Below are 57487 nucleotides of genomic sequence, written 5' to 3' on the forward strand. Positions count from 1 at the left end.
GGCACCGGAAGCAGAGCGCAAAGAACAGCGCGATGCATTTACAGCCGGTACTGTAATGCAGGTTAAATAATTTGAATATGGTCCGGGTGCAGACAAACTCTGCGCCCGGATTGTCTTTTGTCGTGGACGGTGATCAGGGAATTTAAATGTCGATCATGCTGGTCTTAACAATTGTCTTCGTGCTGGGCGTCGCAGGGTTTTTCCTTGGCCGCGCCAAAGCGGTTGCACAATTGAATACCGTAAAAAACGTGGCAGATAAAAAAGAGAAACCACATTCCCGTCCGCATTATCACGGATGGTGGGTTTTCTCTCTGACAGTCATGCCGGCAATTATTTTATTTGTCGTCTGGTCGCTGAGCGCCACCGTCTATCTGGAGCAGACTGCCAAATCGCAGTTGCAGGATGCTCTCGGCAACACTGAAAATTACAGCGAAAGCCTGTCGCTCGGCGTGGTCAAAAGCCTCGCACACGGGTTTGAGCGTCTTGATCCGCAGCAGCGTGAAAACCTGCCGCAGACCTATTCTGAAGTCCGCGCATTGATGGCTGAAAAAGGCATCGCGCTGGCAACAGAAGGTCAGGATGTGATGGTGCCGGTTGCTGTGCAGTGGAATAAAGCGGCAGATTTTTCTTCGAATATTCGCGCAGCTCTCACTATCGCACTGGCTATTGCCGGATTTATCTTTGGCTGGATGACAATTGCACCGCGCGTCCGCGCCCGCAACAATGTGGAAAACATTGTGCTGTGGGGGCTGATCGCTGCATCAACCATCGCCATTCTCACCACTGTCGGCATCGTCTTCTCGATGCTGTTTCAGACAATCAATTTCTTCAGCGATGTTCCGGCCTACGAGTTCTTCTTCGGAACGGTTTGGGACCCGCGTTTTGCCGCTGCTGGTGCCACAGATTCCCATGGTCAGTTCGGTCTGATCCCGCTGCTTGCCGGTACGCTTTATATCGCGCTGGTCGCGATGGTCTTCGCGGTGCCGGTTGGTCTGTTCGCCGCTATTTATATGTCTGAATATGCCGGTGCCAAAACCCGCGCTATCGTCAAGCCGCTGCTGGAAGTGCTGGCCGGTATTCCGACCATTGTTTACGGTTTCTTCGCGCTGGTCACAGTCGGCCCGTTCCTGCGTGACCTGAGTGCCGCACTGACCGGTGGTCAGGGCTTCATCATGGCGCAGAGCGTGCTCACTGCCGGTCTGGTGATGGGCGTGATGCTGATCCCGTTCGTATCCTCCCTGTCTGATGATATTATCACTGCCGTGCCGCGCTCCCTGCGTGACGGTTCTCTGGGCTTGGGTGCCACCCGTTCCGAGACGATCAAGCGTGTGATCCTGCCTGCTGCGCTGCCGGGTATTGTCGGTGCGCTGCTGCTGACCGCTTCCCGTGCCATCGGTGAGACCATGATCGTGGTGCTCGCTGCCGGTGTGGCCGCTAATCTGACGCTCAACCCGTTTGAGGCGATGACGACGATCACTGTTAAAATCGTCAATCAGCTGACCGGTGACCTTGAGTTCAACTCACCGCAGACACTGGTGGCTTTTGCACTGGGTATTACGCTCTTCTTCCTGACACTGCTGATGAATATTTTCGCTCTCTACATTGTGCGCAAATATCGGGAGCAATATGAATGACCGACGCTGTTTTCACTCCCAAGACAACTTCAACCGCACCAGCCCGCCGTGATATTGGAATCAAACGCCGCTACGCTGCCGAACGTCGTTTCCGCATGTATGGCGTGATTGCGATTGGCATTGGTATTTTCTTTCTCTGTGCGTTGTTTTTCTCGGTATTCTCCAAAGGCTACACAGCCTTTTGGCAGACAACGATTGAAATTCCGGTACTGCTGGATGAGAAGGTGATTGATCCTTCCAATGAACGTGCCAGCAATCCGAATGTGCTGATTACAGCGAATTATCCGCTGCTGGTGCGCAATGCATTGGCTGATAAGCTCGGTGTGGAGAAATCCAACCGTCCTGCCATGCGTGACATGACCCGTTTCTATTCGGATGGCGTTCGTCTGCAATTGCGTGAAATGGTGATGGCTGATCCGAAACTGATCGGCACAACCCAGACAATCAAATTCCTTGCCGCAGCCGATGTTGACTCTGCCAATAAAGGTCAGATCGACCTGTCGGTTGACCAGAGCAAGCGTAAAGTCTCCGACCTGCAAGTCGGCTGGATGAAGACTTTGAAGGATGAAGGCGTTATGCGTCAGTCCTTCAATACCGGCCTGTTCACCATGGGGGCCTCCAGCCGTCCGGAAACGTCCGGTCTGGGTGTGGCGCTGATCGGCTCCCTTTATATGATGCTGATCGTGCTGGTCTTTGCTCTGCCGATTGGTGTTGCTGCTTCGATTTATCTGGAAGAATATGCGCGTAAAAACCGCTTTACCGATATTATTGAAGTGAACATCAACAATCTGGCTGCGGTACCTTCCATCGTGTTTGGTCTGCTGGGTCTGGCGGTTTTCATCAACTTCTTTGGCATGCCGCGTTCGGCCTCGCTGGTTGGCGGTCTGGTGCTGACGCTGATGACATTGCCGACAATCATTATTGCAACGCGCGCGGCTCTGCGTGCGGTGCCGCCATCAATCCGTGCTGCGGCGCTGGGTCTTGGTGCTTCCAAAACGCAAGTGGTGTTCCACCATGTGCTGCCACTGGCCGCGCCGGGCATTCTGACCGGCACGATTATCGGTCTGGCTCAGGCACTGGGTGAAACAGCGCCGCTGCTGCTGATCGGTATGGTCGCCTTTGTTGCCAATGCTCCTGTTACCCCTATGGATCCTGCGACTGCGCTGCCGGTACAGATTTTCATGTGGGCTAATGAAGCAGAACGTGCTTTTGTAGAGCGGACATCGGGTGCGATTATTGTGCTCCTCCTGTTCCTCGCTGTGATGAATATTGCCGCAATCATTCTGCGCCGCCGTTTTGAGCGTCGTTGGTAGATTCGAAGGAACCGGCTATGAACCTGATGAATGATTATACGTTAGAAAAAACTCTCGGAGAGAAGATGAACGCCTTGCCAAAAAAAATCAAAATGCGCGGGGACAAGGTCAAAGTTTTCTACGGCGAAAAACAGGCTTTGCACGGCGTTGATCTGGATATTGAAGAAAACAGCGTGACCGCGCTGATCGGACCGTCCGGCTGTGGTAAGTCGACTTTTCTGCGCTCACTCAACCGTATGAATGACACGATTGAAGGTTGCCGCGTTGAAGGGCTGATTACGCTCGATGGCGAGGATATTTACGACCCGAAAATCGACGTGGTGGAACTGCGTGCCCGTGTCGGCATGGTGTTCCAGAAGCCAAATCCGTTTCCGAAATCGATCTATGAGAATGTTTCTTACGGTCCGCGCATTCATGGTCTTGCCCGCAGCCGCGCAGATCTGGATGTCATCGTTGAAAAGAGCCTGCGTGGCGCCAGCCTCTGGGAAGAAGTGAAAGACCGTCTGAATGATGCAGGCACAGGTCTTTCTGGCGGTCAGCAGCAGCGTCTTTGCATTGCCCGCGCCATTGCAGTGAGCCCTGAAGTTATTCTGATGGATGAGCCTTGCTCGGCGCTTGACCCGATTGCAACCGCGAAAGTGGAAGAGCTGATTGACGAGTTGCGCCGTGACTATACGATTGTCATCGTGACCCACTCAATGCAGCAGGCTGCGCGTATTTCGCAGACCACAGCCATGTTCCATCTGGGCAATCTGGTAGAGGTCGGTGACACGGATATGATGTTCACCACGCCGAAAGAAAAACGTACGCAGGACTATATTACCGGCCGTTTCGGCTGATCTGAGCTTACGCGTAAAAACAAACAAGATAGAGCATTTTCTATGAGGCAACATAAGCCGGAAATGCTCTGGAGTTTTACAGACTGCTTTGGCAGTGCCACAGGATAAGGAAATTTCCATGCCGTCACAGCATACGGTTACGTCCTATGATGAAGAACTGAAGTTTCTCGCCCGCAAAATCGCCGAAATGGGCGGTCATGCGGAGCGTATGGTGGAGCAGTCCATCAAGGCGATTGTGACTGCCGATAATGCGCTGGCACAACGGGTCATTTCCGAAGATTTGATCCTCGATGCAGGCGAACGTGAAATTGATGACAAGGCGATTATGATTATCGCCAAGCGTCAGCCGATGGCTGTGGATCTGCGCGAAATTATCGGCGCGATCCGCATCTCAGCGGATCTGGAACGCGTTGGCGATATGGGCAAAAACATTGCCAAGCGTGTTGTTGCCGTTTCGGAAACACGCCAGTCGGTGAAGCTTTATCGCGGTCTGGAAACACTGGCGGAGCTTGCCCGCACCCAGCTTAAAGATGTGCTGGACGCCTATGCAACCCGTTCTGTGACTCAGATCAATATTGTCCGCGACCGCGATGATGAAATTGATGCGATGTACACATCGCTGTTCCGCGAACTTCTGACTTATATGATGGAAGATCCGCGCAATATTACGGCCTGTACGCATCTTCTGTTCTGTGCCAAGAATATTGAGCGTATCGGCGATCATGCCACCAATATTGCCGAGACAGTCTATTATATTGTCACCGGTAATCAGATGCCTCCGGATCGTCCGAAAGATGATCTGAGCCATGACGTCGTTCTCGACGAATTGCATAAAAACTAAGCTGTTCTAACCGGCAGCGGATATGCAGGGCATTCAGCCCTGCCTGTCAGAATAAACGTCATGCATTCCGGCTGTGCCGGAATGCAAATGCTCCCTTATGTCTAAACGAATAGTGGATACGCAATGTCACACACGCCAAGAATAGCGGTTGTTGAAGACGAAGAAGCCATCAGCGAATTGCTTCGCTATAATCTTGAGGCTGAAGGCTATCAGGTCGATACGATCCTGCGTGGCGATGAAGCCGAAATTTATTTACGCGAAAACGTACCTGATCTTCTGGTTCTCGACTGGATGCTGCCTGGTGTTTCCGGCATCGAACTTTGCCGCCGTCTGCGTCAGCGCGCAGAGACAGAACGTCTGCCGATTATCATGCTGACAGCGCGCGGTGAGGAATCCGAGCGTGTGCGTGGTCTGGCCGTTGGCGCGGATGATTATGTCGTCAAACCATTCTCCACACCGGAGTTGCTGGCACGTATCAAGGCGATGTTGCGCCGTGCCAATCCGAGTGTTCTCTCCCATGTGCTGAAAGTCGGCGAGATTGTTCTCGACCGCCAGCAGCACCGTGTTTACCGCAAGGAACGCGAAATCAAACTGGGTCCGACCGAGTTTCGTCTGCTGGAATATTTCATGATGGCACCGGGGCGCGTTTTCTCGCGTACGCAATTGTTGGATGGTATCTGGGGGCGGGATATTTACGTTGATGACCGCACGGTGGATGTGCATATCGGCCGTCTGCGCAAGGCGATCAATACCGGTCGTGAAACCGATCCGATTCGCACCGTTCGCGGTGCCGGCTATGCTTTTGGCTGATAACCGGCCGATATTTGTGAAAAATAATGAGCCGGTGTGAAGAAAATTCACGCCGGTTTTTATTTTTGTGATTCTGCGAAAAGCCGTATCTGTAAAGACTATAGTGCCATAAACGCAAAGTGATTTCACGAAATATCAGCCATTTGTAACACGCTGTAATGAATTATGACTAACGTAATCGGGCAGTCAATTGCATGATGCGCCCGTGCCTGAGGTGCTATCAGGTTGTGAAATAAGGCAATATCGCACCAGAATTGCTGCAGAGCATGATCTGGTAAGCTGCTTCATTTTACAGTGTTTAGTGAAGTCTTTACGTAATCTTGCGTATTTTAGTAATCGCTCAAAAGAATGCGTTAACAAGTCGTTAACTAATGAAGCGCATTTTCTTGGGGTAAATTTTAACCGGTTGTCGCTAACCGGAACACGAATATAAATCGGGCCTTGTGCCTTTATTTAGCCCTAATAGCCTCCGATTTTCCCGGGGCTCGCGCACAGGATTTCTGTGCGACCCGGGTGTACGGGAAATTATTGATAAGGATGAACCGTTGAAACGCTCTTATTTAGCGAAAACACTGTTTATCGGTGCTCTGGTTGCCACGCCGTTTATCCTTGCTGGCTGCACCACGACTTCGACCGGTTCAAAATCTGCTAAGGCTGCACAGTCTGCCAAGGAATCCGGTGTGACTGTCCGCAATGGCAAAAAGACCTACACTTACACCTCCAGAGACCGCGAATGCCTTGAGCGCGCAATGTTCTTTGAATCTGCCCGCTCCAGCCGTGATGGTCTTGTTGCAGTCGGCACAGTGGTGATGAATCGCCTGGTCTCGGAAAAATATCCTGAAACCATTTGTGGTGTTGTCGGACAGAAAAACCAGTTTGCACCGGGCGTTATGACCCGTGCCATGAATTCCAAAGCTTTGCCGGATGTAAAAGAAGCGGCAGATTCAGTGCTGAAGGGTGAACGCCATCCGAAGCTGAAGAATGCAATGTTCTTCCATACTGCCGGTCTGAAATTCCCGTATAAAAATATGCATTATGTGCTGGTTGCCGGCGGCAATTCTTTCTACGAAAAGCGCCGCAGAGACGGAACGCTGGAATCGCCGCTGCCTGAAACCCCGTATAATCTGGCGGCTGCCTATGAGCCAAGAAACCAGTCCATGCCGGACAGCATCTATGATGTGACGGATACGGCTAAGGCCGGTAAAGGTGACCGTCTGCCTGTCGTTGCTCCGGTGATGGTGGCATCTGCCGGACAGACCGCGCAGGATGTTCAGGCTGCACAACCGGCTGCAGCGGAAGCACCGATGCAGCTTGCCTATCATGCACCGGCTGTAAACACACCGGTTCCGGCGCAGCTTCCGTTTGAAACCAAGCCGGTTGCAGCCTCTGCAACGCAGAATGCTTTTGCAGCAGGTGCGGAAGATATGAACAAGCAGAAAGTTGATGCGATCGGTGCATTGCTGCTGACACAGGATCGTCCGGAACCTGCAAGCTGATCCCGCATCTTGCCATTGACTGAAATGAAAAAGCCCGCATGATGCGGGCTTTTTATTTATAGAAATGAAGATCAGCGCGGCACAAGCACCGGTTGGTAAATAACCATCGGTGTGGAAAATTGCGGTCGTTCATTCTGCCATGCACGGATATCAGCACGGCGGTCGAGATGAATTTGCAGCAGGCAATTGGCCATGGCTTCAGATTTGGGTTTAAAACCATAGCTCATGCAGGTTTTCTCATCCTCAGCACGCTGCTGCTCGGGCGTGAGTGTCGTGCAGCCTGCCAGCGCTATTGCAAACAGTCCTGCAACAAGACTCAGCTTTTGAAATGATCGCGCATTATTGGGGTTTCGGTTCATGGATTTGTTCCGATAAATATGACTTCATATGGCATATTAACGCTGTTCCGCATCGGTGGCTACAGCGACAATATAAAATCCTGTCAAAGCTCTAGCTTACAGGCTCTTGCAGGAGTATCTGTGATGATCAATGAAAATAAGCGGAGTATGTGATGTCAGATTTCAGCCAAAACAATCACGCGGATGCAATCATCGATCCGGTTAAACTGGATAAGCTGGCCGAGGTCGCGGTTAAAGTCGGTCTGCAATTGCGTAAAGGGCAGGATCTGGTCATTACCGCGCCGGTTATCGCATTGCCGCTGGTGCGCCGTATTGCGGAACATGCTTATAAAGCCGGTGCAGGGCTGGTAACGCCGTTTTTCTCCGATGAAGACATGGCGCTGTCGCGTTTCCAATATGCGCCTGATGAGAGTTTCGATCATGCCAGCGACTGGCTGTATCAGGGCATGGCCAAAGCCTATGCAGGCGGTGCAGCGCGCCTTGCAATCACCGGTGATAATCCGATGCTGCTTTCCGCACAGGATGCAGGAAAAGTTGCACGCGCCAATAAAGCGCTGTCGATGGCCTATCAGCCTGCGCTGGAAAAAATTGCCGGTTTCGACATTAACTGGAATATCGTTTCCTATCCGAACCCGTCCTGGGCAAAGCTGGTCTTTCCGGATGATGCGCCGGATGTGGCAACACATAAACTGGCCGAAGCAATTTTCGCCGCATCGCGCGTGAATAATGCGGATCCGGTTGCCGCATGGGCAGATCATAATGCGCAATTGCGCAAACGTACCAAAATTCTCAATGAGCGTAATTTCCGCGCTTTGCATTTCACTGGACCGGATACGGATCTGACTGTTGGTTTGGCTGATGGCCATGAATGGCATGGCGGCTCATCGACCGCTAAAAACGGTATTACCTGCAATCCGAATATTCCGACAGAAGAAGTCTTCACAACGCCGCATGCTCTGCGCGTGGAAGGGACTGTTTCCAGCACCAAACCGCTGTCACATCAGGGTACGATCATTGATGATATCCGTGTGCGTTTTGAAGGCGGCCGGATTGTTGAGGCTAAAGCCAGCAAGGGCGAGGCAGTGCTGAACAAGGTACTGGATACGGATGAAGGCGCCCGCCGTCTGGGTGAAGTGGCTCTGGTGCCGCATTCCTCACCGATTTCGCAGAGTGGTTTGCTGTTCTATAACACGCTGTTTGATGAAAATGCTGCCAGCCATATTGCGCTTGGTCAGTGCTATTCTAAATGTTTCATCAATGGTGCTGATCTCACGCCGGAACAGATTGCGGCACAGGGCGGCAATAAGAGCTTTATCCATATCGACTGGATGATCGGCTCCAATAAGATCGACGTGGACGGCATTGCACAGTACGGCACATCCGTGCCTGTGATGCGCAAAGGCGAATGGGTCGCCTGATACATCTGAATTCCTGATAACTTCATAACAATAGCCGCCGCTTTTTTTAACAAGCGGCGGCTATTGTCATTTTTGAAACTATTTCGGGAATTGCAGCTTGCCGGATTGCTAATCCGGTTTATCGTAAGCAGGCTGATAACTGTGTCGGAAGGGGCTGCATAATGAAGAGACCGCTGCGCATTAGCTTATATAGTCTGGCTCTGTTGCTGATTATCGCGGCAGGGCTTGGCTTTGTTTTCCGTAAGCAAATCCATGAATATTATGCGGTCTATCAATATGCCAATACATTCAAGCCCGATGTGATTGATGCAAATTTCCGCTCACTTTATAAAATTTACCCGTCTATCCGTGTAGAACATAGCGGTGAAGTCAGCCCCTTGCCGCAGAATGAAAGACCTTTGCCCGAAACCTATATTTATCAGGGAGAGACAAAACGGGTTGCTGACTGGCTGGAACGCACGCAGACAACCGGTTTCATCGTGCTGAAAGACGGTGCTGTTGCCTATGAGCGATATGAGCGGGGCAATACGGCTGCAACGCAGGCAATCGCCATGTCGATGTCGAAATCCACGATCTCGTTTCTGATTGGCAATGCTGTGCGGGACGGTCTGATTGATATAAATCGGACCGTCGATCATTATGCGCCGCAACTGGCAGAGGGCGGCTATAAAGGGGTGAGCGTCAAGAACGCGCTGCAAATGTCTTCAGGCATTGGTTTTAACGAAAATTATGGTGATCTCTCATCCGATATTGTGCGTTACATTATCCAGATTCTGACCGGTTCGGTGAAAGATTTCACCGCTCATCTGCAAAAAGTGCGGGAACAGGGAACAGTCAATATTTATGTTTCCGCCGATACGCAGGTGCTGTCCATGGTGCTGGAAGGCGCAACCGGCAAACCGATGGCCGATTATTTCAGGGAAAAATTATGGTCGCGTCTGGGGGCAGAGGCTGATGCTTATTGGCTGGCTGATGCGAAAGGTGATGCAGTCTCGGCAGGCGGGCTGAATGCGGTGTTGCGTGATTATGCGCGTTTCGGCCTGCTTTATATGAATGAAGGGCGCAATTTCAAAGGTGAGCAACTGGTGCCGGCTGAATGGGTACATGCTTCTGTCACGCCGGATGCGCCGCATCTGATGCCGGGCAGGGATGATCCTGTGCAGGGCAAGCCGCTTGGCTATGGCTATCAGTGGTGGATACCGGGGAAACCGCAGGGGGATTTTGTCGCTGTCGGTATTTACGGGCAGTTTATCTACGTCAATCCTACGCATAAAGTGGTGATTGCCAAAACCTCTGCCTATGCGGATTACAACAAGGATGGCCAGAAAATGAAAGATGAAAGCATCATTGTTTTTCAGGCTATTGCAGACTCGCTTTAAAGCATCACCAATTTAAAACACCGCCTGTCCCGGGGCAGGCGGTGTTTTTGAAATCTGCTCTGATTATTCCTGAACATGTGCTTCAAGGAACCACAGGGATTTGTCGAGACTGCGGGATGCGGCAGTGAAGATATCCGCACTGTCATCGTCACCGGCTTCTGCTGCATCTTTAATGGACTGACGAACCAGATTGGCCACAGCGCTGTAATGATCGATCAGCGCATGAAGATGGTCTTTGATGGCGTAAATATCTTCCGGATATGGCTTGAGTATGCTCGCTTCAGTAACGGTCTGGCTTGTGCCCAGCGCAGTGCCGCCAAGCTGAACGGCGCGTTCTGCAATCGTATCCGAATGTTCATCCAGATCAGTGCGGAATGTGTCCAGCATCTCATGCACGGCAATGAACTGAATGCCTTTGAGGTTCCAGTGTGCCTGTTTGGTAATCAGCGCAAGATCAATGATCGCAGCCAGATTTTTGTTCAGCAGGGCAATGACAGTGGTTTTGGCATTGGTTGGCAAATTGTTTTTTGTCGGATGGTTTTTCAGTTTGGATGCAGACATAGAGATTTCCTTTATGAAGGGACAAAATTTTCGTTTGTCTGAGGGCTGCCGGGAGGTGGCAGCACAAGAAACCGGAAGCAGCAGATGCTGCTATGAACATAACGTATCAAAGATAGGATTGTTCCCAGTGATTTAAAGAGTTTAAGCAGATTTTTATGTGCCATTTTGCATAGAGCCGAGTATTATCCTGCTGTGATAACAAAGCAGAATTCTGACACAAGCTGACTGCCTGTACTTGCCGATAACCGAATTCTGTTTTAGGTCGTAAGTCATGACTATACTTGCTCTCGACACTGCCGGCAGTTTGTGTGCTGCCGCTCTTTATGATCCGCAGACGCAGCAGCTTCTTGCTGAGGTCAGCCATGATATCGGCAAAGGCCATGCGGAATTGCTGCTGGACTATGTTGCGCAGTGTTTTGAGACTGCAAAAGTCTCCCGCAATGAGATCAGTCGTATCGCGGTCAATATCGGCCCCGGTTCATTCACAGGCGTGCGTGTCGGCGTTTCCGCTGCGCGTGGCTTCGGGCTGGCTTTATCCTGTCCGGTGATCGGTGTCAGTGGTTTTGAAGCGCTGTGCCATGAAATGCAGGCCGGGACACCGGCGCAGCCTGTTGTGATCGCATTGTCTGCCTATCGTGGTGATATTTATGCGCAAGGTTTTGATGCCGATGGCATAGCTTCAACCACACCTTTGGCCGGTAATGAGGCAGAGCTGTTGCCGGTTTTGCAGCAGCTCGGAGCAGATTATGCGCTGGCAGGCAGCGGCGCTGCACAATTGCAGGCAGCTGAGGGCAGCGAGCGTCGGATTATCAGCACATCTGCCCATGCATCCATTGGCACTTTTGCACGACTTGCGGCGCTGCGTGATGCAGGTACGCCCCCTGAGCCGCTTTATATGCGCGGGCCGGATGTGAAGCCGCAGACCGGATTTGCGCTGCCCCGTAAACAAGCGGGGCAGAAAACCGTGCAGGATCAGGAGCGCGGATGATCGGCCTTCCTTTTTCGCGTCAGAGTTTTGCTTATGAATCGCTGATGCAGGCGCATTGCGCTGAGCTTGCGGATCTTCATGCACCGGCTTTCCACCATGCATGGAGCGAGGAAGATTTTGCAGGCATGCTCTCGCAAGGCAATATTTTCGGTTTTATCGCCCGTCCTGTGGGCAAGCCAAAACAGGCTGCCGGTTTTGTGCTGGCGCGTCTGGTTGCCGGTGAGGCGGAAATTCTGACGATTGCAGTGTCATCAGCTTTTCAGCGTCGTGGTGTCGGACGGGATCTGATGGAGGCTGTCTTGCGCCATTTGCATCATGAACGGGCGGAAAGTCTGTTTCTTGAGGTGGATGAGAGCAATGTGGCAGCGCAAGCGCTTTACCGGCGTCTCGGCTTTATTCAGGTCGGGCAGCGGCCTGCTTATTATGAAACTGGTCACGGACGCAGCAATGCGCTGGTTTTGCGCCGGCAATTTCCGGAAACGATGAGCGTGTCATGATCGGTGCCATTCGCATTGCGGTCATAATCGGCTTGTTTATCAGTCTGGTTATTTCGCTGGTGCCGTTTCAATATCTGTTTGTCAAAGCGCGTTTGGGTTGGCAGCAATCGCTGCCGCGTTTTTTCCATCGTATTGCTGCATGGTTGCTGGGCTTTCGGGTGAAGGTTAAGGGCGAGATTGTGCAGGATCGCCCGTTGCTGCTGGTCGCCAATCATGTGTCATGGAGCGATATCGTCGTTTTATCCTCCGTTGCCAATGTCTGTTTTATCGCCAAATCCGAAGTGCGCAAATGGCCGGTTTTCGGCACTTTTGCGGTTTTGCAACGCACGGTTTTTGTTGAGCGTGAGAAAAAAGGCCGGACAGCGCAGCAGGCCTCAGATATTGCCCTGCGTCTGGCTGGCGGTGATGCGATGGTTCTGTTTCCGGAAGGGACAACATCGGACGGTAACCGCGTGCTGCCGTTTAAAACATCATTATTCGGCGCAGCCCATGCGGCTATTCGTGAGGCAGGCGAGGAGCAGGTGATCGTGCAGCCGGTTTCCATCGCTTATACGGGGGTTCACGGAATGCCGATGGGGCGTTTTCATCGCCCGATTGCTTCATGGCCGGGCGATGTGCAGCTGATGCCGCATCTCAAAGGTATTCTCAAAGAGGGCGCGATTGATGTTGAGATCCGCTTTGGTGAGCCGATGCGCGTGTCAGCGGATACCAGCCGCAAGGAGCTGGCACGTATCATGGAAGAGCGCGTGACCACAATGCTGCAAAGCTCGCTGATGGGGCGCGAAATCACCCCGTCAGATAAATAAAGTGAAGATCAGTCTTTACGACGCAGCCGGACGATCACGTCGACCCGTGCGGTGCCGATGTATCAGTCTTTGCGACGTAACCGCACAATTACATCAACATTGACGATTTCCATGCCTTCCGGTGCTTTCGGCAGATTGCTGACGACAGGCTGGCCGGTTTCACCATCGGGAATATCGAAGACAATATTTTCGCCTTCGACAAAAAAGTGATGGTGGTCGGAAATATTGGTGTCGAAATAGGTTTTCGATCCTTCGACCGAAATAATGCGCAGCATACCGGCTTCAGTAAACTGGTGCAGCGTATTATATACGGTGGCAAGAGAAACCGGCACGGAAGCAAAAACAGCTTCTTCATGCAGTTCTTCTGCGGAAAGATGGCGGTCGCCATGGGCGTAAATCAGGCTGGCAAGCGCAACACGCTGACGCGTCGGTCTGAGACCGGCGATCCGAAGGCGCTCCTCAATCGAAGCGTTGCTGGCATGGGAGGAATGAATATTCATCACTGACCTGTCAGAAGCTTGAAACAAATTGGTTCAAAATTAATGCTTGAGGGCTGTTGCCCATCCTGTCACAAGATTGATATATGCGCTGAACGAATGACTGGCAATAGCTATTCCTGTATATCTTGACAGGCAAATAGTTTCTTGCAGGTGTTTTACAGCGGGAAACACTCTGTGTTAGGGGTGTGCAAAGATTTTGTCTGAGCCTGACGAATATGTTCGTTTCGGGCTGTCCAGACAGCAGACAGATAAATGATTGGAGTCGGTAATGGCAGAGCAGAAGTCAAGTTACGGATATGAGGAGCTTCTCAGCTGCGCTCGCGGTGAAATGTTTGGTCCGGGCAATGCCCAGCTGCCTCTGCCGCCGATGCTGATGGTACACCGTATCACCGAAATCTCCGAAACCGGTGGTGAGTTCGACAAAGGCTATATCCGTGCTGAATATGATGTGAGCCCGGATGACTGGTATTTCCCTTGCCATTTTCAGGGCAATCCGATCATGCCTGGCTGTCTCGGCCTCGACGGCATGTGGCAGCTGACCGGCTTTTTCCTTGGCTGGCTCGGTGAGCCGGGTCGCGGTATGGCGCTGTCGACCGGCGAAGTAAAATTCAAAGGCATGGTGCGCCCGCATACCAAACTTCTGCAATATGGTATCGACTTCAAACGCGTTATGCGCGGTCGTTTGGTTCTGGGTACAGCTGACGGCTGGCTCAAGGCAGACGGTGAAACAATTTACAAGGCAACTGACCTGCGCGTAGGCCTGTCGAAAGACAGCGAGTCGTAAGTCGTAAAGACCGCGACGGACATAGCCTCAAAAAGAGTATTATCCACGGGTGCGACCACATTTAATTGAAAGCTTTTATGTGGCCGCTCTCAAAATATGTAAAAGTCGCACTTATGTAACCGCGTAGCGGCATCCGCAAAACGGGGTGTCATTCAGGGAACAGGTGCAAAGGAGAACGCAATGCGGCGTGTTGTCGTTACCGGAATGGGGATTGTATCCTCGATTGGCAATAATACCGAAGAGGTGCTGACCTCTTTGTTTGAGGCCAGATCGGGTATCCGGCGGGCTGAAGATCAGGCGGAACTCGGTTTTCGTTGTCAGGTCTCGGGCGCACCGCAGATTGATGTTGAAGCGCTGGTTGACCGCCGTGCAATGCGTTTTCACGGTCGTGGCACCGCATGGAACCATGTGGCCATGGATCAGGCGATTGCCGATGCAGGCCTGACCGAAGAGCAGGTTTCCAACGACCGCACCGGTATCATCATGGGCTCCGGCGGTCCTTCTACCCGCACAATCGTGGATTCCGCTGATATTACCCGTGACAAAGGCCCGAAACGCGTTGGTCCTTTCGCTGTGCCGAAAGCCATGAGCTCCACCGCATCGGCCACGATGGCGACCTTCTTCAAGATTAAGGGCATCAATTATTCGATCTCCTCAGCTTGCGCGACCTCGAACCATTGCATCGGCAATGCGGTTGAGATGATCCAATATGGCAAACAGGACCGTATGTTTGCCGGTGGTTGTGAAGATCTCGACTGGACCCTGTCGGTGCTGTTTGACGCTATGGGCGCGATGTCTTCGAAATATAATGATACGCCGGAACGTGCATCCCGCGCCTATGACAAAAACCGCGACGGTTTTGTAATTGCCGGCGGTGCCGGTGTATTGGTGCTGGAAGATCTGGAAACTGCGCTGGCACGCGGTGCCAAGATTTACGGTGAGGTTGTCGGCTACGGCGCGACATCAGACGGTTATGACATGGTTGCTCCGTCGGGCGAAGGTGCGGAGCGCTGCATGCGCATGGCGCTGTCAACCGTGAACGGCAAAATCGACTATATCAATCCGCATGCCACATCGACTCCTGCGGGCGATGCACCGGAAATTGAAGCGATTCGTAAAGTATTCGGTTCAGGCGATGCCTGCCCTCCGATTGCGGCAACCAAGTCGCTCACCGGTCACTCGCTGGGTGCAACCGGCGTTCAGGAAGCGATTTATTCGCTGCTGATGATGCAGAATAATTTCATCTGCGAAAGCGCGCATATTGATGAGCTTGATCCGGATTTTGCGGATATGCCGATCGTGCGCAAGCGCATTGATAATGCTGAAATCAATACAGTACTGTCCAACTCCTTCGGTTTTGGTGGAACGAACGCAACGCTGGTTTTCCAGCGCTATCAGGGCTGACGGAGAGAGAGTATGCAGGGTTTAATGAAGGGCAAACGCGGGCTGATTATGGGTGTTGCAAACAACCATTCTCTTGCTTGGGGCGTTGCCAAACATCTGGCCGATCAGGGCGCTGAGCTGGCTTTCACTTATCAGGGTGATGCCCTTGGTAAGCGCGTCAAACCATTGGCAGAGCAGGTCGGATCAGATTTCGTACTGCCTTGTGATGTTGAAGATATTGCAACTGTTGATGCGGTCTTTGAAGAGATCAAGAAAAAATGGGGCAAACTTGATTTTATCGTTCATGCGATCGGTTTTTCCGACAAGAATGAACTTAAAGGCCGCTATGCGGATGTAACGACCCGCGAAAATTTCAGCCGGACAATGGTAATTTCGGCCTATTCCTTCACAGAAGTTGCTCAGCGCGCCGAGAAGCTGATGAAGGACGGTGGTTCGATTCTCACATTGACCTATGGCGGTTCAACCCGCACCATCCCGAACTACAATGTGATGGGTGTTGCCAAAGCTGCTTTGGAAGCCATGGTGCGCTATCTGGCTGCTGATTTTGGCCCGCAGAATATTCGCGTCAATGCAATTTCGGCAGGTCCTGTGCGTACACTGGCCGGTGCCGGTATTGGTGATGCCCGCGCGATCTTCTCTTATCAGCGCCGTAATTCGCCGCTGCGCCGTACAGTCGATATTGATGATGTGGGTAAATCCGCAGTCTATTTGCTGTCGGATCTGTCGAGCGGTGTAACCGGTGAAGTTCACTTTGTGGATTCAGGTTACAACATTGTCTCTATGCCGACACTGGAAGAGCTGAAAAGCTCGGATGCGACCGGCAGCGAATAAGCCGATAAATATGATATAAAAAAGCCGCGCTTTGCGCGGCTTTTTTGTCATTTTTTAGCGCAGTTTCGGACGGAAAACCGGTTCCCACTTTTCCTGAAACTGCTTTATTTTCGTGCTTCGATGACTTTGAAGCCATCTTTATCGGTGAGTGGCATGACCTGCCGGAAATGCTTTTTCAAAACAGCTTCATAAGGGAGCTGACGATTGGCCACCATCAGGAAGCGGCCACCGGATTTAAGGCGCTTGGCGGCTGCCGTTATAAAACTCTGGCCGAGTGAAATATCGGTATTGCGGCCGGTGTGAAACGGCGGATTGCTGATCACGGTGTCATAAATCTCTGTCATCGGCTCGGAAGCGACGTCATGCCAGTAATAATGCAGTGGCACAGAACTGTTGAGTTCAGCCAGATTGCTCTGAGCAATCTCCAGCGCTTCAAAATCCGCTTCATAAAGATCAATACGGCTGATCTTGGCCGGATTGTCGAGACAGCAAGCTGTGAGATAACCCCAGCCAGCACCCAAATCCGCTACATGACCGAAGGCAATGTTTTTGAGATGCGGCACCAATAGTGCGGAGCCGCGGTCGATTTCTCCATGAGAGAACATGCCTGCTTTCGTCCAGAAACGCCCGTCCACGCGTTTTTGCTCCGGAATGAGGCTTTGCATGATTTCAGTATCAATCGCTTCCGGGCGTGTCATCCAGTAGACAACAGCGTGGTTTTTGGACAGGCGGTCGATAGAAGCTGCAATCTGGTCGCTGCGCTTGCGGAAACTGTCAATGCCAAGCTTTTTGTCGCCGGCGATAATGATCCGTCCGCCGGGTTTGACTTGGCCCAGCAATGTCGCCAGCCATTGCTCATTGCGGCCGCGATGTTTGCCGAGCAAAATCATACCGCCGTCATAGGTATCACTTTCGCTGACTTGCGACGTGACATGAAATCCGGCTTTATTGAGCGCCAGCCATTCCGGCCTCAGCGGCTGAATGCAATGCAGTGCCTGCTTCCACATTGTATCGAGCATTGTATCGGCACTGATGCCGAAGCAGAGAAATTTTTCACCCGTCTGAGGCAGATCAAGTGTTTCATTCTCAAAGGGCAGAAAGAGAGTGTTTTGGGCGCCGGTAATCATAAAATTTCTTTGGTCTTTGCTACCTGAGAAGGATGACAGTAGGTGGTTTCTGGAAGATATTATATTGAACTTATTATCGTTTAAAGTTTCAAACTATCTGCAATGCCGTGTTGCTCGCGGGGGAGTAGTACTATGGCGCGCAAATGTTGTCAGCCGCAATGTTTTGCAAAATGCCTGCCTGACCATCAGGCGTTGTTATTGCAGCTGAACAATATGATTGTGCAGTCACAGGTGAACAAACAGGATTTTCTCGGTTATTTGCTGAGTATGGCTATCAGTGAGGCGCAGGCTATTGTCGATTGTGCCCATCAGGAATCCTGGCTGCAAAAGGGCATCAGGCCTGAGACAGAACTGGTTTTACCAGATTGACCCTGAAGGCCAAGCAGCCTTTGATAATGTTGACTGTATGCTTAAATGAAAAGCCCCGCATATTTCTATGCGGGGCTTTTCAGAATTTGAAACCAGCTTATTCAGCTGTTGTTTCTTCTTTCTTTTCGGCAACGATTTCTTTGCCGGTTTCCTGATCAACGACTTTCATCGACAGACGCACTTTACCGCGCTCATCAAAGCCCATCAGTTTAACCCAGACCTTCTGGCCTTCCTTAACCACATCGGTGGTCTTGGCAACGCGGTCTGCAGCCAGCTGCGAGATGTGTACCAGACCATCGCGCGGACCGAAGAAATTTACGAATGCACCGAAGTCAGCAGTTTTAACAACTGTACCTTCGTAGATTTCGCCGATTTCCGGTTCAGCAACAATGGAGTGGATCCATTTCTTCGCTGCTTCGATTTCCTTGGCGGAAGAAGAAGCAATTTTGACTGTGCCGTCATCTTCGATGTTGATTTTTGCACCGGTCTTTTCAACGATTTCGCGGATAACTTTACCACCGGAACCGATAACATCACGGATCTTGTCGGTCGGAATGTTCATCACTTCGATGCGTGGTGCAAATTCACCAAGTTCAGCGCGTGCGCCGGACAGTGCTTTCGCCATTTCACCGAGAATGTGAACGCGGCCGCCTTTAGCCTGTTCCAGAGCGGTTTTCATGATCTCTTCGGTAATACCGTCGATCTTGATGTCCATCTGCAGGGCAGTGATACCATTTTCAGTACCGGCTACCTTGAAATCCATATCGCCGAGGTGATCTTCGTCACCAAGGATATCAGAAAGAACTGCAAAACGGTCGCCTTCTTTGATCAGACCCATAGCAATACCGGCTACAGGACGGGTCAGAGGCACACCGGCATCCATCAGCGCCAGCGAGGTGCCGCATACGGTTGCCATAGAGGACGAACCGTTGGATTCAGTGATTTCAGAAACCGCACGCAGGGTGTACGGGAACTGTTCTTTAGCAGGCAGCATCGGATGGATTGCGCGCCATGCCAGCTTGCCGTGACCGATTTCACGACGGCCAGGGGAGCCCATACGGCCGGTTTCACCAACGGAATATGGCGGGAAGTTGTAGTGCAGCAGGAAGGATTCTTTCTGCAGACCGGCCAGTGTGTCGATGAACTGTTCATCTTCACCGGTACCCAGTGTTGCAACAACGATTGCCTGTGTTTCACCACGGGTGAACAGAGCCGAACCGTGGGTACGTGGCAGAAGACCAACTTCCGATACGATCTGACGAACGGTTACCAGATCACGACCGTCGATGCGGCTGCCGGTATCCAGAATGTTCCAGCGAACGATTTTCGCCTGCAATGTTTTGAAAACAGTGCCGATTTGTTCAGGAGTATATTCGGTTGTTTCAGCATCTTCCGGCAGGAAATGGGCTTTAACTTTAGCTTTGGCAGCATCAACAGCGGTATAACGAGCCTGCTTGTCGATGATTTTGTAAGCTGCGCGCAGATCATCTTCAATGATTGCCAGCATTGCGGCTTCAGGAGCCGACAGGTCTTCCGGCTGGAAGTCACGTGGTTCTTTAGCAGCAACTTCAGCAAGGCTGATGATTGCATCGATCACAGGCTGGAAGCCCTTTTGACCGAAAACAACAGCGCCGAGCATCACTTCTTCAGAGAGTTCCTGCGCTTCGGATTCAACCATCAGAACAGCATCGCTGGTACCGGCAACAACCAGATCCAGTTTGGATTCAGCCATTTCGTCGAGATGCGGGTTCAGAACATACTCGCCGTTGATGTAGCCAACGCGCGAACCACCGATCGGGCCCATGAAAGGTACGCCGGAAAGTGTGAGCGCAGCGGAAGCGGCAACCATCGACAGAACGTCCGGATTGTTTTCCAGATCATGCTGAATAACGGTGATAACAACCTGTGTGTCGTTCTTGTAGCCGTCAGCAAACAGCGGGCGGATCGGACGGTCGATCAGGCGGGAAACCAGAGTTTCGTTTTCGCTCGGACGGCCTTCACGTTTGAAATAGCCGCCAGGAATACGACCGGCTGCATAGGCTTTTTCCTGATAGTTTACAGTCAGAGGGAAAAAGTCCTGACCCGGCTTTGGTTCTTTAGCCGAAACAACGGTCGCCAGTACCATTGTTTCACCGTAAGTGGCGATAACCGCGCCGTCAGCCTGACGGGCGACTTTGCCGGTTTCGAGAATGAGCGGACGGCCGCCCCATTCAATTTCAACTTTATGTGTGTTGAACATATCTTGTCCTTGGTTTGGAATATTTTTCGCGGCGCTGATGTCAGCGCTTGCACTATTCCGGTTTGGAACAGGGAGCGGGCAAGACAGCGGGAAGCTCGATTTTCCGAGCTGCCTGCAATCCTGCCTGCGGAACCTGTTCAATACAGTTCCATATCGGGCTTTTACGACATTATTGTTAAAGCCCTGCTGCATTTTTCCCGTTTTGGCGCTTACACGCACAGAGAATGCATTATTGTATAATACAGAGCGTTTTCAGGCTGTTGAGCCGTAAATGCCCTGTTGCCGGAGAGATTTAATGAAAAGTCCTGCTCCGGTAAAAATTCCGGCGAAAACCGTTGCAGGTTTTCGCCGGATGATGCGCTTAGCGGCGCAGGCCGAGACGGCCGATCAGGCTCTGGTAGCGCGCTTCGTCAACACCTTTGAGGTAGTCGAGCAGAGTGCGGCGCTGAGAGACCATTTTCAGAAGACCACGACGGGAGTGGTTGTCATTCTTGTGGCCTTTAAAGTGACCGGTCAGGTTGGAAATGCGTTCCGAAAGAACGGCTACCTGTACTTCAGGAGAACCGGTATCGCCTTCTTTGGTTGCATATTCTTTGATAAGAGCCTGTTTGCGTTCAGCAGTAATCGACATCGGAATGTCCTTTTTGTTTAAGAGGAGAAATGTCGCCCGTGGCCAAGATGTCGTCCAGCCGGGGCCGTTTATTTAAGTTCAGCACTATTCACATAAAACTATGCCTTAGACTGAACCTGACGATCATATAATCGAAACTGTGGCTTATTTCCAGACACATTTCAAAAAAGCCTGCAATGCAGGCTTTTTAATAAAATGCGCTAAGCTGTAATTGCTCGATTAATAAGTGAAAACGCGCTTCGGTTTGAACATACCTTGTTCAATGTAACCGATAGCCAGCAAACGGTTTTTGTAATTGGCACAAACCTCATCGGATTCCAGCGGTGCATCGCGACCGCGTAAGATGACCGGATTACCCATGCGCACACGGTGAGCCTGATCGTCGGACAAGGCAACCTGCACCAGATCTTCCAGTGCGGCACCGGTATCAATGATAAAATCATCAAGGGCTGAGAAATCACGCGGTGCAACAGGCGCAGGTTCTGCATCTTCATCATCTGATTTCGGCGGCAGCGGCGGCCATGCGGCTTCAAGCTCTGCAAGCGTTACGAAATCATCTTCGTTGAAAGGCGCAACTTCCAGACGGCGCAGTTCCGCAATATGACCGAGGCAGCCGAGATCACGCCCCATATCGCGGGCGAGCGAGCGCACATAAGTGCCTTTACCGCATTCAACTTCAAAAACGGCCTGTCCGGCTTCGTTGATCTCAACCAGTTCAAGCTGAAAAATCTCGACTTCACGGGAAGGAATGGCAACTGTTTCACCACCACGTGCCAGATCATAGGCACGTTCACCGTCAATTTTAATGGCGGAGAATTGCGGCGGGGTTTGCTGAATAGTACCGATATAATTTGGCAGAAGCGCCAGAATATCGTCTTCTGTGGGACGCTTATCAGAGGTTTTGGTGACAGGGCCTTCCAGATCATCCGTCGAGCGTTCTTCGCCCCAGGTCACGGTGAAGGAATAGATTTTCGTGCCGTCCATCACGTAAGGTACGGTTTTGGTGGCTTCGCCCAGAGCAATCGGCAACATGCCGGAAGCAAGCGGATCAAGCGTACCGGCATGGCCGGCTTTTTCAGCACTGAAAAGCCATTTGATTTTGGAAACGGCCTCGGTCGAGCCCATGCCTTTCGGCTTGTCAAAAATCACCCATCCGGAAACCGGACGGCCTTTTTTCTTTCCTCTGCGTGCCATCAGCCGTTATTCTCGTTATCTTTATGTGTTTCTGTGTCGGATTCATCGCTGTCATCCTGCTGCAAATCACGTGCAACTTCCGGCGAACGCAGCAGGGCATCAATCTTGGCAAAATTGTCGAAACTGGTATCCGGCCGGAAGCGGAATTCCGGCATATATTTCATCTGACGCAATTGCGGTGCAACGCGACCACGCAAAAACTTTGCATGGCTTGCCAGTGCTTTAATAACAGTCTGCACATCTGTATTGCCGACGATGCTGATAAAGCATGTCGCAATTTTCAAGTCAGGCGACATGCGCACTTCGGTGATGGAAACTACGGTATTATTCAGAACATCGTCACGGATTTCGCCGCGTGACAGCACCTGAGCCACGGCATGACGAACCTGCTCGCCGACGCGCAACTGACGCTGTGATGGTCCTGTGGAAGAAAAACGGGACATGGGGACTCCAAAATCTGAGCCAAATATCGGTCGGCAACTGTACAAATTGCATGATTGCGGAAAAGCCTGCGCGGCTTTCATCCTGTTCACAACCAGACTGATACAGCCTGACAATTATGACAATGCGGCCAATTAAAAATTCAGAGCGGCACTATGTCGGAAGATGAGTGTAAACCGCCCGAGAAATGAAGCAGCGGCAGTTCTGATGACTGCCGCTGCTTTGCTGATTACAGCGTACGCGTGATCATCTCAACGCGGAACGCTTCGATGATGTCGCCTGCGCGTACATCTTCGTAGTTTTCAAATGCCATACCGCATTCCTGACCCATCGGCACTTCGGCAACTTCGTCCTTGAAGCGCTTGAGTGTCTTGAGCTTGCCTTCGTGGATAACCACGTTGTCGCGGATAAGGCGTACACCGGCGCCACGCTCGACTTTACCGTCAACAACACGGCAACCGGCAACTTTACCGACTTTGGTGATGTTGAAGACTTCGAGAATTTCAGCGTTACCGATGAAGGTTTCACGACGTTCTGGCGGCAGAAGACCGGACATCGCTGCTTTCACATCATCAATCAGATCATAGATGATGTTGTAGTAGCGGATTTCGATACCCTGCTGTTCGGCTGCATCACGAGCCTGTTTATTGGCGCGGACGTTGAAACCGATGATGGCAGCATTTGATGCTTCAGCCAGCGAGATATCGCTTTCTGTGATACCACCGGCACCCGAATGAACGATACGTGCGCGGACTTCATCAGTGCCGAGTTTGTCGAGAGAAGCGATAATCGCTTCAACCGAACCCTGCACGTCACCCTTGATAACCAGCGGGAACTCTTTGAGACCGCTCGACTGCAGATTAGACATCATCTGCTCAAGGGAGCCACGCGAGCCTGCCTGACGGGCAACGGCCTTATCGCGGGCAAGACGCTGACGGTATTCAGAAATTTCGCGCGCCTTTGCTTCGTTGGCAACAACCGCAAAGCGGTCACCAGCCTGCGGAGTGCCGGACAGACCGAGAATTTCCACCGGCATTGCAGGGGATGCTTCTTTCACATGGTCGCCATGGTCATTGACGAGGGCGCGAACGCGACCCCATGCACTGCCGGCGATGATGATCTCGCCCGGATGCAATGTACCTTTCTGAACCAGAACGGTTGCAACCGCACCGCGACCGCGGTCAAGCTGAGCTTCAATAACCACACCTTCAGCTGTACGCTCAGGATCGGCTTTAAGATCAAGAATTTCAGCCTGCAACAGAACGGCTTCAAGCAGCTTGTCGAGGTTGATTTTGTTCTTGGCGGAAACTTCCACATCAAGCACTTCACCGCCCATGGTTTCCACAAACACATCGTGCTGCAGCAGGGCATTGCGTACTTTTTGCGGATCAGCAGTCGGCTTGTCGATCTTGTTGATCGCCACGATGATCGGAACACCGGCCGCTTTGGCGTGGTTGATCGATTCAATCGTCTGCGGCATCACGCTGTCATCAGCGGCAACCACCAGAATGGCGATATCGGTTGCCTGCGCACCACGGGCACGCATCTGCGTAAAGGCGGCGTGACCAGGCGTATCGATAAAGGTGATTTTCTGGCCGTTCTGTTCAACCTGATAAGCACCGATATGCTGGGTAATACCACCGGCTTCACCCGAGACCACATTTGCCTGACGAATTGCATCGAGCAACGAGGTTTTACCATGGTCAACGTGACCCATAATGGTAACAACCGGCGGACGCGGCAGCATTGCAGCAAGGTTATCTTCTACGTTGAAGATACCTTCTTCAACGTCGGATTCCGCAACGCGCTTCACTGTGTGGCCGAATTCTTCCGCGATCAGCTGTGCCAGATCGGAATCGATCACATCGCCCGGCTTCATCATCTGACCCTGTTTCATCAGGTATTTGATGATGTCAACGGCACGTTCCGTCATACGCTGTGCCAGTTCCTGAATGGTAATGGTTTCAGGAATAGTCACTTCACGGGAGATCTTTTCACGGACTTCCTGCATCTGCGAGCGCTTGAACTTTTCCTGACGGCGGCGCATTGCCGAAAGCGAACGCGAACGGCCTTCGTCTTCCAGATTGCTGTTCAGGGTCAGTTTGCCGCGACGGCGATCTTCTTCAGCTTTGGTTGGCTTTGTAGCGCGCACTTCCGGTTTCGCAGGCACGTTACGACGTACGCCTGCACCACGACGATCATCATCATCATCATTCTGCGGCTTGCGGTTCAGAACCTGCTGGGTCGGTTTTTTGTCGGCCAGCGGTGCTTCAGCATTAATATCGCGCGGGGCAGGTGCGCCGCCGGTGCGGTTGTAGCCACCCTGATTTGGACGGTTCTGACCGGCAGGGCCACGGTTCTGGCCGCCGGAGCGATCACCCGCCGAACGATCACCTGAAGGACGCTCACCGCCAGGGCGTGCAGCAGCCGGACGCACAGGTGCAGCCGGTTCGCGCTTGCGTGCTTCAGCCTCAGCTTTAGCCTTGGCTTCAGCTTCTGCCTTGCGGCGTGCATCTTCTTCAGCCTGACGGCGTTCAGATTCCAGACGCTCGATTTCACGGCGCTTTTCTTCTTCCGCGCGGCGGATAGCTTCTGCTTCAGCGCGTTTGCGGTCTTCCGCATCACGGATTACCGCATCCTGAAGGGCGCGGCGACGTGCATCCATTTCCGAAGAGGACAGGGTGTTCAACACCATGCCCGGACGGTCATTGGAACGGTTGCGCTGTTCATTGCGGCCACCCGGACGGGAACCCTGCGGCTTGTTATAGCCACCACCGGCCGGACGATTGCCCGCAGGGGTGCCCGGACGGGCAGCAGCAGGCGCTGCAGGCTTAGGTGCAACAGGTTTAGCAACTGCGGCTTCAGCAGGCTTGGCAGCCTGCGGAGCAACCGGTGCGCTTTCTGTTTTTGCAACAGGCGCAGCAGTTTCTGTAACAGGCGCAGGCTTAGGCGCATCTGCAATCACGGCCGGCTTTTCAGCAACCGGAGCAGGAGCAGCTTGTGCCGGTGTCGGAGCCGGTGCAACTGGCTGAACAGGAGCCGGAGCGGCTGCAGCTTCAGGTTTTTCGTCAGGACGGGTAAACTTGCGTTTTTTCGTCTCAACAACAACCGACTTGCTGCGTCCGTGGCTGAAATTTTGCCGTACAGTGCTCTGTTCGACTCCTGGCCGCTTGATGGTCAGCGTCTTTTTTGTGTCGACGCTCAGCGTCTTGTCGTCGTTTGAATTACTGTCGCTCATTCCGATTCCGTTTCCTTTGCAGCAGTGGCTGCCAGATTTTCCAAGTTCGCTGCGCTCTCGCCGCGATATTTATGCAGCTGAAGCGCCCGCGTGACGAACCCGGTTGCTGCCGTTCCTTCAATCACGGCGGCATGTATTACATTTCCGCCGCCAAATGCCAAATCCATTTCATCCCCTGTAAAAAGGGAATAGGCTTTTATATCTGTTCCGGTTGCCATCTTCCTCGCATGACGCGCCTGATCCAGCTTTCGGATGCCGTCGGGAGCCGCTGTTGTCGCATGAAGCACCATTATAACGCGACCGATACGCACAGCAGAATCAACTTTCGCCGATCCTGTCACCACAGCCCCGGACTTTCTGGCCAGTGCTAGACTGCCCAGCGCGGATTTTGTCAATAGCCTGTCGACCAGAGAGCCTAAATCCGCCGGCACCGAAACTTGCGTTTTCAGTGCGCGGGGCAGCAGTTTGCGTTTAACCGCTTCATCAACAATATGCCGTTCTGCTTTAATCCAGCATCCGCGTCCGGGTAAATTGCGCTTCAGATCCGGTACAACACTACCGTCGGGTGCAGCCACAAACCGGATGAGATCTACAGCCGGGCCGCTCTCGCGCGTAACAATACAGGTCCTGTCGTTTTTATCCGGTTTCAACCAGAACTCCACTTCGCTCGAAAACAGCGCCGGTGGAGAGGAACTGTTTTCTACTTTAATATGAGTGCAAGGGCAAGAAGCCCTGCAATATGTGTGCGCAAGACAGCCGTAAACCGAGCGGTTCCGGCTGTATGCAGTTTGTCGGAATACAGGCCTGTATCAAAAAAACTGACACAGGCATTATTTCCGGTAGAGAGCCGATGCGCGGACATCAAAATCCGCCCGCGCGAGCGGCAGTTGCAAGATGCTGATTAAGCATCTGCCTGCTCTTCATCATCGCCTGCCGAAGCCAGTTCATTGGCGGCTTCTTCCAGCTGATCTTCTGTAATCCAGCCTGCTTTAAGGCGGGCTGAGAGAACCATCTGTTCCGCGTCTGTGCGGGAAACTTCAAACGGTGTCAGAACACCGGCATGAGTAACAGTTTCACCGTCTTTACGCTCGCGCCAGCCCACGAGATCATCCACCGCATAACCGGCAAAATCATCCATGGTCTTCACGCCGTCTTCACCGACTGCAACAAGCATTGCACTGGTCAGACCCGGTACATCGCGCAGTTCGTCGCTGACGCCCAGTTCGAGACGACGGTCATTCAGATCGCTTTCGAGACGATCCAGATATTCTTTCGCGCGATCCTGAATTTCAGCAGCAGTATCAGCATCGAAACCATCGATCGAAGCGATTTCGTCGCTTTCGACATAGGCGATTTCTTCAACCGAACCGAAACCTTCGGAAGCCAGAACCTGACCAACCATTTCATCCACATTCAGCGCTTCCATGAACAGGGCAGAGCGTTCTGTGAATTCTTTCTGGCGGCGTTCGGATTCTTCGTTTTCCGTCATGATATCGATGTCCCAGCCGGTCAGCTGCGAGGCAAGGCGCACATTCTGACCGCGACGGCCGATGGCCAGCGACAGCTGATCGTCAGGCACAACAACTTCGATACGTTCTGCATCTTCATCCAGAACAACCTTGGCCACTTCAGCAGGCTGCAAGGCGTTAACGATGAAAGTCGCTGCATCCGGCGACCAAGGAATAATGTCGATCTTTTCGCCCTGCAATTCGCCGACAACGGCCTGAACGCGGGAACCGCGCATACCAACGCAGGCGCCGACAGGATCAATCGAGCTGTCACGGGACACAACGGCCATTTTGGCGCGCGAACCCGGATCACGGGCAACCGATTTGATTTCAATAATGCCGTCGTAGATTTCCGGCACTTCCATGGTGAAGAGTTTCGCCATGAACTGCGGATGGGTACGCGACAGGAAAACCTGCGGGCCGCGCTGTTCGCGACGGACATCATAAACATAAGCGCGGATGCGGTCGCCGTAGCGGAATGCTTCACGCGGGATCAGTTCGTCACGGCGGACAATGGCTTCACCGCGGCCGAGATCAACAACCACGTTACCGTATTCAACGCGCTTGACAGTGCCGTTGATGATTTCACCCAGACGGTCTTTGAATTCATCATACTGGCGGTCACGCTCGGCTTCGCGCACTTTCTGCACGATAACCTGTTTGGCGGACTGGGCAGCAATACGGCCGAAATCCATTGGCGGCAGCTGGTCGGCAAGGAAATCACCGATCTGCGCATCCGGATTGCGTTCACGTGCGGATTCCAGAGCGATCTGTGTGGCGTAATCTTCTACAGTTTCAACCACTTCAAGCAGGCGCTGCAGCTTGATTTCACCGCTCTTGGAATTGATATCCGCGCGGATATTAGTTTCCAGACCATAACGGGAGCGGGCAGCTTTCTGAATGGCATCGGCCATCGCTGCAATCACGATCTCGCGGTCGATGGATTTTTCGCGCGCAACCGCATCAGCGATCTGAAGAAGCTCTAGCCTGTTTGCACTGACTGCCATTGGTCTCTCCTTGGTGCAGCACCCGTTTTTTGCTTCTGGGTGCAAAAGCTTTTTTGTTTTGTCGCATTATCATGACAAGCAAATGAAGTCATTCGCCTGAGAAATGCTTAGTTGTCTTTATCACTCTCCGGAGCATCGGCATTGCCGCTGTCCAGATTGATTTCATCACTCAATTCGTCGCCCGGAATACGACCTTCGCGCAGAGCTTTGTCTTTGCGCAGCGCATCACGGATCAGATCATCAGTCAGGATCAGTCTTGCGTCAGCGATCAGCTCAAAAGGAATTGTGGTCTGAGCTTCCGCGCCGTAAGTGGCCTGATCGGTTTCGAGAGTGACAGTTTCATCTTCAACCTTGATGATGCGGCCGCGGAATTTTTTGCGGTTGTCATGCAGCATCGAGGTTTCAAGTTTAGCAATATGACCCTGCCAGTTGGAAAAGTCAGATTTGCGCACCATCGGACGGTCAATGCCCGGTGAGGAAATTTCAAGGTGATATTTGCCGTCAATCGGATCTTCAACATCGAGAACCGGAGAAACGGTGCGGCTGACAATTTCGCAATCTTCAACGGTCATGGTGCCGTCCGGACGCTCAGCCATAATCTGCAGGGTGAGGCCGTTGAGGCCGGAAAGACGCACGCGCACAAGACGGAAACCCGCAGCATTAATCGCAGGTTCGATCAGCGATGCCACTTTTGCATCAATACCCGTTTCACGGATAATGCGTGGTTCATCCTGTGTCGCGTCAAGCGCTGTAATGATCTGGTCCTGTTGTGTCTGTTCGTTCACCCTGTATTCCTTAAAATACGTGCAATAGGATTTCCGGCGGCAGTTTGCTCAGTTTTCAGTGTGTACCAAACAAAAAAGAGCGGGACCGGTGGGACCCACTCTTGTTCTACCGACCAAGAATTTGAGGCAACTATACAGAAAAAAGCCGCCTGTGACAAGCCTTGTCCTTGAGGAGGAATTATCGCCTGATAAAGGTGAGGTAAGCCGCTTTGCGGCCTTCACGGAAAGCTTTGGCTTCATAGCGTGTACCCGGCCATGCTTCATAAGGCGTGTGCCAATCGGCGGCACTTTGTGCCTGCCATTCAAATGCACCATGGTCGTGGCAATGCTGCAGAGTCCAGTTGACATAGGTGTCAATGTCGGACGCAAAGCGGAACAAAGCTCCGGGCTTCAGCACGCGGGCGAAGCGGCTGAGGTTTTTCTGGCTGACAAAACGGCGTTTCCAATGTTTCTTTTTCGGCCACGGATCAGGATAGAACAGATCAATGCCGTCAAGTGAGGCATCCGGCAGCCAGTCGAGTACCAGCGTTGCATCGTCATCGTAGAGACGCAGGTTCGGCAGCGGATTGGCATCCTGTGCGCCAAGCATTTTCGCCATACCATTAACGAAAGGCTCAACGCCGATAAAACCGGCTTCCGGTTTGCGGGTGGCTTCATGCACCAGATGCTCGCCGCCGCCGAAACCGATTTCCATACGCACTTTTGAAACATCGGCCATAAACAGCGTGCGCAGATCCTGCGGTGCAGGGCTCAGAAGATCAAGTTTGAGCTGCGGCAGCAGGTCTTCGCGCAGAAAACGCTGATGCGGACGCAAAGGTTTGCCGTTACGGCGGCCATAAAAAGCTTCCGTCGCACGTGAGCCGCGTGGCTGTTGTTCAGAGGACTCTGCGCTCATGGCTTCATCCTTGAGGTCACAGTTGCGTTCAGTATCAGGCATCGGCACGTTTCTTTATGGTTCAGATAATCGGAATAAGCCGCTTTACACATAATCAGCGACGGAAAGTCTACTGATTTTTGTGTGGCTGTTAAAGAAACAGGGCACCATGAGAGAAACATGGTGCCCTGAAATCCAGAATATTGAGAATGAAATCATACCTTAAGCGCAGCTTTCAGTGCTTTGACCAGATCTGTCTTTTCCCATGAGAAAGAGCCGTCGCGACCGGCTTTGCGGCCGAAATGGCCATAAGATGCGGTCTTGGCATAGATCGGCTTGTTAAGGTCGAGATGTTTGCGGATACCGGTCGGGGACAGATCCATCACCTGACGCAGCGCGGTTTCCACATCGCTCTCGGCAACTTTGCCGGTGCCGTGCAGGTCAACATAGACCGAGAGCGGCTGGGCTACGCCGATCGCATAGGACAGCTGAATGGTGCAGCGGTCCGCAAGACCGGCAGCAATCACATTCTTGGCCAGATAACGCGCGGCATAGGCGGCTGAACGGTCAACTTTGGTAGTGTCCTTGCCCGAAAATGCGCCGCCGCCATGCGGAGCCGCACCGCCGTAAGTATCCACAATGATCTTACGTCCGGTCAGGCCGGCATCACCATCCGGCCCGCCGATGACGAATTTACCGGTCGGGTTGATGTACCAGTTGCAATTTGCAGCAACCGGCAGATCGCCGAGGGCTTCGCGGATCACAGGTTCAACAACCTGACGGACTTTTGCGGAATCCCATGAGGCATCCAGATGCTGGGTCGACAACACAATCTGTGTGACTTCCGCAGGCTTGCCATCGGCATAGCGCACAGTAACCTGACTTTTTGCGTCAGGGCCGAGCTTGCCATAATCGCCTTCGCCTTTGTGGCGGGCAGCAGAAAGCAGCTCAAGAATTTTATGGGCATAATAGATAGGCGCCGGCATCAGATCCGGTGTTTCACGGCAGGCATAACCGAACATAATGCCCTGATCGCCCGCACCTTCTTCCCCCTGACGGTCGGCAGCATTATCGACGCCCTGCGCAATATCCGCAGATTGCGGATGCAGCAGCACGTCGATTTTCACATTGCGCCAGTTGAAGCCGTCCTGCTCATAGCCGATTTCACGGATAGCTTTACGTGCAGCGGAACGGAAGCGGGAAGGGTTGATCTGCTTATGACCTTTGGCGTCGAGCAGAATTTCACCGGCTTTGTCTTTTTTCAGGAAAGTGTCCGGTACACGCACTTCACCGGCAATCACCACGCGGTTGGTGGTGGCAAGGGTTTCACAGGCAATACGTACAGACCACGGATCAACACCGGTTTTACGTGCTTCCTTGTAGATCATGTCTACGATTTCATCGGAAATACGATCGCAAACCTTATCCGGATGACCTTCGGATACTGATTCACTGGTGAAAAGATATGAACTGCGTGACACGGGAAACCCCTCTTGAAAATCTGCGGAGCATTGTACTCTCCGGAGAAACAGTTGCTTTCAGCAATGTGCATTTCTGCGCACAAACTGCTGATAATTCATTGCGCGCCGTTTTCAAGCCGTCTCAGGCCGCTTTCAGAAAAGCCTGTCCGTTACGGAATGAAGGTGAAGCAATCGCTCTATAAAGAAATCAGACGTTATTTGCGCGTATAATCAGCACGAAATGACAAGATATACAACTATCTGCATGTGTTTATGTGCGAGATTTAGCGCAAGAAGCTGCCAACCTGTCGCATTAAGCACCTGCTATAATGCAACAAAACAATGAGATAGGTCAGTTTCAGGGATTCTTTTTATGAGTTTCACTCTGATTGTGAACTGCTCTGGGTGTTACTCATCATCATTGGCAAGTGTTTTTACCAGATCAATGATTTTGCGGCGCACTTTCGGATCGGTGATTTTTGTAAAATAACGTGTGAGCTGCACACCTTCACTCGTGTGAAGAAAATCAACAACATAAGTTGTTTCATTGTCTTCGGCAAAGCCGCCATTCTGCTGTCCGGCTTGTTCCGGTGCATCTTCAAAAAAGAAGGCAACAGGTACACTCAGAATGGATGAAATTGCTTGCAGGCGGCTGGCACCGACGCGGTTGGTGCCTTTTTCATATTTTTGAATTTGCTGAAAGGTAATGCCTAGATTTTCCCCGAGTTTTTCCTGACTGAGGCCAAGCATGTTCCGTCGCAACCGGATGCGGCTGCCCACATGAACATCAATGGGATTGGGTTTTTTTTTATTCTCAGTCATTCACAAATGCTCCTCGCTTATGCGAGCTTTTCTTGATGAAAAATGGTTTGCTTAAATCAGCATATTTTTCGAAGAATTATAGGGTTCATCTGAAATTTCATCAGTTTCATGTGTATATCATAACATCAAAAATATGATGTCAACCGAAACGCTCGGTACGGATGGCATGTAAACCACATGAAATTACGAGCAAGATGAACAGAAGTGTGAAGAACTGTGTTTCTCCTGCCGGTTTGCGCCAGAAGCCTGTCGCTTTTGGCGGCAGACGACCGTCAATAATTCCGACTTCATTCAGATTCAGGTGTTGAGTGATTCGACCATAGGAATCAGTAATTGCTGAAATACCGTTATTGGCAGCACGTAACAAAGGCAGTCCCTGTTCCACGGCGCGTAATTGTGCCTGCCGGAAATGCTGATAGGGCCCAGGTGTATTACCATACCATGCGTCATTGGTGATATTGATGATCGCATCAACGCTTTTACCCTGATAGCCAAGTTCGGAAGGGAAAATTGCTTCATAGCAGATCAGCGGCAGCAGTGTGAGTTTCGGACTGATATTCATGGAGTGACGCGCGGGTGCTGCGGTAAAGCCGCCTGGTAATTCCACCACTTCCTGCATACCCAAAGATCGCAACAGGCCTTCCAGCGGCAGATACTCGCCGAATGGTACAAGATGAACCTTGTCGGCAGTTGCGGAAACCTGACCGGCGGCATTCACCGCGAAAATACTGTTATAATAAGCGGAGAGATCTTCTCCCTCACCGCGCACCGCTCCGGCCAGCAGCATTTGATTCGGGTGAAGTGCCTTGCCGATGGCGCTCAACGCTTCTTCGACCTGTGGCAGCACATAGGGAACAGAGGTTTCCGGCCAGATAATCACATCAGGCACCGGCTGGCCATTGGCTGGCGGGCGGGTGCTGAGATCAAGATGCTTGTCGAAAATCGCGCGGCGCAGCTGATTATCCCATTTGGCATCCTGCGCAATGGAAGCCTGTACCAGGCGGATAACGGGTGCATCTGCGGTTTGCTCTGACAATGCCGGTGCCTGCTGCAAACGCCATGCGCCATAGCCGGCATGGGCAATCAGCAGGGCACAAGCGATAATTAATCCGCTGCGCCAGCCATAGCGCTGACGTTTATCGCCAAACAATAGAGCGGGCATGGCGAAAATCACCACAGCCAGAATATTCATACCATAGAGGCCGGTAATGGTGACTGATTGCATCAGCAGCGGCGTCGGCATCAGCATATAGCCGAGCGCATTCCACGGAAAACCGGTGAGAATAAAGGCGCGCAGCCATTCTGTAATACCGAGTGCGATGGCCAGCACCAGAATACGGATGAGGCCGGCACCCCAGAATATCCGTGCAAGCGCGGCAGCAAAGGCGAAGAAAAATGCCAGAAAAGCAGGCAGGCCGAGAATAGCTAACGGTAATGCCCAGGCGAAGTTTTCTGCATCGACCAGCAATGCCATGCCGATCCACCAGAGACCGGCGAGAAAATAGCCGAAACCAAACAACCAGCCGGTGCGAAAAGCGGGGAGCAGGCGCCTCCATCCGGTTGCGGTTGCTGTTCCCGAACTGTCAATCAACAGCACCAGCAGCGGAAAGCCGATAAATCCTGCGGGCAAAAAATCAAACGGCGGCAATGCCAGCGTGACACTTGCACCGGCGAGAATGGTCAGGAGCGCTCTACGCCAGCCGGAGAGGTTTTCAGTCAGGCGGAGATAAAGGCTGCTCACTATATTTGGTCTCTCAATGGGATAAGGCTGTAAGTATAAAGTGTAGAGCGACCTTTGCGTGCCCGAAAGGGCACACGGCGCTCTACTTAGTTTATGAGCCGAAGATTAAGAAAAACTGAGAAGAGAATACAGCGAAAAAAACACCGCCGGTTGCGGCGGTGTTTTAATAGATTGTGATGCTGTTTAGAGCATAATTTTAAAGTGTCAGAGCGAGTTTTGCGCGCCGATGGGGCGCTCGGCGCTTTAACCTTGGAAATAATCCCCGTTTCGCGGTGTGATGCGCACTTTATGGATGCGTCGTGAATCGGCTTCCAGCACTTCCAGCTCGTAGGCAGGCAACACATCAATAATCGCACCGGTTTCGGGAATATGATCCAGTGCCGAGATGATAAGACCGCCGAGCGTATCCACATCTTCACTGTCTTCACCCTGCGTAAAGCCTACGCCGATCAGCTGTTCCAGCTCTTCCAGTTCCGCACGGGCATCGACGGTATAGGAGCCGTCCGGATTGCGGATCAGGGACAATTCCTCGTCGTCATGCTCGTCTTCGATATCGCCGACAACCATTTCAACAATGTCTTCCAGCGAGACGAGGCCGTCTGTGCCGCCATATTCGTCGATCACCAGCGCCATCTGAATATGGCTTGCCTGCATACGCGCCATCAGGGTGCTTGCCAGCATGGAGGAAGGCACGAACAGCACCTTGCGCATCAGGTTCAGTTCATTGATCGGTGTTGTGAGATCAATTTTGGACAGATCATAGCGCTTGGCAGCGGCCGGCTGTTCCGAACCGGCAGGCTGTTGCCTGCTCATGCGGGTGATGTAGTTGAGAACATCGCGGATATGGATCATGCCGCGCGCATCATCTAGCGTCTCAACATAAACCGGCATACGGGAATGGCCAGAGGACTCAAACAGTTCCAGCAGCTCACCCAGCGGAGTTGAATATTCAATCGCTTCAATATCGGCGCGGCTGATCATCACGTCATCGACGCGAAGCTCCCGCAGGCGCAGAATATTGTTGAGCATTGCTTTTTCTTCGGCAGAAAAAGCTGTGTCACCGCCTGTATCATCGGACAGGGCATCCGTCAGATCTTCGCGGATCGAGCTGGTCTGGCGCGATCGGAGAAACGGAAATAGTCCGGAAAGGAGTGAGCGTTTTTCAGATCCTGCCGCTCGTGCAGGATTTTGCCCCGTACTCTGCGCTTCCGGATCGTTCTGGGAAACCGCGTCGCTGTGAACAGCGCCCGTTGAAGAATTGTGATTAGTCTGATCAGCCATGGTCAATCGTTTTCATTATCAGTTGAATGTACAGTATAAGGATCAGGTATGGCAAGAGCATGAAGAATTTCGCGCTCCAGTCCCTCCATTTCCTCTGCTTCCTCATCGTCTTCATGATCGTAACCAAGCAGATGCAGCAAGCCATGCACGATCATGTGATGCAGGTGCTGATTAAAGCTTTTGTTTTCTTCAATAGCTTCGCGTTCGACAGTTTCCCGCGCAATAATAATATCGCCGAGCATTGGCCCCGGAGCATCGCCCGGTGCTATGTCAAAGGCCGGAAAAGACAGCACATTGGTGGCTTTGTCTTTATTACGCCATTGCGCATTAATAGTGCGGATCGAGGCATCGTCAGTCAGAACAAGGCTGAGCTCGGTCTCTTGCTGCGGCAGCTCAAGCCGCGCCCACACGGCATCAACGCAGGATCGGGCAAGTATTTCATAGGTTTCAGTGTCGTCTCCCAAAGAGGTTTCCCAAAGAGGGCTTTCAATGAGGATGTCGATTGTAATCATTTTTATTTCATGAACCGGTTTATTGTTAAGACAACAGCCCGCCTGAAAAAAGACGGGCTGTTGTAAAAGTCAGGTTGTAATCTAAGAGCCTATTTAGGTTACCGGCGGCGTGTTTTCACCCTCGGTAACGCTGTCTTTATGATGCTTCAGCGTTCTGGCAGCGCCGCGCTTTTCATAGGCACGGACAATGGCCGCAACCATCGGATGACGCACAACATCTTTGTCGCTGAAGCGTACGGTGATAATATTCTCAACATCACCCAGAATTTCCAGCGCTTCCACAAGGCCGGATTTCTGACCGGCGGGCAGATCGATCTGGCTCGGATCACCGGTGACAATCATGCGCGAACCTTCACCCAGACGGGTCAGGAACATTTTCATCTGCATGGATGTGGTGTTCTGCGCCTCGTCAAGAATAACAGCCGCATGTGCCAGTGTGCGCCCGCGCATGAAGGCCAGAGGTGCAATTTCAATCACACCGGCAGCCAATGCCCGCTCCACTTTATCCGCAGGGATCATGTCATAAAGCGCATCATAGAGCGGTCGCAGATAGGGATCGACCTTCTCTTTCATGTCCCCCGGCAAAAAGCCAAGCCGCTCACCGGCTTCAACAGCAGGGCGTGACAATACAATCCGCTCTACCAGTCCGCGCTCCAGCAGCATGGCCGCATGGGCAACAGCGAGATAGGTTTTGCCGGTACCGGCAGGGCCGGTGCCAAATACCAGTTCCGAGCGCTCCATCGCGCGCATATAGGCATCCTGCGTCGGCGTGCGGGCAAAGATGGTCTTTTTGCGTGTGGAGATTTGTGCCGCGGAAAGGCGGGTTTTGGTTTCAAGGGTCGGCAGGCTCAGCTGGTCATCACGCACCGGCGTTGCAGTTGCAGCCATACGCAAGGCACCATCGACATCGGATTTGCTCAGATCGTGACCTTTTTGCAAAAGCGAATAGAGGTGATCCAGTGCCATCCGCGCCTGTGCTGTGGCAGTTGCTTCACCGCGCAGGATCAGCTGATTGCCTTTGGAGCGGACATCGACACCAAGTTTTTGCTCAATATAAGCGAGATTCTCGTCGAATTGGCCAAACAACGCACTCGCCAGCCGGTTGCTGTCAAAATCGAGGACTATATGAGCCATATCAGAAGCGCCATCCTGCAGGGCAGGGATTGTGGTGGCGGGTTTTTTCAGTTCTTTGCTAACCTGTTTGCCCGTGGTGACGTTCAACCGGCTCTCCTTGATTGCGGTTTAGCTTTACATTTAAACTGTCGGAGCGTCCTTTGTACGAAAAGGCGCTGATCCGCCGTGACGGATCATATCTGACACGATTATGGTACAGATTAATGACACTGTCACGCGGGAAAGCAGAGCCGGCCAAAGGCCGGCGTTATTTAGAGCGGTTTCAGTTAAAATTGACGTTTGAAACCGCTCTAAATTTTTTTTGTTTTTACGCATTATCCTGCGCAAAACCGCTTCGCACTTTTGCTGGAAATGCTTTAAGCTAATTTTTCGGCGACAAGGCTGTTGGTGCCGGTGGAATTGACACGTACGCGGATTATATCGCCGACTTCACCCGGATTATTTTCAATGATTACCGGAATAAGCCATGGCGAGCGGCCGATCATCTGCCCTTCAAGACGTCCCGGTTTTTCAAGCAGAACATCCATTTCCGTACCGACAAGACTATCCTGAAAAGCATATTGCTGTTCACTGAGCAGCGCCTGCAAACGCTGCAGACGTTCATCTTTGACGGATTCTTCCACATGATCCGGCAAGTCGGCACCGGGAGTACCCGGACGGGATGAATATTTGAACGAATAGGCCTGCGCATAACCCACTTCGCGCACCAGTCGCATCGTGTCTTCAAAATCCTCATCGGTTTCACCAGGGAAGCCGACAATGAAGTCGCCGGACAGTGCCAGATCAGGGCGCACGGAACGGATACGTTCGATGAGGCGGATATAATCCTCGCCTTTATGTTTGCGGTTCATCGCTTTCAGAATGCGGTCGGAACCGGCCTGCACGGGCAGATGCAGATAAGGCATCAGAATATCGAGATCGCGATGAGCATTGATCAGCGCATCATCCATGTCGCGCGGATGGCTGGTCGTATAACGCAGACGGGCAATGCCCGGAATTTCCGCTAAGCGATAGAGCAGTTCTCCCAAGCCCCATTCGCGGCCGTCATCGCCCGCGCCGTGCCAGCCGTTGACATTCTGGCCAAGCAGGGTCAGTTCACGCACACCAGCCTGAACCAGCTTTGTCGCTTCATTGATAATCTGGGCAACGGAGCGCGAAACCTCTGAACCGCGTGTGTAAGGCACAACGCAGAAGGTGCAGAATTTATCGCAGCCTTCCTGCACCGTCAGAAATGCGGAAACACCACGCTTGCGTACCTGTTCGCGGCTTGCAAGCGGCAGATGTTCAAACTTGTCTTCCACGGCATATTCAGTATCGACGACCTGACGGCCTTCACGTACCTGAGCGAGTGCCTGCGGCAAACGGTGATAAGTCTGCGGGCCGACCACAAGGTCAACAGTCGGTGAGCGGCGCAGAATTTCATCGCCTTCAGCCTGTGCCACACAACCGGCAACACCGATAATCAGATCTTTGCCGTCCGCCTGACGCTTATTTTTCAAATTACGCAGGCGACCCAGCGCGGAATAAAGTTTTTCGGAGGCTTTTTCGCGGATGTGGCAGGTATTGAGCAAAACCATATCCGCATCATCGGGGCTATCTGTGGTGACATAGCCTTCTGCGGCCAGACTGTCGGCCATGCGCTGGCTGTCATAGACATTCATCTGGCAGCCATAGGTTTTGACAAAAACCTTGCGGCTATTGGCCAGATTATTACCGGAGGCAGTGACATTTAATGGAGTGTCAGAGGCCGGATGATGCGGGTTGGGTGCTGTTTGATCCTTCATGGCGCGGCTTTTACCGCTTTTCCCTTAGCTTGAGAAGGGGACAGATGCGCGCAAAACACCATGAAAGACCAGATATTCTAAAAGCGGATCAAGGCTCCGGTCAGAGCGCCGTGTGTCAGACTTGGCACACAAAGGTCGCTCTAACACTTTAAAATTAGAGCATAATTTTACCTTAAACTGATCCAAGTTTAAGGAATTATGCTCTAGTCAAAAACCTCATCCGGATAGGCACCCCAGATTTTTCCCTGACGGATCCAGCCGCGTGTGCCCTGTGTTTCGAGCTGACACCACTGGCCGGTGCATTCACGGATATTGGCGATTAGGCCTGCTTCAGCACGGGCAATAACGCGGGATGTGTCGCTGGCGCTGGCATAAAGATCAATCACATTATCCGCCTTACCGCGCTCCCACGGAGCAACGATAGCAGTGCGCTTGCCGGCCAGTAGTGATTGATAAACCCAGCCTTCTGTGCCGTCAGCGTCGCGGATGCGGCGCCAGTTGTCATATTCCTGAATGATCTCAACCGGCAGTCCGGATTTGGTATAAAGCCATGAAACCGCATAATCGCGCCCCGGACCGACGCGAATATTCACGCGGGCAGGCTTCAGGCTGACAAAACGCGGGATCGGTAAACCGCTTGGCCCCAGATTGGCAGATGAGGCCGCTTCTTTACTCGGCGCATCTTCACCGGAAGGGCCTTCTTCCGCGGAAGAGGCTTCCGCTCCTTCAGAAGTGTCCTGTGCATAGGCATTATGCGTGCCGGATAAAGGTGACAGCAGAAACAGGCAGGAAAACAGGCCTATAGCCAGTAACAGACAAAAATTTGATTTTTCTGTTTTATGCATATGCTGTTTCATTCGCAGTCCTGACCGGCTTATATTCTGGTATAGTTGTCCCGACGGTTTGCAAGATTGGTCTGTAAGATCAATATGACGTTAGGAGACCAGAACCGGCGCTTTTTCTTTGTCTTTGTTCGTCTGCCTTGCTAGACAGTGTATGAACCATGACAATGCCGCACTCTGCACCTTCTTGGTTAAGGAGGTCTCAACGCGACACATCAAAGGGGTAGAAATGTCGGGCAAAAAGAAACCATTGGTCGTCATTACCCGGAAATTACCGGATCCTGTTGAAACGCGCATGCGCGAATTGTTTGATGCGCGCCTGAATATTGATGACCATAAAATGTCGCGTGAAGAACTGGCTGCGGCCATGCGCGAGGCCGATGTGCTGGTACCGACGATTCGCGATGTGATTGATGCGGAACTGATTGAGCAAGCAGGCCCCAATCTGAAACTGATCGCCAATTTCGGCAATGGTGTGGACAATGTGGATGTAACTGCTGCTGCAAAGCGCGGTATCGCTGTGACCAATACCCCGAATGTTCTGACAGAAGATACTGCGGATATGGCGATGGGGCTGATTCTGTCTGTGCCGCGTCGTCTTGTGCAGGGTGCAAATGTGTTTTCCACTTCCGGTGAATGGCCGGGCTGGTCGCCGACATGGATGCTTGGCCGGCGCATTTGGGGCAAGCGCCTTGGTATTGTCGGCATGGGGCGCATCGGCACCGCTGTTGCACGCCGTGCCAAAGCTTTTGGCCTTGCTATCCATTACCACAACCGCAAGCGGGTTCATGCGGCAGTTGAGGAAGAGCTGGAAGCGACTTATTGGGACAGTCTCGATCAGATGCTGGCACGGATGGATATTATTTCTGTCAACTGCCCGTCAACACCGGCAACATTTCATCTGCTTTCAGCGCGTCGCATCGAGCTGATGCAGCCAAATGCTTATCTGGTGAATACGTCTCGCGGCGAGATTGTCGATGAAAATGCGCTGATCCATCAGATTGAGCAGGGCAAGCTCGCCGGTGCCGGTCTTGATGTGTTTGAACAGCATCCGGCAGTTGATCCGCGCTTGCTGAAACTGGCTTCAGAGGGCAAAGTCGTAATGCTACCGCATATGGGTTCTGCCACGCTGGAAGGGCGCATTGATATGGGCGATAAAGTGATCGTCAATATCCGCGCCTTCTGGGACGGTCATCGCACACCGGACCGCGTATTGCCGCCAAAGGTTTGAAATATTGAGCTTACAAAAAAGCCGCCGGAAATTCCGGCGGCTTTTTTATTTTATGGGCGGCGGAAGTGAGAAGGTAAATCGTAAAGATACGCAATTCGCTCAATCGCTTCACGCAGCGGCTCATAGGCTACAGTCATGGTATGGCCATTGGCATGGATCATCATGTCGGGGCTAGCCATAATCGCCACATGACCCGGCCAGAACACCAGATCGCCGCGCTGCAGATTGGCATAATCATCACCGGCATCAATCACATCACCCAGATGATCGCCCTGCATATCGGAATCGCGCAATACATCGCGCCCTGCATCAAGCATGGCAAGCTGCACCAGACCGGAACAGTCAATACCGAAGCCGGACGTACCGCCCCAGAGATAAGGCGTGTTAATCAGGCTTTCGGCTGTGGTGACATAATCGGCAACAGTCTCGTTGATCGCCCGCAGATGCTTGGCGAATATCGCTGTACCATCCGGCAACATGCCGTAATGGCTACCACGGTTTTCAACAAATTCGGTGATCTCAACGACTGAGCCGAGCGACAGAGTCGATGTGTGACGAAAACGCAGATCAGCACCGGAATAGATGAAAGTGCGCGGCACACAGATACGGTGGGTTGGTTTATTGCCAATTTCACCCAGTTCGCTATCGGGCATATAGCCGACATAGCCGTCGCGTACAGCTTGCACCCAGCTCCAGCCATTGGCCTGCTCAAAAACGGTGACTTCATCGCCATAGAGAATCTGGCTCTGCGGGCCGCTGTTAAGTTCAGGCTTGCTGCGCAGATCGCTGACGGGAACGATTACACGTTTGCGCTTGCCTTCTGTGAAGGCCGCGGCATCGACTTTTCCGCGTAAAGCACTATCCGCCAGATCGGGGCGATAGGCGTGGAGACGACGGTCAGGCTGGGTCATAAAGGTAATTCCCTGGATTTTGCAATAACGCGGTCACCCAGTCTTTCAACATAGAGCGCACCGCTGACAGTTCGTTTAATCAGAACATTACGCAGATCCTGCGGATCGCGATGACGGCTGACCAGCCCCATCGTGCCCATCGTATCCAGCGCACGGGTAATAACAGGTTTAGTCACGCCAAGACGTGCAGCCAGCGCACGTACTGTATGGGGCGGTGTTTCAAGATAGATTGTCAGCAGAATGGCCATTTGCCGCCATGTCAGGTCATGGGTTTCGTCACGCACCTGCGACAGGGAAACGGTCTGTAATAACGTCAGCGCCTGTAGTGGTTTTAACTCGACAGCCATGAATACCGCTTACCTAATAGAGAGGCCTGCCCGTTATGAACAGGCAGGCTGTTTGGCTTATAGAACCGCTTTTAAGCGGAGCCTGCAAGAGGCGTCAGAGCATTTCCAGCAAAAGTGGGAACCGGTTTTGCGTTCGGAAATGCGTAAAAAAAGATAGAGCGGTTCAAATGATTCAAGATAAACTGTAACCGCTCTATGCGTAACGTTGTTTGATAACCTGATAAAGCGCACGGATACCCTGTGCAGCACCGCCCACAGTGGCTGCGGATTTCTCAACCGGTGTCCAGCCGTAAATGTCGAAGTGTCCCCAGACCTTGGCATTTTTGACAAAGCGCGAGAGGAACAGTGCTGCTGTGACAGAACCGGCAAAACCGTCGGTGGTCACATTGTTGGTATCTGCAACCTTGGAAGCGAGTTTAGCTTCATAAGGCGCCCAGAGCGGCATGCGCCACAACGGATCAGACTGTGCTGCTGCCTGTTCTGCCACTTTTGCAGCAAAGGCTTCGTCATGGCTGTAGAATGGCGGCAGATCAGGTCCCAGTGCCACGCGGGCAGCGCCTGTCAGGGTTGCCATATCGATAATGAGATCCGGATTTTCTTCGTCGGCTAAGGTTAATGCATCAGCCAGTACCAAACGGCCTTCCGCATCAGTATTGCCGATTTCAACCGTCTGTCCCTGACGGGAGGTCAGAATATCGCTCGGGCGGAATGCATTACCGGAAATGGAGTTTTCGACTGCAGGGATCAATACACGCAGACGCACCGGCAATTTTGCATCCATAATCATACGGGCAAGCCCCAGTACATTGGCTGCACCACCCATATCTTTTTTCATCAGCAACATGCCGCTGGCAGGCTTGATATCGAGCCCGCCGGTATCAAAGCAAACGCCCTTACCAACTAACGTGACTTTCGGATCGCTGTCTTTACCCCAGCTGAAATCAATCAGCCGCGGAGCGGTTTCGCTGGCACGGCCGACGGCATGGATCATCGGGAAATTTTGATTCAGCAGATCATCACCGATAACGGCAGTGAATTTCGCGCCATAAGCCGTTGCAAGGTTACGGGCTGCCAGTTCCAGTGAGTCCGGCGCCATATCACTGGTTGGTGTGTTGATCAGATCGCGGGTCATGGCGCTGGCATCGGCAAGACGACGGGCTTCTGCAATATCTGTCAGGCCTGATACGAACAGGCGGACACTTCCCTGTTCGTCTGATGTCGCATCTTTTTTATAGCGGTTGAACTGATAGCCGCCGAGCAGGAAGCTAACCGCGAATAATTCGGCATGGTCAGCTTTACCTTCAATATGCCAGTTGCCTGCCGGCAAGAGGCGGGCAAGCTTGCCGCCGATCAGACGGCCTTCGCCGCTCTTGTCTTTGTCCGCCGGTTCAATACCGAATAAAGCACCGCTGATCTGACCCTGTTCATTGGCCAGTGTCAGCAATTGTCCGGCTTTGCCCTTATAGCCGTTGGCTGCTGCCCAGTTGCGCACATTTTGCGGAAACGAACCATTGGTCAGTGCCTCTGGTGTGATCAGCCATATCGGACGGCTGTCCGCAGCCTGTTGATCGAGAAGGGCGGCACGGTTCGCAGAAAGAGGCAGGGAGGTCATATTGGTTTCCGGTATTTATTTGCGGGAGAGCGGCATGAGTCGCTGATGTCGGCTCAATAATTAACTCTCTATTAGGGTTAATGGAATATTGATTTTATCATATTCAGGTGAAGCGCGGGTTAATGCAGAGGACTGATTTCAGGCGCTTTCAACGACCGTATTTATGGAGACAGTTTGATGCAGAAAAATGCGCTGGCTTTTGAACAACCGGATAAATCATGCCGTGGCCCGCGTTACGGAAAAAGCCGTTTTCTGACACTTACTACTGCTCTTTTCATTACGGGGCTGGCACTGGCCGGTTGTAACAGCGTGGATCGTACAACAACCGGTTCGGTTGCCAAAAGCAGCGGTACTAAAGCTGAAAGATCTATTGAACAGATGAATGCGCAGCAACTGGCGCAAGCTGCTCAGACCTATGGCGCGCATTATCAGAAGAACCCGACCAGCAAAGTAGCTGCTCTGAATTACGCTACAGTGCTGAGTATGGCAGGCCGCAGTGATCAGTCGCTGGCGGTGATGCGGGCCATTGCGATTCAACTGCCGAAGGATAAGCAAGTCTTGGCCGCCTATGGCAAAGCTCTGGCTGGTGCAGGTGAACTGGATGCGGCGCTGGATGCAGTTCGCCGCGCACAGACCCCGGACTATCCGGACTGGCGTTTGCTGTCTGCAGAAGGGGCTATTCTCGACCAGCAGGGCAATTCCGCGGATGCCCGTGTCATTTATCAGAAAGCCCTGCAGATCAAGCCAGGGGAAGCTTCGGTTCTGTCTAATCTTGCAATGTCATATGTCTTAAGCGGTGATTTGCCGACGGCTGAGAAATATCTGCGTCAGGCGGCAACTGCGAATGGCAGCGACAGCCGCGTTCGTCAAAATCTGGCGCTGGTTGTTGGTCTTCAGGGGCGTTTTCAGGAGGCAGAAACTATTGCCTCCCGCGAGTTGTCTCCGGAGCAGGCAAAAGCCAATACAGATTATTTGCGTTCGATGCTCGCCAGACAGGGCGTTAAAAAGCAGGCATGAGGCCTGACAGAGTTTATGAATAAGCCGCCTGCCTGAATATTTCTTCAGGCAGGCGGTTTTGTTTTGAGAACTTAGTTGCCGGCAATGCCGCCCTGCCCGAAAATCTGGATCATAGCCGGGCCGAGAATAACCATAAACAAGACCGGCAGGAAAAACACGATCATAGGGATGGTGAGTTTTGGCGGCAGACCTGCGGCTTTCTTCTCTGCTGCCAGCAAGCGCATATCACGGCTTTCCTGCGAGAGTGTGCGCATTGCCGTTGCAACCGGTGTCCCGTAGCGCTCAGCCTGTATCAGCGCCTGTGTCATGGATTTGATCGCTTCCATTCCGGTGCGGCTGGCAAGATTTTCATAGGCCTGACGACGTTCCGGCAAAAAAGCCAGTTCCGCATTGGTCAGCATCAGTTCTTCAGCCAGATCCGCTGATTGAATGCCGATTTCATCCGCAACGCGGCGAAAGGCAGCTTCTGTGGACATACCGGATTCAACGCAGATCAGCATTAAATCAAGGGCATCGGGCCATGCCAGCGTGATGGATTCACGGCGCTTGGCAGCGATATTGCTGACATAGAGATTGGGTGCATAGAAACCGGCATAAGCGGCAATAATACATACCAGAAAACGCACGAATGTGGCTTGTTGCGCCAGCATACCCAGACCAAAGATCCAGAATATTGCGAGACCCAGAAATGCGAAGGGCAGAACAAAACGCATAAACAGAAAAACATTGAGCGGATTTTGTCCGCGAAATCCTGCTTGCCGCAGCGAGGCAACCGTCTTTTCATCTGCAAGAGCGCGGCGCAGATCCAGCTTTTCAACAAAGTCACGAATTCCGGCTTTTTGCTGATGTCGCAGGCTGATGCCGCGTTCTTTATCATTGGCCATCCGCGCTCTTTCGCGGGCACGAAGAGCCTCGCGCTCAATCGCGACAGATTTCATACGGCTTTTGAGCGGATCACGCTGAAAATAGGGCAACAGAAGTGTCATTATGGTTGCGAACATTGCAAACATAATGAAAAGGCTGATGAGCGTTTGCCGCTGAAAGAGAGTGGTTTCGAAAAATTCCCGCATGGCCACCTCCGCTTACATTTTGAAATTAATCATGGTTTTCATCACGAAAATTCCAAGAGAATACATGATGACTGAGATGACCAGCAAAACATTGCCGGCAAAGGTGGTGAACAGTGTTCCGATATAACCCGGGTTCATAAATGAGATAATTGTGGCGACAAAGAATGGCAGCGAGCCGATAATCGCCGCTGAGGCTTTGGCTTCCTGAGACATGGCCTGGACTTTGGCAGCCATTTTTTTTCGGTCGCGCAAAACACGCGACAAATTACCCAGCGCCTCAGACAGGTTACCGCCGGCCTGTGACTGAATTTGTATCACAATCGAAAAGAAATTTGTTTCAGGGCAGGGCATATTTTCCGGCATTTTGGAGACAGCCTCCGGTATCGTCAGTCCCATTTGTTGTGCTTCAACAATCCGGCGAAACTCCTCTTTGACCGGAGAAGGCGCATCATTTGCCAGCAAGCGCAGACTGTCATTTAAAGGCAGACCGGATCGTAAAGAGCGGGTAATGACATCCAGCGCATTAGGAAAATCATTGAGAAATGCTTTCATTCTCTTTTTGCGTAAATGCAGAACGATCCAGCGGGGCACACCAAAAAAGCCGACCAGTGCAATCAGCGGCAACATAATTAAAGGAATGCCGGCTATTAATCCGAGCAAAAAACAGAAAAATGCGCTGGCCGCGCTAATGAGATAAAACTGACGGACACTCCAGCTCAAACCTGCCTGTGTCAGTAATATGCGCAACGGCGGACTTTTTTGCGTTTTGTTTTGTGTTTTGTTACGGCGGTCAAGTTCGTCCAGATTATCTTGCAATGTCCGGCGACGCTTTTGTGCTTCGCTGGCTTTTTCACGCTCTGACCGCATAACAGCGCGGCTGGTTGTGGTCTTTTTAATTGCATCCAGGCGTTTTTGGCCGGTTTTCTCAGCTGTGATCCGGTCGAAAAAAATTGCATAAAGCAGGGCACCGACTGCAATTGCAGCCAGAACAACAAGCATAATTGTTGTGCCGTTCATTGAAGTGCCCTTTCAGTACCTGCTTCGGTTGGTCGGGATCATGTCAAACAAAGAAACTGAGTTTGTCTGGTAAAAAATTTAAGATAAAATCGCCCTGACAATGTTATGTCTGAGGACTGCCGGCGACTTCCATCGTGTCCAGAATAGTTGCGAGCCGCTGATCTTCATTATAGTAACGCGCGCGCTCCCAGAAAGCCGGCCGGCCAATACCGCTCGATACATGTCGCCCGATAATATTGCCGTTAATATCTTCGCCGAGGAACTCAAAATTCATCAGATCCTGTGTAATGACGATATCACCTTCCATGCCCACGACTTCTGTGATGTGGGTAATCCGGCGTGTACCGTCGCGAAGACGTGTTGCCTGAATAATCACATCAACGGAGCCGACAATAATTTCACGCACGGTGCGCTGAGGCAGTGTATAGCCGCCCATCGCAATCATGGCTTCCATACGGTTCAGACATTCGCGCGGGCTGTTGGAGTGGATTGTGCCCATTGAGCCGTCATGGCCGGTATTCATGGCCTGAAGCAAATCGAAAACTTCAGGTCCGCGAACTTCACCGACGATAATCCGTTCAGGGCGCATACGCAGGCAGTTTTTAACCAGATCGCGCATGGTGATCTCGCCTTCGCCTTCAAGATTGGGCGGGCGGGTTTCAAGACGCACGACATGGGGCTGCTGCAATTGCAGTTCCGCCGAGTCTTCGCAGGTAATGATACGCTCAGTTTCATCAATATAGCGTGTGAGGCAGTTGAGCAGTGTGGTTTTACCGGAGCCTGTGCCGCCTGAAATAATGATATTGCAGCGTACGCGGCCGATAATTTGCAGCAGTTCCGCACCCATTTGCGAAATACTGCCGAAACGCACCAGCTGATCGAGTGTCAGTTTGTCTTTTTTAAATTTACGAATGGTCAGAGCCGTACCGTCGATGGCCAGCGGAGAGGTAATGACGTTGACACGGGAACCATCCGGAAGGCGGGCGTCACAGATAGGGCTGGATTCATCAACACGACGACCGACCTGAGAAACGATACGCTGGCAGATATTCAGCAATTGCTGATTATCGCGGAAACGAACATTGGTCTCCTGCACACGGCCATTAACTTCAATATAGGTTTTTCGCGCACTATTGACCATGATATCGGCGATATCGTCACGCGCCAGCAGTGGTTCTAAAGGGCCATAGCCCAGAACGTCGTTACAGATATCATCGAGCAGTTCTTCCTGCTCGGCAATCGACATGACAAAATTTTTGATCGAGATAATATCATTGACGATCTCCCGGATGTCATCACGGGCTGCATCTGCATCCATTCTTGATAATTGCGACAGGTCAATTGTATCAATCAGTGCTGCAAAGATCTGAGATTTTGTATCGTAATAAGCTTGTGATTTTTCACGGACGGCCGGTGCAGCCACTGTTTTCACAGCAGGTTTGTCCGATGCAGATGCAGCCGTGCTGACCTGTGACGCAGGGGGCAAATTCGCTGTCTGACCGGCTGCCGGAGCAGCAGGTTTTACAGGACCGGTGGTTGGGGAGGCTGCACCTCTTTTTCCAAACATGGCTGTTGTCTATCCTTGTCCGTCAGGCAGAATTCTTGCGTTTAAGCTTACTGAAAAGCCCGGCCAGCGGTTTTGCTTTTTTACCTGGCTGCGGCACATCATGTTTGCCGAGCAGTTCACGTGCAATTTCAGTGATTTTTTGCGAAATTTTATGGTTCGGATCTGCTTCTCCGAGCATATGGGCATTATTTGCCGATGTACCGAAAAACTGAGGATCAAATTCAATCACAGCCAAGGGTTTGATATTCAGCGGTGAGCAAAAATCGGCAGCTGAAATTTCAGGACGTTTTGGTACACCGGTCTGGTTGAGAATGAGATGTGCGGGTTTATCATTCGGACGCAGCAGGATCAGCGTATCAAGCAAATTCTTGGTGTTCCGCAAACTCGCCAGATCAGGTGTGGCAACAATGATAATTTCGTCGGCCCGCATCAGGGTTGTACGCGTCCAGCTGTTCCAGCTATGTGGTATGTCGAGTACCAGCAATTGTGTGGTACGCAAAGCCGCATCGATCACGGAAACAAAAGATTCCGTGTCAAAATCATAGGTTTTCTCGAGTGTGGAAGGCGCTGCCAGCAGGGATAAATGTTCCGAGCTCTCTGCCAGAAGACGGTCAAGATAGACTTCATCCACCCGTTCCGGTGCATAGACTGCGTCGGCAATCCCCAGTGTCGGGTCCTGATCAAAATTAATATTGACCGTGCCGAATGGCAGATCCATATCTGCCAGTACCACCTCATGTTTGAACTGGTTGGCAAGGCTCCAGCTGATATTGTGGGCGAGTGTTGACGAGCCGACACCGCCTTTGGCGCCGATAACGGCAACATTTCTGCCGGAAGGCGCGGTTGCCGGATCCGTGAATAATGTATCCAGCACGGATATGACTTCGGTCAGGCTGGCTGGTGAGACAAGATAATCGGAAACGCCGTTGCGGATCAGCTCGCGATAAAGGCGCACTTCGTTGCTGCGGCCGATAATCAGAACACGGGTTCCGCTGTCGCAGACTTCGGCAAGCCGCATAATGTCTGCAAGCAGCTTATCCGGCCCTGCAGCACTTTCGAGAATAATGAGATGGGGCGTGGAAGTGCTCTGATAGGCTTCCAATGCTACATCAATGCCACCCGGGCGAATATGCCAGCGGGTGCGTGTGAGACGCCGGTCCTGAGAACAGGCCTGTAAAACAGACAGGCCGGCTTCTGTTTCACAGAACGCATCAATATTCAGGCGCGGCAACGGACGGATATGGGTTATATCCGTACCTGCATCCTGCAACATAGTTGTTGATGTGACACTGTCTTCCACGATCACGACCTTTGTTCTCTCATTTAAAGCAAAATTTCGATGATACGCGCCGGATGATGTTTTTGGATCCGGCGGCAGAAATTATGCGCCTTTAATACTGTGCTGTTAGACTGCGAGGATCTTGCCAAACTCCTGTTGCGGTCGGCGACATATTCTCATAGCCTTCTTCTCCGCTGATAATGCGGTCATTACGCGTGCCTTTAAGCGGCGATGTGGCACGAGGTCCGAGGAAATCAGCCGGATTGGCCACCTGTGCGGCCAGATTGGCCTGTGATGCACAGCCGAAATTCGCATAATGTTTATTTTCAGCTGTGCTCAGCATATCAGCAGGCCATCTTCCGCAAGGACCTGTCCCTGCGGTCATCGCATAATAGCTGATACGGACGGGCGCAGAGATTTGCGAATTGTTTACCTGATAGCTCTGGGTTGCAATATTGCTGGCGAGAACCCCGCCTTGTCTCAGGACTTTGGCAATGTCCATACTGATCCGGTAGGCGGCTGACTGATTAGCACTGCCTTCCGGCAAGAGAATGAAAACCATGCCTGAGCCCTGACGGCGATAGCCGTCTACTGCATTCTGGACAATACTGCGCTGCGTGATGGAGAGTTTCCGGTCATTACGACTGACCGGAATATCAGCTGTTCTCTCTCGTTCCTGAATCGTAATCGGGTGATTGGTGCGGTAATCATCCGGTGTGGCACCGACTGTCACATGATGCGTATTGGCACATCCTGCCAGCAACATGGTCACAAACAGGCTGCTGCCAATGAGGACTGAACGGGAGTAGGGAACGGTAATTTTTCTCATAATGCCTGCCCTCTTATTTGTAGATGAAGCCGACAACGCCGTTATAGCGGCCGTTTGGCAGGTTGGTTTTTGCAGAGCCGTAAACACGGTTGACCTTGCCCAATACAAAGCCGGCTGCATCACTTGGCGGAGCCAGATTATCATCAGGGCGTGCCAGTTCTGTTCTGGCAGTCGGGCGTACCAGATAAGGTGTAACAATTACGACCAGTTCGGATTCATTGCGCAGAAAATCACGGCTGCGGAATAAAGCTCCGAGTACCGGAATCTTGGACAGGCCGGGCGTGCCGTTAATGGATTGGCGGGTCTCATCGCGGATCAAGCCACCAATCATCATGGAACCGCCGGAAGGCATCTCAACAGTTGTATCGGCAACACGCTTGCGCAAAGAGAGAATGCTCGCACCGACACCGTCAGAGTTTTGTGAGCCTGAACCTTCGGTTGTTGGTTCTGAAACGGATGTGCGGACTTTGAGCGAAATACGTCCTGGCCCCAGAACGGTCGGCATGAATTCAAGGCCGATACCATATTCAATTTTGGCAAGCTCGGCTGTACGCTTACCGTTATCATCGGTGGTGACGCTGTTGAGAACATTATATTCACCACCAACTCTGAACGCAGCTTTTTCACCGGAAATAGCTGTGAGTGTTGGTTCAGCCAGCGTTTTCATCGCGCCTGCTGTTTCCATAGCCTGCAGATAGCCGCGGAAATTTTTGGTTTGCAGCCCGAAACCTGTATTCGAAAGTGTCTGACCAATTGCTCCGGAAAGACGATCCGACACACCGGTAAAGGTTACACCATTACTGCTTGCGCTGCCCATCATATTCACGCCGAGCTGTTTCATCACAGAGCGGCTGACTTCAGCAACAGTGACTTTAAGCGTTACCTGATCTTCACCGGCAATGGTAATCAGATTGATGATTTTGCTGGAACGACGGCGTTCCTGACCAAGTCCGCTGGTGATGGTAATATTGTTGCCGTCGCCGGAAGCTGAGGTGGAGGTGTCATTATACTGACCTGTTGTTGCCTCACCACCTGAAACCAGTAATTCGGCAAGCTTTGCAGCCTGTGCTGCATCCTGTGGGGTCTGTACAGATCCGGTCAGAACAATATTGTCATTGATGAGTTCGATTTTAATGTCGGAACCCGGAATATATTTTCGCAAAGAAGAAGACAGGCTGCTGACATCACGTTCGACCTTCAGATCAAGACTGGCAATTTGTTCTCCGTCTTTGCCGAAGACGATGATATTGGTTTGTCCGACGGATTTACCGAATAGATAAATACGCCGTGCTGTGCGGGTGACAGCATCGGCTGTTGCCGGATTTGCAACCAGAATATCATAGGCATCCTGCGGCAGATCCACGACGAGCGATTTGCCTAGTCCGAGATTGACCGGCTGGGAGCGCCCCGCACTGGAGATCTGAACGTCCTGTGCTTGTGCAGGACAGGAGGAGAGAACCGGCATAATCAAAGCAGCTGAGAGAAGCAGGGTTTTCAACTGTGAGCGGCCGTGCATATGGGAAAAAGATGGACGTGTCATTAGTTGATCCCGACTTCAGTAAGATTGCCAGATTTAATCATTTTGACCGGCCCGTTTTTAGAAGGTGAAACAACAAGATAGTCGGATGAGCTGGATGGTTCCGGTTTTGCATCGCGAACGGATCGTAATGTCAGGCTGATCCGGTCTGCCACAGATTGGGCAACGGCCATGATTTCAGCTTGTTCGTGGGTGACTTCCAGTGTTGCGGTGCGGCCGATAATATCTTTTTTGCCTGCATCGTCTTCTTTGATCGTCTGATCGATGGCCAGCACGCGCACATTTTCCAAGATGGTTTCCGTTAAAAACGGCATAGTGGCATTGGCTGCATTCCGCGTCGCACGGGTAATAATCACGTCGACACGATCACCGGGCAGAATGAAACCGCCCGCGGAACTTTCCGCTGCAATATTGGTCGCGATTGCACGCATGCCTTGCGGTAGCAAGGAGGACATGAATTGTTCACCTTCGCCGATCAGCTTGACTTTGCGGATAGGTTCTCCGGCGAGAACAGGAAGGCGCAGGCTGGATTTTTGCATGACATCCAGTGCATTCGGCTGTGAATCGCGGGTTATGTAATCGGTAGTTACAGAGTTTTCCGGCCATGACTGCCATTGTAACTGGCCGGATAATGATGCTCCTACGGGCAGATTAGAAGAAACGGTCAGAACATCTTTCACAGGCATGGCCGGAGCCGGCGCGCTGACTTCAATGACTTGCGGCGGGGCATCTGTCATGGTCAGCGCAATATAGCCTGCGGCACCGGCAGCAAGCACGGCAACAGCCAGAATGATCAGGCGTGAAGTGTTCATTTGATATCCCCGCATTGAGCGTGTGATTTTGGCACATACTCTAAATGCAGCAGGAATCGTATAATTATGGTTAACGAAATATTATTATTGATTTTATTAAAACAATTATGCTGATTGTGTGGGCGGAAAAAATGTTCTGCCGTTCTTCAGGCCTGAACCAAAGCAAGATCGGGATATATCCACAAACCGGCAATGGCCAAAGCTATGCCATAGGGGATGCCTTTTTGAGGGTCACTCAGCCGGTAAAGAAAAGCTATATCTTTGATTTTGCTTCTGTTGATAAGTTTGCGCAGCAAAAGAATACATAAAGTCAAAATGCCGCCGGCAAGGGCGCTTATAAGCAAATAATCTGCAAGACTGGCTGAAAAACCGGTCCACAGAACCGTGGCACTTATCAGCTTGGCATCACCACCGCCCATTGCATTAATGGAGAAGAAAGCAAAACAGACGGCGAGAGCTGTACCTCCCGCCGCGATGTGCAGCAGGATATCTTTTGCCGGCAGCCCGTAAAGCGGCGCGAGAACAAGAAAGCCTGCGGCCAGAAACAGGCAGGCAATATTGCGTATCTTCATAAACAGAAGATCAGAAATTGCAGCATAAATCATGGTGCCGCAAAAAATCATAGCAATGAGAAAAGCGAGCATAAACGGCCTGAACTTTGCAAAAGCATTGTTTGAGTTTCATTCTGTTGCCGCCAGAGATACTTTAAAGCCCTTTACCTTCAGGTTAATACTGCCGGATGCGACACATTTTACTGAATATATATGGCTGGCTTACAGATCTGCCGGATAGTGAAATATAGCTATTAATTGTTCTTTCATCCCTGTTGCGCATAGTGCGGTGAGCTACGGGGCTTATTTTATGGCTGATAAGAAAATGACAGATCTGAGAAAACTGATATTGGCAGCGTTTCTGGGCGGTGGTGTTCTGACACATCCGGCCGCAGCAACAGAAATTCAGGCAATACAGGTTCAGACGGATCAAGCGCATATTCTGCGTCTGGATAAGCCTGTTAAATCTGTCATTATTGGTAATGATGCTATTGCTGATGCCGTTATGCAGGATGCCAAAACCATTATTCTCACCGGACGCAATAATGGTGTCACCAATCTGGTTGTGATGGATCAGAATGGCGATACATTACTGGATGAGAAGGTCATGGTCGGGCAAAATGATCTGGCGACGACGCGTGTTTTCCGGGGCTCCAATATGATTGTATTGTCCTGTACGCCGATTTGTGAGCCTAAAGTCGCGGCTCCGCCCAGATCCTGATGATGTTACGGATGTTTAGTTTTCTGGCATATGCAGGAAAATTTAATAAAATCATGAGTGACCGGTCTGAGAAAAACTCTGCACGACATCTTGTAAAGTCATTTCGCTCGTTCGGCCGGGACGAAAGGGGTGTTACGGTCATTGAGTTTGCGCTGGTCGTCTTTCCGTTTTTGTTTTTAATTTTTGCTATTATTGAACTGGGGCTGAGCTTTACAGTGCAGCAAATGCTTGCTCATGCGACAGAAGATGTGAGCCGGCGATTTTACACGGGGCAGGATACAAAAGAAAACACAACACCCGAAATGGTGAAGGATCGTATTTGTAAGAAGATAAGGTTCATGCCTGTCGTTGATTGCAACAATCTTTATATCAATTTGGATAATTACAGTACTTTTTCAGAAGTGCCTGTTAAAAACCTTGTGACAAGTAACGGAATGCTTGGACGCCCTTCCCGGATTAATCTGGGCGGACCATCAACGATTAATCAGATTAATGTATTATATCGCTGGCCGGTTCTGACCAATATTTTCTATTATTTTAATCCGAATGTAGAAAATAAAGACAGAGTGCTTCCTCTGTTTACAACTGTAACCTGGCAGAATGAACCGTTTTCATGATTGGGCTTCATCATAAAATAAACGGAGCACGTTTGGCTTTAGCTGGCAGTTTGCGAAAATTCGGTACGCATAAATTTGCGCTCTTAAGAAAGTTTAGCAAAGACGAACGCGGTGTATCTGCAGTGGAATTTGCGCTGCTTCTGCCGGTTCTGATTATAATCTATGCAGGCGTGGCTGATGTTTCACGCGGTGTGGATGCAAACCGTAAGGTGAACCGGGTTTCCAGTGTTGTCGGAGATCTGGTGAGTCGGCAGATCAGTGTGTTGCCGGCACAACTTGATGATATTTTTACTATCGGCTCAACAATTATGGTGCCGTCCGTAGCTGCGCCACAAATCAGGATTTCGTTTCTTAAAGTTGAGAGAGTAAATAATAGTAATACATTTATTGTCAGGCTTGACTGGTCACGGAAAACATCCAGGTTTGTTGAGAAAGGCAATGCAAAGGAACAGGCGGAAAGGCGGGTTTACCTTCCGGAGAAACTGCGTCAGGAACCGATGAATTATATTCGTGTCGAGACGCAATATACCTACACTCCTCTGCTTTCTTTTCTTCTCCCGAAAATGGACATGGAGGAGACCTATTTTATCAGTCCGCGTTATTCAGATGTTATTCCCTGCGCTCAGTGCCGATGATTTCCTTGCTTGACGCTTAAGGTGGTTTTCATGATATGCCTTTCATGAAATACTCGGTGAAGCAGTCTGAAGGCGCTATTCTCATGCGACGGGTTATCCTTATTGTCCTCGATTCTTTCGGCATAGGCGGCGCACCGGATGCGGCTGCTTTTGGCGATCAGGGAGCCAATACGCTGGAAACAATTGTCCGTTTTCGCACGGACAAACAGATACCATTACATATTCCGCATATGCTGGCACTTGGATTGGGGCAGGCGGCGCAGCTTGCGGATAGTCATTTTCCTGCCGTTTTTAATTCTGCCTTGCCGCTGCATGGCCTGTGGGGCACTGCGAGTGAAGTCTCAAAAGGTAAGGATACGCCTTCCGGTCACTGGGAAATTGCAGGCTTGCCGGTGCCTTTTGACTGGGGGTATTTCCCGCATAGCATTCCGGCCTTTCCTGAGGATCTGACGGATACAATTATCCGACAGGAGGGCTTAAGCGGAATATTGGGCAATTGTCATGCCTCAGGCACTGAAATTATTGCGCAATATGGTGAGGAGCATATCCGAACGAATAAGCCGATTTTTTATACATCGTCAGATTCCGTGTTGCAGGTGGCTGCGCATGAAACATATTTCGGCTTGCAGCGACTTTATGATCTGTGCGCGGCTTTGCGCCTGCTGGTAGATCCGCTGAATATCGGCCGTGTTATTGCTCGTCCATTTACCGGTGAAACGCCGGAGAGTTTTGAACGCACCGGCAACCGGCGCGATTTTGCTGTACCGCCGCCGCAGCCCACACTGCTGAATATTGTTGAGGCATCAGGACATGATGTTTATGCGGTTGGCAAAATCAGTGATATTTTTGCGGGATCGGGTGTTACACAATTGCGCAAAGCCCATGGCAATCAGGCGCTGGTTGATGCCACATTGAATGCAATGGACGAAGCCGGTGACGGTGATTTGATTTTCACCAATCTGGTGGATTTCGATATGCTCTATGGCCACAGGCGCGATATTGCCGGTTATGCAGCAGCACTGGAGGCATTTGATCAGCGCCTGCCGGAACTTCTTGGTAAAATGGGCGAGGGAGATTTGTTGATTTTGACTGCAGATCATGGCTGTGATCCGGGTTGGCAGGGCAGCGATCATACCCGCGAATGCGTGCCCGTATTGATTGCCGGTGCGGGGAGCGGCACAATCGGCATGCGTAACAGTTTTGCGGATATCGGCAAATCTGTAGCAGCATATCTGGGGCTGAAAAATGATCTTGCCGGTGAAGATTTTCTGACAACTGATACCGGCCATGGACAATCAGGACGCAGCGGAGAAAGATATGCCTGAATTACCGGAGGTGGAAACGGTCCGCCGTGGTTTGCAGCCGGTTATGGAAGGTGCAACTGTTGAAGGACTGGTTTTAAACCGCCCAGATCTGCGCTTTCCTTTTCCTGAGAAACTGAGTGAGCGTCTGCAGGGGCAAAAAATCATCTCGCTGGGGCGGCGGGCAAAATATCTGCTGATTGAATTTGAAGACGGTGCCAGTTTGATCAGTCATCTGGGTATGTCCGGCTCGTACAGGATTGAACCTGATCTGCGTTTTTCATCCGGAAACCGGACGGAGGATGATTTTCATTATCCGCGCTCCAAGAATACAGCCCATGACCATGTGGTTTTTCACTTGCAGACAGAGGCACACGGCCAGCGTCAGGTGATCTATAATGATCCGCGCCGTTTCGGATTTTTGTTGCTATGCGGTGCCGGAGAACTGGAAACACATCCGTCACTGAAAGACCTGGGCATCGAGCCGACAGGTAACAGCCTGTCAGGTGCGGTTCTTGCAGATCTATTCCGAAACAAGAAAATTACATTGAAGGCAGCACTGCTGGACCAGCGGCTGATTGCCGGTCTTGGCAATATTTATGTCTGTGAAGCTTTGTGGCGCTCAGGTCTTTCACCCTTGCGGGCTGCCGGAGATGTCGCACAGGATCCGCAACTTGCAGAATCGCTGGCCACATCTGTTCGTGAGGTGATTGCCGAAGCAATCGTAGCAGGTGGTTCCAGTCTGCGTGACCATCGTCAGGCTGATGGCACCTTGGGTTATTTCCAGCATAGTTTTGCGGTTTATGACCGTGAGGACGAACCATGCCGGCGCTGTGGCGCAACGATACAGCGCATTGTGCAGAACGGGCGTTCAACTTTCTTTTGCGCTGCTTGCAGCGCCTGATTCTTTTCCCGTTCATAAATAATCACTGCCCTGAGGGAGTATCTTGATGGCCTATGAAACGATTCTTGCAGAAACACGTG

Annotated in this window: 56 protein-coding genes (2 of these 56 running past the window's edge); 24 read left to right on the forward strand and 32 right to left on the reverse strand. The window is 51.7% G+C overall.

Annotated elements, in window-relative coordinates; all coding sequences use genetic code 11:
• The 7 genes from HBA93_RS08610 to HBA93_RS08640 form a co-directional block, all read left to right on the forward strand.
• On the forward strand, positions 1-70 hold the 3' end of the coding sequence (locus tag HBA93_RS08610) for a PstS family phosphate ABC transporter substrate-binding protein (protein WP_221722996.1). 977 nt of this gene lie to the left of the window's left edge; only the last 70 of its 1047 coding nucleotides appear in the window; its start codon lies beyond the left edge, outside the window; the stop codon is at positions 68-70.
• Positions 71-146: 76 nt separating this feature from the next.
• On the forward strand, positions 147-1634 hold the full coding sequence (pstC, locus tag HBA93_RS08615) for a phosphate ABC transporter permease subunit PstC (protein WP_121992107.1): 1488 nt from the start codon (positions 147-149) through the stop codon (positions 1632-1634).
• On the forward strand, positions 1631-2947 hold the full coding sequence (gene pstA, locus HBA93_RS08620) for a phosphate ABC transporter permease PstA (protein ID WP_121992106.1): 1317 nt from the start codon (positions 1631-1633) through the stop codon (positions 2945-2947). Before pstC ends, pstA begins: the two co-directional genes overlap by 4 nt.
• 65 nt (positions 2948-3012) lie before the next feature.
• Positions 3013-3786: a phosphate ABC transporter ATP-binding protein PstB gene (pstB, locus tag HBA93_RS08625; RefSeq protein WP_028233202.1), complete on the forward strand. Its 774-nt coding sequence runs from the start codon at positions 3013-3015 to the stop codon at positions 3784-3786.
• 118 nt (positions 3787-3904) lie between these two features.
• A complete protein-coding gene (phoU, locus tag HBA93_RS08630) occupies positions 3905-4627 on the forward strand; it encodes a phosphate signaling complex protein PhoU (protein WP_022709192.1) in 723 nt (240 codons plus the stop codon).
• Between the two features lie 123 nt (positions 4628-4750).
• Complete coding sequence (phoB, locus tag HBA93_RS08635) at positions 4751-5437, forward strand: phosphate regulon transcriptional regulator PhoB (RefSeq protein WP_121992105.1); 687 nt, start codon at positions 4751-4753, stop codon at positions 5435-5437.
• 545 nt (positions 5438-5982) lie between these two features.
• On the forward strand, positions 5983-6933 hold the full coding sequence (locus tag HBA93_RS08640; RefSeq protein ID WP_286201822.1) for a cell wall hydrolase: 951 nt from the start codon (positions 5983-5985) through the stop codon (positions 6931-6933).
• A 71-nt stretch (positions 6934-7004) separates the two neighbouring features.
• On the opposite strand, the gene HBA93_RS08645 is transcribed toward HBA93_RS08640, so the two are convergent.
• Positions 7005-7292, reverse strand: coding sequence for a hypothetical protein (locus tag HBA93_RS08645; protein WP_151158799.1), 288 nt, complete (start codon positions 7290-7292; stop codon positions 7005-7007).
• 152 nt (positions 7293-7444) lie between these two features.
• Here HBA93_RS08645 and HBA93_RS08650 point away from each other — a divergent pair, with 152 nt between their 5' ends.
• Both HBA93_RS08650 and HBA93_RS08655 read left to right on the forward strand, forming a co-directional pair.
• A complete protein-coding gene (locus HBA93_RS08650) occupies positions 7445-8710 on the forward strand; it encodes an aminopeptidase (protein ID WP_221722997.1) in 1266 nt (421 codons plus the stop codon).
• Between the two features lie 161 nt (positions 8711-8871).
• Positions 8872-10089, forward strand: a complete 1218-nt coding sequence (locus HBA93_RS08655) for a serine hydrolase domain-containing protein (RefSeq protein ID WP_221722998.1) — start codon at positions 8872-8874, stop codon at positions 10087-10089.
• A 63-nt stretch (positions 10090-10152) separates the two neighbouring features.
• Here HBA93_RS08655 and dps read toward each other — a convergent pair whose 3' ends face one another.
• On the reverse strand, positions 10153-10650 hold the full coding sequence (gene dps, locus HBA93_RS08660) for a DNA starvation/stationary phase protection protein Dps (protein WP_121992101.1): 498 nt from the start codon (positions 10648-10650) through the stop codon (positions 10153-10155).
• A gap of 271 nt (positions 10651-10921) precedes the next feature.
• On the opposite strand from dps, the gene tsaB reads away from it, so the two are divergent.
• Genes tsaB through olsA form a run of 3 tightly spaced genes read left to right on the forward strand, consistent with a single transcriptional unit; the run spans position 10922 to position 12941 of the window.
• The gene (tsaB, locus tag HBA93_RS08665) at positions 10922-11638 is read left to right on the forward strand and encodes a tRNA (adenosine(37)-N6)-threonylcarbamoyltransferase complex dimerization subunit type 1 TsaB (RefSeq protein WP_221722999.1); all 717 of its coding nucleotides are present in this window, start codon (positions 10922-10924) and stop codon (positions 11636-11638) included.
• A complete protein-coding gene (gene rimI / locus HBA93_RS08670) occupies positions 11635-12135 on the forward strand; it encodes a ribosomal protein S18-alanine N-acetyltransferase (RefSeq protein ID WP_221723000.1) in 501 nt (166 codons plus the stop codon). The genes tsaB and rimI overlap by 4 nt, the downstream gene beginning before the upstream one ends.
• Positions 12132-12941: a lyso-ornithine lipid O-acyltransferase gene (gene olsA / locus HBA93_RS08675; RefSeq protein ID WP_221723001.1), complete on the forward strand. Its 810-nt coding sequence runs from the start codon at positions 12132-12134 to the stop codon at positions 12939-12941. Before rimI ends, olsA begins: the two co-directional genes overlap by 4 nt.
• Positions 12942-13003: 62 nt before the next feature.
• Here olsA and irrA read toward each other — a convergent pair whose 3' ends face one another.
• Entirely contained in the window at positions 13004-13441 is a 438-nt protein-coding gene (irrA, locus tag HBA93_RS08680) for an iron response transcriptional regulator IrrA (protein ID WP_022711350.1), read from the reverse strand.
• Positions 13442-13709: 268 nt separating this feature from the next.
• Between irrA and fabA the strand changes: the two genes are divergently transcribed.
• From fabA to fabI, 3 genes are all read left to right on the forward strand, one after another.
• On the forward strand, positions 13710-14225 hold the full coding sequence (gene fabA, locus HBA93_RS08685; protein WP_075653972.1) for a 3-hydroxyacyl-[acyl-carrier-protein] dehydratase FabA: 516 nt from the start codon (positions 13710-13712) through the stop codon (positions 14223-14225).
• Positions 14226-14405: 180 nt separating this feature from the next.
• Complete coding sequence (gene fabB, locus HBA93_RS08690) at positions 14406-15629, forward strand: beta-ketoacyl-ACP synthase I (RefSeq protein WP_121992097.1); 1224 nt, start codon at positions 14406-14408, stop codon at positions 15627-15629.
• A gap of 12 nt (positions 15630-15641) precedes the next feature.
• Positions 15642-16460 carry an enoyl-ACP reductase FabI gene (gene fabI / locus HBA93_RS08695; protein ID WP_221723002.1) on the forward strand — a complete coding sequence of 273 codons (819 nt, stop codon included), beginning with the start codon at positions 15642-15644 and terminating at the stop codon, positions 16458-16460.
• Between the two features lie 104 nt (positions 16461-16564).
• Here the strand turns inward: fabI and HBA93_RS08700 are convergent, their stop codons facing one another.
• Positions 16565-17587 carry a class I SAM-dependent methyltransferase gene (locus tag HBA93_RS08700; RefSeq protein ID WP_221723003.1) on the reverse strand — a complete coding sequence of 341 codons (1023 nt, stop codon included), beginning with the start codon at positions 17585-17587 and terminating at the stop codon, positions 16565-16567.
• Between the two features lie 132 nt (positions 17588-17719).
• Between HBA93_RS08700 and HBA93_RS08705 the strand changes: the two genes are divergently transcribed.
• Positions 17720-17956, forward strand: a complete 237-nt coding sequence (locus tag HBA93_RS08705; RefSeq protein WP_221723004.1) for a hypothetical protein — start codon at positions 17720-17722, stop codon at positions 17954-17956.
• Positions 17957-18053: 97 nt separating this feature from the next.
• Here HBA93_RS08705 and pnp read toward each other — a convergent pair whose 3' ends face one another.
• From pnp to HBA93_RS08790, 17 genes are all read right to left on the reverse strand, one after another.
• A complete protein-coding gene (pnp, locus tag HBA93_RS08710) occupies positions 18054-20195 on the reverse strand; it encodes a polyribonucleotide nucleotidyltransferase (protein ID WP_221723005.1) in 2142 nt (713 codons plus the stop codon).
• A gap of 361 nt (positions 20196-20556) precedes the next feature.
• Complete coding sequence (rpsO, locus tag HBA93_RS08715; RefSeq protein ID WP_113943696.1) at positions 20557-20826, reverse strand: 30S ribosomal protein S15; 270 nt, start codon at positions 20824-20826, stop codon at positions 20557-20559.
• Positions 20827-21045: 219 nt separating this feature from the next.
• Complete coding sequence (gene truB, locus HBA93_RS08720) at positions 21046-22020, reverse strand: tRNA pseudouridine(55) synthase TruB (RefSeq protein ID WP_221723006.1); 975 nt, start codon at positions 22018-22020, stop codon at positions 21046-21048.
• Entirely contained in the window at positions 22020-22463 is a 444-nt protein-coding gene (gene rbfA, locus HBA93_RS08725) for a 30S ribosome-binding factor RbfA (protein WP_022711341.1), read from the reverse strand. Before rbfA ends, truB begins: the two co-directional genes overlap by 1 nt.
• Before the next feature lie 227 nt (positions 22464-22690).
• The gene (infB, locus tag HBA93_RS08730; RefSeq protein ID WP_221723007.1) at positions 22691-25699 is read right to left on the reverse strand and encodes a translation initiation factor IF-2; all 3009 of its coding nucleotides are present in this window, start codon (positions 25697-25699) and stop codon (positions 22691-22693) included.
• Positions 25696-26349 carry an RNA-binding protein gene (locus HBA93_RS08735; RefSeq protein ID WP_221723008.1) on the reverse strand — a complete coding sequence of 218 codons (654 nt, stop codon included), beginning with the start codon at positions 26347-26349 and terminating at the stop codon, positions 25696-25698. Before HBA93_RS08735 ends, infB begins: the two co-directional genes overlap by 4 nt.
• A 251-nt stretch (positions 26350-26600) precedes the next feature.
• Positions 26601-28214 carry a transcription termination factor NusA gene (gene nusA / locus HBA93_RS08740; RefSeq protein WP_121992089.1) on the reverse strand — a complete coding sequence of 538 codons (1614 nt, stop codon included), beginning with the start codon at positions 28212-28214 and terminating at the stop codon, positions 26601-26603.
• Between the two features lie 107 nt (positions 28215-28321).
• Positions 28322-28999, reverse strand: a complete 678-nt coding sequence (rimP, locus tag HBA93_RS08745) for a ribosome maturation factor RimP (protein WP_122093271.1) — start codon at positions 28997-28999, stop codon at positions 28322-28324.
• A gap of 178 nt (positions 29000-29177) precedes the next feature.
• Complete coding sequence (gene trmB, locus HBA93_RS08750) at positions 29178-29894, reverse strand: tRNA (guanine(46)-N(7))-methyltransferase TrmB (protein ID WP_121992294.1); 717 nt, start codon at positions 29892-29894, stop codon at positions 29178-29180.
• A 194-nt stretch (positions 29895-30088) separates the two neighbouring features.
• Complete coding sequence (gene metK, locus HBA93_RS08755; protein ID WP_121992087.1) at positions 30089-31354, reverse strand: methionine adenosyltransferase; 1266 nt, start codon at positions 31352-31354, stop codon at positions 30089-30091.
• 387 nt (positions 31355-31741) lie between these two features.
• Positions 31742-32155 (reverse strand): helix-turn-helix domain-containing protein, encoded by a 414-nt coding sequence (locus HBA93_RS08760; protein WP_121992086.1) that lies wholly within the window; start codon positions 32153-32155, stop codon positions 31742-31744.
• A 139-nt stretch (positions 32156-32294) separates the two neighbouring features.
• Positions 32295-33896: an apolipoprotein N-acyltransferase gene (gene lnt / locus HBA93_RS08765; RefSeq protein WP_502910063.1), complete on the reverse strand. Its 1602-nt coding sequence runs from the start codon at positions 33894-33896 to the stop codon at positions 32295-32297.
• A 243-nt stretch (positions 33897-34139) separates the two neighbouring features.
• Complete coding sequence (locus tag HBA93_RS08770; protein ID WP_221723009.1) at positions 34140-35177, reverse strand: hemolysin family protein; 1038 nt, start codon at positions 35175-35177, stop codon at positions 34140-34142.
• Positions 35178-35179: 2 nt separating this feature from the next.
• On the reverse strand, positions 35180-35689 hold the full coding sequence (ybeY, locus tag HBA93_RS08775; protein WP_121992083.1) for an rRNA maturation RNase YbeY: 510 nt from the start codon (positions 35687-35689) through the stop codon (positions 35180-35182).
• Positions 35690-35782: 93 nt separating this feature from the next.
• On the reverse strand, positions 35783-36823 hold the full coding sequence (locus HBA93_RS08780) for a PhoH family protein (protein ID WP_221723058.1): 1041 nt from the start codon (positions 36821-36823) through the stop codon (positions 35783-35785).
• A 356-nt stretch (positions 36824-37179) separates the two neighbouring features.
• The gene (gene miaB / locus HBA93_RS08785) at positions 37180-38607 is read right to left on the reverse strand and encodes a tRNA (N6-isopentenyl adenosine(37)-C2)-methylthiotransferase MiaB (protein WP_121992082.1); all 1428 of its coding nucleotides are present in this window, start codon (positions 38605-38607) and stop codon (positions 37180-37182) included.
• A 203-nt stretch (positions 38608-38810) separates the two neighbouring features.
• A complete protein-coding gene (locus HBA93_RS08790) occupies positions 38811-39464 on the reverse strand; it encodes an SH3 domain-containing protein (RefSeq protein ID WP_353619332.1) in 654 nt (217 codons plus the stop codon).
• Between the two features lie 214 nt (positions 39465-39678).
• Between HBA93_RS08790 and HBA93_RS08795 the strand changes: the two genes are divergently transcribed.
• Complete coding sequence (locus tag HBA93_RS08795) at positions 39679-40680, forward strand: 2-hydroxyacid dehydrogenase (protein ID WP_116088692.1); 1002 nt, start codon at positions 39679-39681, stop codon at positions 40678-40680.
• A gap of 50 nt (positions 40681-40730) precedes the next feature.
• Here HBA93_RS08795 and HBA93_RS08800 read toward each other — a convergent pair whose 3' ends face one another.
• From HBA93_RS08800 to HBA93_RS08810, 3 genes are all read right to left on the reverse strand, one after another.
• Entirely contained in the window at positions 40731-41591 is an 861-nt protein-coding gene (locus HBA93_RS08800) for a C40 family peptidase (RefSeq protein ID WP_221723010.1), read from the reverse strand.
• Positions 41588-41938 carry a MarR family transcriptional regulator gene (locus HBA93_RS08805; protein ID WP_075653991.1) on the reverse strand — a complete coding sequence of 117 codons (351 nt, stop codon included), beginning with the start codon at positions 41936-41938 and terminating at the stop codon, positions 41588-41590. The genes HBA93_RS08800 and HBA93_RS08805 overlap by 4 nt, the downstream gene beginning before the upstream one ends.
• Before the next feature lie 193 nt (positions 41939-42131).
• A complete protein-coding gene (locus HBA93_RS08810; protein WP_221723011.1) occupies positions 42132-43550 on the reverse strand; it encodes a leucyl aminopeptidase family protein in 1419 nt (472 codons plus the stop codon).
• Between the two features lie 177 nt (positions 43551-43727).
• Between HBA93_RS08810 and HBA93_RS08815 the strand changes: the two genes are divergently transcribed.
• Positions 43728-44567 (forward strand): tetratricopeptide repeat protein, encoded by an 840-nt coding sequence (locus HBA93_RS08815; RefSeq protein WP_121992078.1) that lies wholly within the window; start codon positions 43728-43730, stop codon positions 44565-44567.
• Positions 44568-44638: 71 nt separating this feature from the next.
• Here the strand turns inward: HBA93_RS08815 and HBA93_RS08820 are convergent, their stop codons facing one another.
• The 8 genes from HBA93_RS08820 to HBA93_RS08855 all read right to left on the reverse strand — a co-directional run bounded on the left by HBA93_RS08820 (position 44639) and on the right by HBA93_RS08855 (position 53322).
• Complete coding sequence (locus HBA93_RS08820) at positions 44639-45637, reverse strand: type II secretion system F family protein (RefSeq protein WP_121992077.1); 999 nt, start codon at positions 45635-45637, stop codon at positions 44639-44641.
• Positions 45638-45649: 12 nt separating this feature from the next.
• Entirely contained in the window at positions 45650-46654 is a 1005-nt protein-coding gene (locus tag HBA93_RS08825; RefSeq protein ID WP_121992076.1) for a type II secretion system F family protein, read from the reverse strand.
• Positions 46655-46757: 103 nt separating this feature from the next.
• Positions 46758-48221, reverse strand: a complete 1464-nt coding sequence (locus tag HBA93_RS08830) for a TadA family conjugal transfer-associated ATPase (protein WP_221723012.1) — start codon at positions 48219-48221, stop codon at positions 46758-46760.
• Positions 48222-48243: 22 nt separating this feature from the next.
• Entirely contained in the window at positions 48244-49521 is a 1278-nt protein-coding gene (locus tag HBA93_RS08835; protein ID WP_353619333.1) for a CpaE/TadZ family protein, read from the reverse strand.
• Between the two features lie 91 nt (positions 49522-49612).
• Positions 49613-50329: a CpaD family pilus assembly protein gene (locus HBA93_RS08840; RefSeq protein ID WP_221723013.1), complete on the reverse strand. Its 717-nt coding sequence runs from the start codon at positions 50327-50329 to the stop codon at positions 49613-49615.
• 13 nt (positions 50330-50342) lie between these two features.
• The gene (locus HBA93_RS08845; RefSeq protein WP_286201835.1) at positions 50343-51794 is read right to left on the reverse strand and encodes a type II and III secretion system protein family protein; all 1452 of its coding nucleotides are present in this window, start codon (positions 51792-51794) and stop codon (positions 50343-50345) included.
• A gap of 74 nt (positions 51795-51868) precedes the next feature.
• Positions 51869-52678 (reverse strand): Flp pilus assembly protein CpaB, encoded by an 810-nt coding sequence (cpaB, locus tag HBA93_RS08850; protein ID WP_221723014.1) that lies wholly within the window; start codon positions 52676-52678, stop codon positions 51869-51871.
• A gap of 146 nt (positions 52679-52824) precedes the next feature.
• Positions 52825-53322, reverse strand: a complete 498-nt coding sequence (locus tag HBA93_RS08855) for an A24 family peptidase (protein ID WP_121992071.1) — start codon at positions 53320-53322, stop codon at positions 52825-52827.
• Between the two features lie 217 nt (positions 53323-53539).
• On the opposite strand from HBA93_RS08855, the gene HBA93_RS08860 reads away from it, so the two are divergent.
• The 6 genes from HBA93_RS08860 to HBA93_RS08885 form a co-directional block, all read left to right on the forward strand.
• On the forward strand, positions 53540-53950 hold the full coding sequence (locus tag HBA93_RS08860) for a pilus assembly protein N-terminal domain-containing protein (RefSeq protein ID WP_121992070.1): 411 nt from the start codon (positions 53540-53542) through the stop codon (positions 53948-53950).
• 11 nt (positions 53951-53961) lie between these two features.
• Complete coding sequence (locus tag HBA93_RS08865; protein WP_221723015.1) at positions 53962-54567, forward strand: TadE/TadG family type IV pilus assembly protein; 606 nt, start codon at positions 53962-53964, stop codon at positions 54565-54567.
• A complete protein-coding gene (locus HBA93_RS08870) occupies positions 54564-55202 on the forward strand; it encodes a TadE/TadG family type IV pilus assembly protein (protein ID WP_121992068.1) in 639 nt (212 codons plus the stop codon). The genes HBA93_RS08865 and HBA93_RS08870 overlap by 4 nt, the downstream gene beginning before the upstream one ends.
• Before the next feature lie 83 nt (positions 55203-55285).
• Positions 55286-56527 carry a phosphopentomutase gene (locus HBA93_RS08875; protein ID WP_221723061.1) on the forward strand — a complete coding sequence of 414 codons (1242 nt, stop codon included), beginning with the start codon at positions 55286-55288 and terminating at the stop codon, positions 56525-56527.
• Positions 56520-57407, forward strand: coding sequence for a bifunctional DNA-formamidopyrimidine glycosylase/DNA-(apurinic or apyrimidinic site) lyase (gene mutM / locus HBA93_RS08880; RefSeq protein ID WP_221723016.1), 888 nt, complete (start codon positions 56520-56522; stop codon positions 57405-57407). The genes HBA93_RS08875 and mutM overlap by 8 nt, the downstream gene beginning before the upstream one ends.
• Positions 57408-57453: 46 nt before the next feature.
• Positions 57454-57487: the beginning of an enoyl-CoA hydratase gene (locus tag HBA93_RS08885; protein WP_221723017.1), read on the forward strand. It continues 740 nt past the right edge of the window; the window shows 34 of its 774 coding nt (coding positions 1-34); its start codon is at positions 57454-57456; the stop codon falls past the right edge of the window.

Source organism: Ochrobactrum sp. SFR4 (genome assembly GCF_019730395.1).
In the GTDB taxonomy this organism is placed as follows: Bacteria; Pseudomonadota; Alphaproteobacteria; order Rhizobiales; family Rhizobiaceae; genus Pseudochrobactrum.

Coding starts and splice junctions, on each gene's coding strand:
- pstC (WP_121992107.1), top strand. CDS start 147: ATGTCGATCATGCTGGTCTTAACAATTGTCTTCGTGCTGGGCGTCGCA.
- pstA (WP_121992106.1), top strand. CDS start 1,631: ATGACCGACGCTGTTTTCACTCCCAAGACAACTTCAACCGCACCAGCC.
- pstB (WP_028233202.1), top strand. CDS start 3,013: ATGAACGCCTTGCCAAAAAAAATCAAAATGCGCGGGGACAAGGTCAAA.
- phoU (WP_022709192.1), top strand. CDS start 3,905: ATGCCGTCACAGCATACGGTTACGTCCTATGATGAAGAACTGAAGTTT.
- phoB (WP_121992105.1), top strand. CDS start 4,751: ATGTCACACACGCCAAGAATAGCGGTTGTTGAAGACGAAGAAGCCATC.
- HBA93_RS08645 (WP_151158799.1), bottom strand. CDS start 7,292: ATGAACCGAAACCCCAATAATGCGCGATCATTTCAAAAGCTGAGTCTT.
- HBA93_RS08650 (WP_221722997.1), top strand. CDS start 7,445: ATGTCAGATTTCAGCCAAAACAATCACGCGGATGCAATCATCGATCCG.
- HBA93_RS08655 (WP_221722998.1), top strand. CDS start 8,872: ATGAAGAGACCGCTGCGCATTAGCTTATATAGTCTGGCTCTGTTGCTG.
- dps (WP_121992101.1), bottom strand. CDS start 10,650: ATGTCTGCATCCAAACTGAAAAACCATCCGACAAAAAACAATTTGCCA.
- tsaB (WP_221722999.1), top strand. CDS start 10,922: ATGACTATACTTGCTCTCGACACTGCCGGCAGTTTGTGTGCTGCCGCT.
- rimI (WP_221723000.1), top strand. CDS start 11,635: ATGATCGGCCTTCCTTTTTCGCGTCAGAGTTTTGCTTATGAATCGCTG.
- olsA (WP_221723001.1), top strand. CDS start 12,132: ATGATCGGTGCCATTCGCATTGCGGTCATAATCGGCTTGTTTATCAGT.
- irrA (WP_022711350.1), bottom strand. CDS start 13,441: ATGAATATTCATTCCTCCCATGCCAGCAACGCTTCGATTGAGGAGCGC.
- fabA (WP_075653972.1), top strand. CDS start 13,710: ATGGCAGAGCAGAAGTCAAGTTACGGATATGAGGAGCTTCTCAGCTGC.
- fabB (WP_121992097.1), top strand. CDS start 14,406: ATGCGGCGTGTTGTCGTTACCGGAATGGGGATTGTATCCTCGATTGGC.
- fabI (WP_221723002.1), top strand. CDS start 15,642: ATGCAGGGTTTAATGAAGGGCAAACGCGGGCTGATTATGGGTGTTGCA.
- HBA93_RS08700 (WP_221723003.1), bottom strand. CDS start 17,587: ATGATTACCGGCGCCCAAAACACTCTCTTTCTGCCCTTTGAGAATGAA.
- HBA93_RS08705 (WP_221723004.1), top strand. CDS start 17,720: ATGGCGCGCAAATGTTGTCAGCCGCAATGTTTTGCAAAATGCCTGCCT.
- pnp (WP_221723005.1), bottom strand. CDS start 20,195: ATGTTCAACACACATAAAGTTGAAATTGAATGGGGCGGCCGTCCGCTC.
- rpsO (WP_113943696.1), bottom strand. CDS start 20,826: ATGTCGATTACTGCTGAACGCAAACAGGCTCTTATCAAAGAATATGCA.
- truB (WP_221723006.1), bottom strand. CDS start 22,020: ATGGCACGCAGAGGAAAGAAAAAAGGCCGTCCGGTTTCCGGATGGGTG.
- rbfA (WP_022711341.1), bottom strand. CDS start 22,463: ATGTCCCGTTTTTCTTCCACAGGACCATCACAGCGTCAGTTGCGCGTC.
- infB (WP_221723007.1), bottom strand. CDS start 25,699: ATGAGCGACAGTAATTCAAACGACGACAAGACGCTGAGCGTCGACACA.
- nusA (WP_121992089.1), bottom strand. CDS start 28,214: ATGGCAGTCAGTGCAAACAGGCTAGAGCTTCTTCAGATCGCTGATGCG.
- trmB (WP_121992294.1), bottom strand. CDS start 29,894: ATGAGCGCAGAGTCCTCTGAACAACAGCCACGCGGCTCACGTGCGACG.
- HBA93_RS08760 (WP_121992086.1), bottom strand. CDS start 32,155: ATGACTGAGAATAAAAAAAAACCCAATCCCATTGATGTTCATGTGGGC.
- HBA93_RS08770 (WP_221723009.1), bottom strand. CDS start 35,177: ATGGCTGATCAGACTAATCACAATTCTTCAACGGGCGCTGTTCACAGC.
- ybeY (WP_121992083.1), bottom strand. CDS start 35,689: ATGATTACAATCGACATCCTCATTGAAAGCCCTCTTTGGGAAACCTCT.
- HBA93_RS08780 (WP_221723058.1), bottom strand. CDS start 36,823: ATGGCTCATATAGTCCTCGATTTTGACAGCAACCGGCTGGCGAGTGCG.
- miaB (WP_121992082.1), bottom strand. CDS start 38,607: ATGAAGGATCAAACAGCACCCAACCCGCATCATCCGGCCTCTGACACT.
- HBA93_RS08790 (WP_353619332.1), bottom strand. CDS start 39,464: ATGAAACAGCATATGCATAAAACAGAAAAATCAAATTTTTGTCTGTTA.
- HBA93_RS08795 (WP_116088692.1), top strand. CDS start 39,679: ATGTCGGGCAAAAAGAAACCATTGGTCGTCATTACCCGGAAATTACCG.
- HBA93_RS08800 (WP_221723010.1), bottom strand. CDS start 41,591: ATGACCCAGCCTGACCGTCGTCTCCACGCCTATCGCCCCGATCTGGCG.
- HBA93_RS08805 (WP_075653991.1), bottom strand. CDS start 41,938: ATGGCTGTCGAGTTAAAACCACTACAGGCGCTGACGTTATTACAGACC.
- HBA93_RS08810 (WP_221723011.1), bottom strand. CDS start 43,550: ATGACCTCCCTGCCTCTTTCTGCGAACCGTGCCGCCCTTCTCGATCAA.
- HBA93_RS08815 (WP_121992078.1), top strand. CDS start 43,728: ATGCAGAAAAATGCGCTGGCTTTTGAACAACCGGATAAATCATGCCGT.
- HBA93_RS08820 (WP_121992077.1), bottom strand. CDS start 45,637: ATGCGGGAATTTTTCGAAACCACTCTCTTTCAGCGGCAAACGCTCATC.
- HBA93_RS08825 (WP_121992076.1), bottom strand. CDS start 46,654: ATGAACGGCACAACAATTATGCTTGTTGTTCTGGCTGCAATTGCAGTC.
- HBA93_RS08830 (WP_221723012.1), bottom strand. CDS start 48,221: ATGTTTGGAAAAAGAGGTGCAGCCTCCCCAACCACCGGTCCTGTAAAA.
- HBA93_RS08840 (WP_221723013.1), bottom strand. CDS start 50,329: ATGAGAAAAATTACCGTTCCCTACTCCCGTTCAGTCCTCATTGGCAGC.
- HBA93_RS08845 (WP_286201835.1), bottom strand. CDS start 51,794: ATGCCGGTTCTCTCCTCCTGTCCTGCACAAGCACAGGACGTTCAGATC.
- cpaB (WP_221723014.1), bottom strand. CDS start 52,678: ATGAACACTTCACGCCTGATCATTCTGGCTGTTGCCGTGCTTGCTGCC.
- HBA93_RS08855 (WP_121992071.1), bottom strand. CDS start 53,322: ATGCTCGCTTTTCTCATTGCTATGATTTTTTGCGGCACCATGATTTAT.
- HBA93_RS08860 (WP_121992070.1), top strand. CDS start 53,540: ATGGCTGATAAGAAAATGACAGATCTGAGAAAACTGATATTGGCAGCG.
- HBA93_RS08865 (WP_221723015.1), top strand. CDS start 53,962: ATGTTTAGTTTTCTGGCATATGCAGGAAAATTTAATAAAATCATGAGT.
- HBA93_RS08870 (WP_121992068.1), top strand. CDS start 54,564: ATGATTGGGCTTCATCATAAAATAAACGGAGCACGTTTGGCTTTAGCT.
- HBA93_RS08875 (WP_221723061.1), top strand. CDS start 55,286: ATGCGACGGGTTATCCTTATTGTCCTCGATTCTTTCGGCATAGGCGGC.
- mutM (WP_221723016.1), top strand. CDS start 56,520: ATGCCTGAATTACCGGAGGTGGAAACGGTCCGCCGTGGTTTGCAGCCG.